Raw genomic sequence first — 56,812 nt, forward strand, 5'->3', positions numbered from 1 at the left:
CCTCGTGCCTGGGCAGGAGGACCCCGATCAGGTCGATGCGCGTGGTCCGAGCGCGCACGTCGCGGTGCGCCCGCCGCCACGCCCCGGCGAGCACGCACAGCCGCGTGAGCTTCGCCGGGTCGACGGCCTCGAGCGGGTCGCCGAACCCGCGCCCGCTGCGGGTCTTCACCTCCACGATGACGAGCTCCGCGCCGTCCATCGCCACGATGTCGATCTCGCCCGATCGGCATCGCCAGTTCCGCTCGATGATGCGGTAGCCGAGGTCGGCGAGGTACGCCGCCGCCTCCTCCTCACCCCGTCGCCCGAGGTCGTCCTTCTGCGCCATGCGCGGCATGGTGGCCCGCGGACCGGCGCCGGAACGCCCCGATCCCGCGCAACCGGACGACACGGGCAGGAACCGCCCTGTGGAGGAGCGGCCGCGCCCCCGGCGGCCCGGGGCTCAGGACGCGGTGCGCAGGCGGACGAGCGGGATCACCCGGTCGCCCGCCCGCTGCTGCTGCTCGGCGAAGAACGGGAACTCGGCGACGAGGTCCTCCCACTCGACGGTGCGCTCGTCCCCGCTCAGCTCCTCCGCGACGGCCTCGCAGCGGTCGCCGTCCGGCGTCTCCACGGTCGCGTGCGGGTCCGCGCGGAGGTTCAGCAGCCAGGCAGGATGGTCGGCCGCCCCGTCGTTGCTCGCGATCACGAGGGGATCGCCGTCGAACCGGACGAACATCATCGGCGCGGTCCGCCGCAGACCGGTCCGATGCCCGGTGGTGGTGAGCAGCAGGAGGCGCTCGCGGTGCAGGCCCTCGATCTCCTCACCCGCGCGGAACCGGCGGATGACGTCCTCGTTGAACGCACGCATGTCCATGACGGCACTGTGCCGCCTTCGGCCGGGATCCCGCTCAGGTTCCCCGCTGCGGGTCACTCGTCGAGCGCGAGCTCCTGGGGCAGCTCCAGCTCCTTCGCCGAGAGCTCCTCGACGTTCACGTCCTTGAACGTGAGCACGCGGACGCTCTTCACGAACCGGTCGGCGCGGTACACGTCCCACACCCACACGTCGTGCATCTGCAGCTCGAAGTAGAAGTCGTGCTCGGTGTCGCGTCGCGTGAGCTCGACCTCGTTCGCGAGGTAGAAGCGCCGTTCCGTCTCGACGACGTACTTGAACTGGCTCACCACGTCGCGGTACTCGCGGTAGAGCTGGAGCTCGACCTCCCGGTCGTAGTCCTCGATCTCGTCGTCGTCCATGGTCGTCCGATTCTACGTTTCGTCCACGGTCTCGGCTGCCCCATCGGGCAGCGCGTGCAGCCACGTGCGCCGATGCCAGTCGCACGGCCCGTGCGCGTCGATCGCGGCGTAGTGGGAGCGCGAGGCGTAACCCTTGTTGCTGCGCCAGCCGTACACGGGGTGAGCGTCGTGGCGGTCGATCATCAGCGAGTCCCGGTGCACCTTCGCGACGACGGAGGCGGCGGAGACCGCGGCGCAGTCGCGGTCGGCCTTGACGCGGGTCACCACCCGCGGCAGCACCGGCACCCCGGCGGCGATCAGCCCGGGCGTCAGCCAGTCCCAGTTGCCGTCGAGGAGCACGACCGCGCCGCCCATCCCGACACCGAGCGCGACCAGGTCGGCGATGGCTCGGGCGCCGGCGAGGCCCAGGCACCGGCTGATGCCCTGCCCGTCGATCTCGTCATTGCCCGCGAGCCCGACGGCGGAGGCGGCGGACCAGGCCCGGACGCGAGGCTCCAGGGCGACGCGCTCCGGTTCGGGCAGCAGCTTGGAATCGCGCAGCCCGGCGGGGATCCCCCGGCGGTCCGGGTCGAGCACCGCGACGCCCACACCCACCGGACCCGCGATCGCCCCCCGACCGACCTCGTCGCAGCCGATGACGACGGTCGCGCCCTCGGCGAGCAGCGCGCGCTCGATGCCGAGCCCGGGAGGGCGCGACTTCGCCGGCCGCTGGACCGAGGCAGGCGTCATCCTCCCGGCGCCCGCACGCCGGCGAACGTGCTCGGGTAGTCGGAGAGCCAGGACCAGTGACCGATCGGCCAGGAGACGACGAACGCGCGGCCGACCACGTCCTTGATCGGCACGAAGCCCTTCGACGGCGTGTCCCCGTTGTACCGGGAGTCCTTCGAGTCGTAGCGGTTGTCGCCCATCACCCACAGCCGTCCCTTCGGCACGGTGACGTCGAAGCTCGTGCCGGACACGGCTCGGGTACCGGGCTGCAGCAGCACGTACGGCTCGTCGATGGGGGTGCCGTTCACGCTCATCTGGCCGAGCGCGTTGCAGCACGTCACGTGATCGCCGGGCAGGCCGATCACGCGCTTGACCAGGTGGTCGTTCGCGTCCTGGGTGGACAGGCCGACGAGGGACAGCACCCAGTCGGCGGCGGCCGCGATCGGGGTCGACGGCGGCGGAACGGTCGGGTCGCCCTCGAGCCAGCCGCCCGGATCCTTGAAGACGACGACATCGCCGCGCTGCAGCGGGATCAGTCCCGGCACCAGCTCGTTCACGAGAATCCGGTCGCTGACCTGCAGCGTGTTCTGCATCGATACGGACGGGATGTAGAACGACCGGATCAGGAACGTCTTGATCAGGAACGAGGCGAGGACCGCGACCACGACGATGACGATGAGGTCCCGGAGGAAGCCCGCAGCGCCTCGCGCGGGCCCGCGCCCGCGACGCTCGGGCGCCTCACGCGGGGGGCTCTGGACCATGATGCTCCCGCCCCTCCCCGCCGGCCGGCGCAGAGGACCTGCGCCGGTCGGTCAGTGTACGGGGCGAGTCGAAGCCGGGGCTCAGCCCTCGCGCTTCTCCTTGATCTTCGCCTTCTTGCCGCGCAGCTCGCGCAGGTAGTAGAGCTTCGCGCGACGCACGTCACCGCGGGTGACGACCTCGATGTGGTCGATCACCGGCGAGTGCACCGGGAAGGTGCGCTCCACGCCCACCTGGAAGCTGACCTTGCGGACCGTGAAGGTCTCGCGCACGCCGGCGCCGGAGCGGCGGATGACCGCGCCCTGGAAGACCTGGATGCGGCTGCGGTTGCCCTCGACGATGTTCACGTGCACGCGCACGGTGTCGCCGGGGCGGAAGTCCGGGATGTCCGAACGGAGGTTCGCGGCGTCGACCGCGTCGAGCAACTGGCTCATGAGGGCACTACTCCCTGGGCGCGCCGCCGGTCGGCCCGGATCGGGGCGCTGGGATCAGCGCCGGGCGAGACGGTGCCGCGGGATTGGAAGAGTCCCCCAGCGGCAGGAACGGCCGCGGCACGATCGCCCATTCTGGCACACTCGGCGGCCGCTTCGCGGGTCCGGGCGCCGGTCAGCGCGCGGAGGGCTTCACGACGACGTACTCGCCCGCGTCGATGGGCGGCCGCGCGGTGCGCGACCGGGGCGGCACACCGAACGCCGTCATCGTCTCCTGGACCCTCGTCCGGACGTCACGGACGAGGAGTGTCCCGCCGAGCCAGAAGCCGCCGATGGCGGCGGCGGCCGCGAGCAGGCCGAACCAGGCGGTCGCCGGGCCGAAGAAGCCGACGCCGATGACGCCGGCCTGGAATGCGGCGAGCACCCCGACCGCCGGGAGGTCGAGCGCCCTGGCCCTCCGGACGCCGGCGCGCGCGGAGAAGAGGAGCGCGAGCGCGACCTCGACGACGAGGACGACGGGGGCGAGGAGCACCACCGTGAGGAAGCCGCCGACGGACGCACCGAACAGCGCGTAACCGAGGAGCAGCCAGAGCGGCAGCACGGCCGCGGCCGCGAACTGCCAGGCGAAGAAGGCCCGACGAAGTGCCATCCGTCGATGGTAGGCGGGTGCGACCGGCGCGGAGCGGCTGTTCGCCCGAGGCAGAGGAAGCCCTCAGCCCGCTCCTGGTCGGGAGGGACCGGTGCGCCCGGTTAGGGTCGATGCGGCAGCAGGAGGAGGACCCGTGATCGAGTTGCGCACGCCCGCGGAGATCGAGGCGATGCGACCGGCCGGTCGGTTCGTCGCCTCGGTGCTGGAGCGGCTGATGGCCGAGGCGGCGGTCGGGATGAACCTCCTGGAGCTCGATGCGATCGCGCACCGCATGATCCGGGAGCAGGGCGCCGAGAGCTGCTACATCGACTACCACCCGTCGTTCGGGGCGATGCCCTTCGGCAAGGTGCTCTGCACCTCCGTCAACGACGCGGTCCTGCACGGTCTCCCCCACGACTACGCCCTGCAGGACGGCGACGTGGTCAGCCTGGACTTCGCGGCGAGCGTCGGCGGTTGGGTCGCGGACAGCGCCGTCACGGTCGTGGTCGGCACGCCGCGCCCGGAGGACGAGCGCCTGATCGCGACGACGCGGGCCGCCCTCGACGCCGCGATCCAGCATGCCCGGCCCGGCATGAAGCTCGGCGACGTCTCCGCGGCGATCGGCGACGTCTGCCGCGCGGCCGGCTACTCGGTGAACCTCGAGTTCGGCGGCCACGGCGTCGGCCGGACGATGCACGGCGACCCCCACGTGCCGAACGACGGGCGACCCCACCGCGGCCTGAAGCTCCGGCCCGGCCTGGTGATCGCGATCGAGCCGTGGCTCCTCGAGACCACGGACCGGATCTTCACCGACCCGGACGGCTGGACCCTCCGCAGCCAGGACGGCTCCCGCGGCGCCCACTCGGAGCACACGGTCGCCATCACCGAGGGCGACCCGATCGTGCTGACGGCCCGCGGCTGAACCGCCCCTTCGTCGATCAGGTGAATCTCCCGCGACGCGGCCGGATCTCCTGAACGAAAAACGCACCCGTTCGTCGATCAGGAGAATCCTGCGCGACGCGCTGAAATCTCCTGATCTAGGAAGGGTCGGGAGGGAGGAGGTCGGGGCGCACGCGGCGCGTGCGGGCCACGGCCTGCTCGTGGCGCCAGCGGGCGACGGCGCCGTGATCGCCCGAGCGGAGCACGGCCGGGACCTCCCGCCCGCGCCACACCGCGGGCTTCGTGTACGACGGGTACTCGAGCAGCCCGTCCTCGTGGCTCTCCTCGGTCAGGCTCTCCGGGTTCCCGATCACACCGGGCAGCAGCCGCCCGACGGCCTCGACGATCGCCAGCACCGCGACCTCGCCGCCGTTCAGCACGAAGTCGCCGAGGCTGATCTCGGCCACTCGTGCCCGCGCCGCGGTGTCCTCGACGACGCGCTGGTCGATGCCCTCGTAGCGACCGCAGCAGAACACGAGCCGCTGCTCCTCCGCGAGCCGCCTGGCGGTCGACTGATCGAACGGGGTCCCCGCGGGCGTGGGGAACACGACGAGCGGGTCGTCGCCGTCCCCGAGGAGCCCGTCCAGCGTCTCGCCCCACGGCTCGGGCTTCATGACCATGCCGGCGCCGCCGCCGTACGGGGTGTCGTCGACCGTGCGGTGCCGGTCGTGCGCGGCGTCCCGGAGGTCGTGCACATGCACGTCGAGCAGTCCTGCGGTCCGCGCCCTGCCCAGCAGGGACACGTCCAGCACCCGGAAGAACTCCGGGAAGATCGTGACGACGTCGAGCCGCACGCTCAGCCCTGCTCGGAGCCGCCCGGCGCAGGCGCGTCGTCGTCCGGCTCCCCCGGCTCGAACAGCCCGTCAGGCGGCGTCACGACCACGCGGCCGCCGTCGATGTCGACCTCGGGCACGATCGCGCGCACGAAGGGCACGAGCACCTCGCGGGACTCCTCCGGCGATCCGCTCAGCGCGGCGACCCGGACGACGAGCAGGTCCTGCGCGGGCAGGTGCTCGAGCCGGTCGATGACACCCACCGTCGCGCCGTCGCGGACGACGTCGAGTCCGACCAGCTGATGGTCGTACCAGGCGTCCGGCTCGGCCGCCTCCTCCGGGTCCTGGTCCACCCACAGGATCGCCTTGACCAGGCTCTCCGCCGCGGTCCGGTCGGCGACGTCGGCGAAGAAACCGACGGGCTGGCCGTTGTACCAGCGCAGCTCGGCGAGCTCGAGGCGCTTGCCGTACCAGGGGGACGACTCCGGCACCTGCAGCGAGAAGGACGCCCCGGGCGTGAACCGCCGGTCGGGGTCGTCGGTGTACAGCTCGAGCTTCAGGCCGCCCTTGAGCCCGTGGGCCTTGGTGAGCCGTCCTACGCGGAGCTGCGTCTGCGCGGAGCGGTTCCGTCCGGAGGCCACGTCAGCGGTCGACGTCGACGACGTCGACGCGCACGCGACGGCCGTCGGCGAGCGAGCCGATCACGGTGCGCAGCGCCTTCGCCGTGCGACCGGAGCGGCCGATCACGCGGCCGAGATCGGCGGGGTTGACCCGCACCTCCAGCACCTCGCCGCGGGGCGAGCCGTGCGACTCGACCCGGACGTCGTCCGGATTGTCGACGATCCCCTTGACGAGGTGCTGGAGCGCGGATTCGAGCATGATCAGGAGTTCTCGGCCTGCTGCGGCGTCTCGTGCTCCACCGTGGACGACGCCTCGGCCTCGTCGGCGCGCTCGGCGTCCGCCGCAGCGTCGGCGGCGGTCGCCGCCTCGGCGTCCTTCACGGCCGCCTTGGAGCGGACCACGGGGCCCTTCTTGGCGTCCGGCGTGAACGCGGCCTTCTCGCCCTTGACCTGCACGGTGCTCTTGGCGTTCTTGTCGCCCTTGAACGTGCCCCAGTCGCCCGTGAGCTTGAGGAGCGCGGCGACCTGCTCGGTCGGCTGGGCGCCGACGCCGAGCCAGTACTGCGCGCGAGCGGAGTCGACCTCGATGACGGAGGGGTGCTCGGTCGGGTGGTACTTCCCGATCTCCTCGATGACGCGGCCGTCGCGCTTGGTGCGCGAGTCCGCGACGACGATGCGGTAGTACGGGGCCCGGATCTTGCCGAGCCGCTTCAGGCGGATCTTGACAGCCACAGTTCGTGGTTCCTCACGTGAGTCGATGCGATGACGATCCGCGCTGCCGGGGGCGTGGGGCACACCCGGCGACGGACCAAGATGTCCGTCCACGAGGCTGATAGAGGGTCGAACCTCGCGGACCCGATGGGCCATTCTGCCAGACGCGGGGCCCCTCCGCCCCCACCACCCGCTGATCCGGTCCGGGTCAGTACATGTAGCGCCAGAACGCGCCCGTCGCGGTGAAGTGCTGGGCGGCGATCACGAGCGCGATCGTCATCGGCACCGCCAGCGCGACGGCCACCAAGCGCGTGCTGATCCCGCGTGGGAGGACGAGGAGATAGCCCCCTCCGACCAGCACGTCGGCGACCAGCACGACGGGGGCGAGCGTGTTGCCCATGCCCCACATCCGCCCGGTGAGCACCTCGGTGGCGGCGCCCGCGGCGGGCAGCGCGAACACGACGGCGCGGAGCACACCGGGGCGCTGCCGCGCCCACGTGATGGCCGCGGCGCCCAACGGGCAGCAGACGAGGGCGATGAGCAGCCAGATGCCCGCGTAGTGCCGGTTCACGGCCGCGCCCCCGAGCTTCAGGCCGACCGCCGCGTAGTAGCCGGCGACGAACGCGGCGAAGAAGCCGACGGCGTCGAGCGCAGCCCCGAGCGGCGAGCGGCGCACCATCGCGAGCAGGGCGAGCACCACCGCGTACGGGGCTCCCGCGTTCACGACCGCGAGGGCGTTCGCGGAGGAGGCGCCCTCGCGGATGATGCGCTCGGCCTCGATCCCCGCCGCCAGCCCGGCGACCGCGAGCAGCGCGAACCAGCCGACCCGGCCCACGAGCCCGAGCCCCGTCGAGGCGCGACGGCGATCCACGGCGTGAACGGTCATGCTCCCGGTCTACCCGGATCCACCGCAATCCCGCATGGACGCGTGCGCGGCCGCGAGGCGGCGGAGGCCCTCGGTGACGCCCACGGTCGGGCTCCATCCGAGGTCGCGCTTCGTGCGGCGCAGGTCGAACCAGTGCGCGGTCGAGAGCTGCTCGGCCAGGAAGCGCGTCATCGGCGGCTCGTCCGCGCCCGGCCGCACCCGCCACAGCGCCTCCACCACGGAACCGGCGGCGCGGGCCGCCCCGGCCGGCACGTGCCGGGCAGGCGGCGCGATCCCTGCGGCAGCGCAGAACCCGGCGAGGAGCTCCGCGATCGGCCTGGGCTCGCCGGAGGTGAGGACGTAGGCGTTGCCGTGCACGCGCGGGGCGGCCTCGAGGGCGGCTCGGATGCCGGAGACCGCGTCGTCCAGGTAGGTGCTGTCCACGAGCGCGGCGCCGGAGCCGACGAGCGGCAGCCGGCCTGCCGCGGCGCGCTCCTGGATCCGCGCGACGAGCTGCGGGTCGCCAGGTCCCCAGACGACGTGGGGCCGGACGGCGACGACCGCGAAGGCGGGCGCGTCCGCGGCCAGGGCCGCGATCTCCGCGGCCGCCTTCGTCCGGGCGTACGCGCCGTGGGCCCGCTCGGGCTGCGCGGGCGGCGCGTCCTCGCCCATGATCGGGGCTCCGGTGTGCGCGACGGACGGGGAGGACACGAAGACGAACCGGCGCACCCCCGCGCGCTTCGCGGCGCGCACGAGCGTGCGGGTGCCCTCGATGTTGACGGCCACGAAGTCGGCGGCGTCTCCGGCGAAGGACACCTTCGCCGCGAGGTGCACCACGGCCTCGACGCCCTCGACCGCCAGGTCGACGACCCCGGGCTGCGTGACGGACCCGAGCACGTCCTCGGCGCCCTCGACCCCGCTCGCGCGGCGCTGCAGGGTGCGCACCTCGTCGCCAGCGGCGATGAGATCGCGCGCGACCGCCGCACCGAGCCAGCCGCTCGCCCCGGTGACGAGCACCCGGCTCACGGTGCGCCGACCCGGTCGCCCCGGAGCACGGAGGTCGCCCAGGCCGCCATCCGCGTGCGGTCGATCTTCGCGTTGTGGCGGATGTCGGTCGGCAGCGCAGGCACGGCGAGCACCGCGGCGACCGGGCGGCCCACCTCCGCCCGGACGGCTTCGGCGACCGCGGGGTCCGCGAGCGGCCCCTCGGCGCCCTCGAGCACGACCACGAGCTGCTGCGTGCCGACCGGGCCGACGCCGACCGCTGCGGCCCGGCCCGTCGCCTGCCCGACGCGGACCCGGGCCACGGCGCGCTCCGCGGCGAGCTCGACGCCCACCGGGGTCACCGCGCCGTCGGGCGTCGTGACCACGTGCGGCAGCCGCCCCTCGATCCACAGCCGCCCCGCGGCGTCGAGGTGACCGACGTCGCCGGTGCGGTGCCACTCCTCGTCGGCGGTGCCGGCGCGAGCCGCGGCGTCGGTCCGCCACAGCCGGTCGTACCCGGCGAGCATGTGCGGCGCGTGCACCTGGATCTCGCCCGTGATGCCCGCGTCGGTGGTCGTGCGGTGCGCGGGCACGCCGTCGTCGCCGAGCGGAGCGACCCGCACCCGGACGCCCGCGACGGGAGCCCCGACACAGACGCCGTCGCGCGCGTCGGGGTCCCCCTCCGGGCTGCCGTCGGCGACCAGGAGGCACTCCGTCATGCCGTACGGGGTGCGGAGCGCGGCGTGGCGCAGCACCTCGTGCGCGCGGGCGAGCAACGGCGCGCCGACCGGTGCGCCCACGGTGAGGACGAGGCGCACCCCGTCGAACACGGCCGGGTCGCCCGCGGTCGCCAGCACGTTCGCGAGCGCGGCGGGCGAGAGGAACACCGCGTCGGCGTCGATCGCGCGGACGGCCGCGCCGAGCGCCTCCGCCGTGAGCGTCGCCGGGCTCGTCACGTCCATGTAGGGCACGATCGTCCGGCACCCGAACGCCGGCCCGAACAGCACGAACGGGGCGAAGCCCGCGACGATCGCGCTGTCCCGCCCGAGGTCGTACTGCGCGGTGATCGCGTCCCGCACCGCGGCGAGCCGCGCCTGCGTGTACCGCACGCCCTTCGCGGGCCCGGTGGAGCCGGAGGTGAAGAGGATCGCGGCGAGGGCGTCGCCCGCGGGCGCCTCCGGCAGCGGCCGCCCGGCCCCGAGCCGCGCGAGCTCCGGCAGCGTGTGCCGCACGCCCAGCGCGACCCTCGCGGCGCGCGACAGCCCGGTGGGCGCGATGCGGACCCCCGGCCAGCCGAGCGCGCGCGCGGCGGCGAGGGCGGTGGGGACGCCGATGACCCAGTCGGGCCGCGCACCCTTCACCGCTCTGGTGAGGCCCTGCACACCGAGACCGGCGTCCGCGACGACGATCGTCGCGCCGATCCGGAGGCACGCGAAGGCGGCGGCGAGGAGGTCCGCACCCGGCGGCACGAGGAGCGACACCCGGTCGCCCGGCCGCACGCCCACCGCGTGGAGCCCGGCGGCGAGCTCCCGCACCCGGGAGCCGAGCCGGCGCCAGGTGACGGTGCGGGCGCGGTCGCCGAGCTCGACCAGCGCGGGCGCGTCGTCCTCCGCTCGCGCCTCGACCTCCGCCCAGAGCGGCCGGTACGGCGCAGGCGCGGTCGACCCGGCCGCGCCGCGTGCGGGCGTCGGCGCGGCGACCCAGTCGAGCACGGCCCCGGCGACGTCGGCGTCCTCCGGCAGCAGGTGCCCAGCCCCTTCGAAGCGATGCACGCCGGCGTGCGGCAGCCGTCGCATCAGGTCGTGCAGGTAGCGCTCCTGGAACACCGGGTCCCGAGGGCCCCAGAGCAGCAGGGCCGGGACCTCGAGGCTCGCGAGGCCGTCCGCGATCGCGTCCACGGCTGCGCTGCTCGGATGGGAGGGCGTCGCGGGGATGTCGGCGACGAAGTCCCGGATGCCTGCGCGCCTGACGGCACCGCGGTACGGGCTCCGGAACGCGGACCGGACACGGCGGTCGAGCGGCGGATACGCGATCGCGAGCGTCGTGTCGAGGAACGCGGTCGTCGTCTCGGTGCCGAACGCGGCGGCCCCCAGCGCGGCCTTGAGCGCGGCGGGCAGCGCGGCGTGGCCGTCGACCGCGGTGTTCGTGAGCACCAGGCCCGCGAGCACGTCGCGGTGGGCGAGCGCCCAGCCGGAGACGACGACGCCGCCCCAGTCGTGCCCCAGCGCGACGACCCTCGGCCCGAGGTCGAGCAGGTCCGTGAGCGCGCCGAGGTCCTGCACCCGGTCGGCGACGTGCCGGACGACGCCCGTGCGCGCGGACCAGCCCATCTCGAGCTGATCGACCGCGACGACGCGCCAGGCCGGCTCGCCCGCGCGGGCTCGGTCGATCGAGCCCTGCACGACGTGCCGCCAGAGGTAGCTCCAGGTCGGGTTCCCGTGCACGGCGAGGATCGTGCCCACCGGCTCGACCCCTGCGGCCGCGAGCACGTCGGCCGTGTCGAGCACGTGGTGCACGACCGGCCGGCCCGCGCCGTCCGCCGCGGGCACGCGCCGCGACCACGCCGGGTCGAGCCCGGGCAGCCCGCTCGGCGGGAGCGCGGCGGCCTGGACCTCGGGACGGGGTGCGGCCCCGCTCACCAGGCCAGTTCGAGCATGGACGTGTTGATGCCGCTTCCGACGCCGCAGAGCAGCACCCGCTCGCCCTTCTGCAGCTTCTGCGACTCCTGCGCCAGCGTGATCGGGATCGACGCGGAGCCGACGTTGCCGAGGCTCGGGTAGGTGACGGGCACACGCTCCGGGTCGATGTCCGCGGCGGCGACGAACGCGGCCGTGTGGGCGCTCGACACCTGGTGCATGATGTAGCGGTCCATGTCGGACCAGTTCCAGTCGCGCTTCGCCTCGTTCCAGGCGGCGGTCACGAGCTCCATGCCCCGCTTCAGCAGCGACTTCGTGTCGGTGGTCATCCCGTCCATCGAACCGACGCAGAGCTCGTTCCACTCCGTGCCGGCACGGGTCACCCCGCCGACGAGGCGGTGCCCCTCCGGGTGCGCATCCGCACGGCCGAGCACCGCCGCGGCGGCACCGGACCCCAGGGTGAGGCTCGCGAACTCGTTCATGAACGCCTGCCGGTCGAGGGACTCGGAGGCGGCGAGGCGCTCGATCGTGGTGCGCTGCATGCGGTCGACGTCCTCGCCGTCGATCACCATCGCGTAGTCCACCTGACCCGCGTCGATCAGGCCGGCCGCCAGGCTCATGCCGTTCACGAAGCCCAGGCACGCGTTGGAGACGTCGAAGTTGATCGCGGAGGTCGGCAGCCCCAGCCCGTGGTGCAGCCGGGTGGCCACCGACGGCTCGAGGTGCTCCTTGGTGATGGAGGTGTTGATCAGCAGCCCGATCGACGCCGCGGGCACGCCCGCCTCGCGGAGCGCCTTCTCGCCCGCCTGCACCGCCGCCTCGTGCGAGGTGGTGCCCGGGCCCCAGTTGCGGCGCTCGATCACGCCCGCGACGCGCTCGAGCAGCCCGACGGGGAGGCGCAGCCGCTTCAGGATCGGCTCGAGCCGCCGCTCGATCTCGACCGACGTCGTGACGAGCGGGCCGAGCACGCTCGACACGGAGAGCAGAGCGACGTTGCGGTACGTCGAGGTGGCATTGCCGTTCACGCGGGCTCCAGTGGAAGGACGAGGTCGCACCGACTGGCGGCGCGAGGACCATCGGCCATTCTGCCTGCTGCAACCGGGAGCGGGCGCCGGAACGGCGAGCGCACGGTCTCCGGATGGCGGTCTGTCAGGATGACGCGCATGTCGATCGAGTTCGCGCGGTCGGAGCGCTCGACCCTCGGGATCGAGTGGGAGCTCGCGCTGGTCGACCGCCACACGGGCGATCTGGTGGGCGCGGCGCCGGAGGTGCTGGCGGGCACGGATCTCACCGGCGACGACGGCGCCGAACGGATCACGAGCGAGCTGCTCACGAACACGGTCGAGATCGTGACCGGCGTGAACCGCACGGTCGCCGACGGGATCGCCGACCTCGAGCGGACCATCGAGCGGGTGCGCCGCACGACCGACCCCATGGGGCTCGAGCTGGTGTGCGCGGGCACGCATCCGTTCGCCCGCTGGCAGGACCAGCAGGTGACGGACAAGGAGCGGTACGTCACGCTGCTCGACCGCACCGGGGTGTGGGGCAGGCAGCTGCTCATCTGGGGCGTGCACATGCACGTGGGGCTCGACGACCCGGCGAAGGCGCTGCCCGTCCTCGACGCGCTCCTCGTCTACTACCCGCACCTCCAGGCGCTGTCCGCTTCCTCCCCCTTCCTGTTCGGGGAGTCCTCCGGCTACGCCTCCAGTCGCGCGATGCTGTTCCAGCAGCTGCCGACCGCCGGGCTGCCGCCCGAGCTCGCGTCGTGGCAGCAGTACGAGTCGATCGTCGACGACCTCACCAAGGTCGGCGTCATCGACCACTGGGACGAGATCCGGTGGGACGTCCGTCCCTCCGCCCGGTGGGGCACCGTCGAGACGCGGGTGTGCGACGGGCTGCCGACCGTCTTCGAGGTCGCCGCGCTGACCGCGCTCGTGCAGTGCCTCGTCGACGACTTCTCCGGTCGGCTCGACGTCGGCGAGACGCTGCCGACGATGCAGCCCTGGTTCGTCCGCGAGAACAAGTGGCGGGCGGCGAGGTACGGCATGGACGCTGCCGTGATCGTCGACCGGAACGGCGAGCAGCGGCAGGTCGAGGACGAGATCCGGCAGCTCGTCGCCCGGCTCGAGCCGGTGGCCGAGCGCCTCGGCTGCGCCGCCGAGCTGCAGGACGTGCTCACGATCGTCGAGGTCGGGCCGTCCTACCAGCGGCAGGGGCTCGCGGCGGCGAAGGCGGGCGGGGACCTGCGCGCCGTCGTCACCTCCCTGATCCGGGAGATGCGGGCGGGCAGGCCCCTCGGCTGACGCCGGGCGTCAGGCGTTCTTCGCGTCGCGCCAGCGGAGCCAGCGCTCGACGCTCGCCCAGTCGAGGTCGGGGCCGGTGACCCCGACGGTGAAGAGGCGCACGCCGGCGTCGAACAGCGCCTCCGCCTTCGCGTCGTCGGCGCCCCGCAGCTCGTTGCCGATCTCGATCTCCGCGACGTCGCGGCCGACCTCCTCCGCGTGACGCTGCAGGACGTCGAGCTTCTGCCCGAGCGCCTCCGGCGCGACGAAGCTGTGCCAGATGTCCGCGTGCTCGGCGACGAGCCTGAGGGTCTTCCGCTCCCCCGCGCCGCCGATGAGGATCGGGATGCGGCGGACCGGCTGCGGGTTCAGCCGCGTCCAGCGGTCGCGGACGATGGGCAGGTCGTGCGCGAGCGCGTCGAGGCGGCTGCCGACGGTGCCGAACGGGTAGCCGTACTCGTCGTAGTCGCGCTGCGCCCAGCCCGAGCCGGTGCCGAAGACGAACCGGCCGCCGGAGATGTGGTCGACCGTCCTGGCCATGTCGGCCTGCAGGTTCGGGTTCCGGTACGAGTTGCAGTTCACGAGCGGCCCGAGCTCGACGCGCTCCGTCGCCTCCGCCCACTGCGCGAGCTGGGTCCAGGCCTCGAAGTGCAGGCCGTCGGGGTCGCCGGACAGCGGGTAGAAGTGGTCCCAGTTCATCACCATGTCCACGCCGAGGTCCTCGGCGTGCACGGCCGCGTCCCGGAGGGCGGCGATCGGGAGGTGCTGGGGCGCGATCTGGACGGAGATGCGGACGGGGCGGTCCTCGGCGCGGAAGGCGGTGCTCATCCCGTCAGGCTAGGGGCGCGTCGCCGCGCGACCGCCCGACGGACCGGCGTGCAGGAGTGCGCGGGCCGCCGGCCGCGACTCCTGCACGCCGAGCCGTCAGGCCCCGGCGCCGCCGAACTCCGCGGTCCCGACGAGGATCGCGCGGCCGAGGGTGTGGAAGTGGAGGTTGAACCCGAGCACCGCGGGCGTGGCCTCCTGGTCGATGCCGAGCGACTCGACGTCGACCGCGTGGACGACCACGAAATAGCGGTGGACCCCGGTGCCCTCCGGCGGCGTCGCGCCCGTGTACCCGCGCTCCCGCAGCTCGTTGCGGAGCACCACCGCCCCCTCCGGGGCCGGGGCGCCCGCGTCGAGCGAGGTCACGGAGGCGGGGATGTCGGCGATCGCCCAGTGCCAGAACCCGGACCCGGTCGGCGCGTCCGGGTCGTACATGGTGACCGCGAAGCTCTTCGTGCCCGCGGGGGCGTCCGACCAGCTCAGCTGGGGCGACCGGTCGCGGCCGCCGGCCGAGGCGCCGAACATCGCCGCGGGAAGGGGCTGCCCGTCGACGACGTCGTCGCTGGTCAGCGGGAAGCTCGGCACCGGGTCGAGCCGGGCGTAGGGGTGGTAGTCGCGATCGCTCATGTCGTCGGACGCTACCCAGCGCGCCTGGGCGCCGAGCCGGGCTGCGAGGAGCACGACAGCAGGACCCAGGAGCAGCAGCAGGACGCAGAACGCCTCCTGGTCCTGCCGTCGGTGCTCCGTCCTGCTGTCGTGCTCGGCAGGGCGGGGGTCAGCGGCCGAGGAGCTTCTGCAGCTTCTCCAGGTCCTCCGCGCTCGGCTGCGCCTGGACGGCACCGCCACCGCCGCCGAGCCCGAAGCCGGCACCGCCCGCACTCTGCGGCTTGGCCGGGCGGCCCTCCGCCAGCGCCTTGTTCTCCGCCGCGCGCTTGGCCGGGTTGCCGGACTTGGAGCCGCTCTTCTTCTTCGGCTGGGCGGGCTTCCGGCCGCCGTAGCCCATGGGGCCCATGCCCGGCACCTGGGGCACGCCGCCGCGCGCGACGGTCTTCATCATCTTCGCGGCCTGGTCGAACCGCTGGACGAGCTGGTTCACGTCCGTGACGGTCATGCCGGAGCCGCGGGCGATCCGGAGGCGGCGGGAGCCGTTCAGGATCTTCGGGTTGTGCCGCTCGGCGGGCGTCATCGACTGGATGATCGCCTCCGTCCGCACGATCTCGCGCTCGTCGAACTGGTCGAGCTGCTCGCGCATCTGCCGGGCGCCCGGCAGCATCCCGATCATCTTCATCAGGCCGCCGCGGTTGCGGAGCTGCTGCATCTGCTTGAGGAAGTCGTCGAGCGTGAACTGGCTCGTCGCGATCTTCTCGGCGAGCTCGAGCGCCTCCTGCTCGTCGAACGCCTGCTGCGCCTGCTCGATGAGCGTGAGGATGTCGCCGAGGTCGAGGATGCGGCTCGCCATCCGGTCCGGGTGGAACGGCTCGAAGTCCTCGAGCTTCTCCCCCGTTGAGGCGAACACGATCGGGCGGCCGGTCACGGAGGCGACGGACAGCGCCGCACCGCCCCGGGCGTCGCCGTCGAGCTTGGTGAGCACGACGCCCGTGAAGTCGACGCCGTCCTGGAACGCCTTCGCGGTCGCGACCGCGTCCTGGCCGATCATCGCGTCGATCACGAACAGGACCTCGTCCGGGTCCGTCGCGCGCCGGATGTTCGCGGCCTGCTTCATCAGCTCGGCGTCCACGCCGAGCCGGCCCGCGGTGTCGATGATCACGACGTCGTGCTGCTTGTCGCGGGCGAAGCGCACCGCATCCTTCGCGACCCGCACCGGGTCCCCGACGCCGTTGCCCGGCTCGGGGGCGAAGACCGTCGCGCCCGCCTGCTCACCGACGACCTGCAGCTGCTGGACCGCGTTCGGGCGCTGGAGGTCGGCCGCCACGAGCAGCGGCGTGTGCCCGTCCCGCTCGAGCCACTTCGCGAGCTTGCCCGCCAGCGTCGTCTTGCCCGCGCCCTGGAGGCCGGCGAGCATGATCACGGTCGGCGGCTGCTTCGCGAACTCGAGGCGCCGGGTCTCGCCGCCGAGGATGCCGATGAGCTCCTCGTTCACGACCTGCACGACCTGCTGCGCCGGGTTCAGCGCCTTGTTCACCTCCGCGCCGAGCGCGCGCTCGCGCACCCGTGCGGTGAACGCCTTCACGACGTCGAGGTTGACGTCCGCGTCGAGGAGCGCGCGGCGGATCTCCCGGACGGTGCCGTCCACGTCGCTCGCCGTGAGGACGCCCTTGCTGCGGAGGTTCGCGAGGGCCGCGGTGAGGCGGTCCGACAGGGATCCGAAGGTGGCCATAGGGCGAGGATCCTACCGGCGACCCCCTCCCGCGGGCGCACGCGCGCCCCCGCACCCGAGCACTTCAGCAGGCCGCGCGCGCTTCGGCAGGCTGGAACGGCGCCTCGCAGCCTGTCGAAGCGAGACCGGCCTGCTCAGGTGCTGGGCCGCAGGAGGCGGAGGAGCGCGCGCTCGTCCTCGTCCGACAGGCCGGCTCCGTGCGGATGGACGGGCTGCGTCTCCTCCCACGCCAGCACGTCGCGGAGGGTCTCCGCGAGCGGGCGGTGCGTCAGGCCCGCGGCGCGGGCGCGCGATCCGTCCCGGGCGGCGAACCCCTGCCAACCGGGGTCGGCGAGCCACAGCGGCAGGCTGCGGGGCCCCGCCCACTCGGCGACCTCCTGCTCGAGCAGCCAGGGCTCCGGCGCCAGGGCGGCCGCGCCCGTGAAGCCGGCGACCCGTCGGGCGACGGTCAGGTGCTCGCCGAGCGGCACCTCCGGGCCGACCGCGTTGAACACGCCCGTCGCCTCGGTGGCCACGAGCCACGCGGCGAGGTCCCGGACGTCGATCAGCTCGGTCGGCCTCGCTTCGGCATCGGGCACGAGCACGGCGTCGGCGGCCGGATGCGCGTAGCGCCACGGCCACCAGCCCGAGCGGCCGGACGGGTCACCGGGGCCGCCGATGAGCCCGGCCCGCGCGATGAGCGACCGGTCGCCGTACGTCTCCTGGACCGCTCGTTCGCAGGCGACCTTGCCCATGCCGTACGCCTCGCCGCCGTCGGCCGGGACGCCGTTGGGGTCGAGCAGCGGTGCGTCCTCGTCCGCGTGCACGATCGACGGATCCGCGTACACGTTGCCGGTGGACACGAAGACGTACCGGTCGGCCTCGAGCGCGGCGACCGCGCCGCGCACGTGCGCCGGGGCGCGGGCCACGTCGACGACCGCGTCCCACCGGGCGCCCTCCACCGCGGCGTACGCGCCGGGGCGGTCCCGGTCCGCGACGACGAGCCGGGCGCCGACCGCCGCCGAGCCGGAACGGCCGCGGGCGAGGCACACGACCTCGTGACCCGCCGCGAGCGCTGCCGCCGCGATCGCCCGCCCCAGCCACGCCGTGCCGCCGAGCACCAGGATCCGCATGCCCCGATCCTCCGCCCCGCGCTTCGTCGTTCAGGAGGAATTCCGCTGCGGGCGCAGGCGCGCCTCCGCACCCGAGCACTTCAGCAGGCCGCGCGCGCTTCGGCAGGCTGGACCGCCCCGTCGCTGCCTGTCGAAGCGAGACCGGCCTGCTCAGGTGCTGGGCCGCAGGAGGCGGAGGGCGGCGGGCGGCGGCCCCGATACGGTCACGGGGTGCAGACCACCTCCGTCGCCGGGCTCGACGTCACCGCGCTCACCATGGGCTCGGCGCCCGCGCCGACGCCGGTCGCCAGGGCCGTCGAGCTGCTCGACGAGGGCTGGGAGGCCGGGATCCGCGCGCTCGACGCCGCCGACGGCACCTCGGGAGGGGAATCCGCGGCGGGACGGTGGCTCGAGGAGCGGCAGCCGGAGGGGGTCGTCGTGCTCTCCGGCGTCGGCGCCGTCGTCGGCGAGGGCCGGGGCAGCGACCTCTCCCCCGTACGGCTCGAGGCGCACCTCGCCGCCGCCTCCCGTCGCCTCGGGCGGGTCGACCTCGCCTGGCTGCGGGGCTCGGACGCGGAGACCGCGATCGAGGACACCCTGCAGCCGCTCGCCGGCGCGATCGAGTCGGGGCGGATCGTCGGCTGGGGTGCCGGGGACACGGACGCGTGGCGGCTCGAGGCCATGCTGGCGGAGGCGGACCGGCTCGGCCTGCCGCGTCCCGCGTTCGTGCGGGTCCGCGTGAACCTCCTCGAGCGAGCCGCGCTGCGCGACCTGGCGCCGCTCGCCGCCGGGGAGGGGATCGCGCTGCTGGCGGGTGCACCGCTCGGCGCAGGGCGGCTCACCGGTCGGCACGTCGCGGCGGAGGAGGAGGCCGCCGCGGCGCTCCGCTTCGGTGCGCCGCGCGACGCGCCGGTCGACCCGGCGCTGGAGGCGCTCATCGCCCTCCGCGACCTCGCCCGAGACCTCGACACGACGCTCGAGGGCCTCGCGCTCGCCTGGCTGCAGGCGAAGGAGGCCGTCGCGTCGACGGTCGCGACCCCGCGCGCGAAGGCCGACTGGGACGCGGTGCACCAGTCGCTCGCCCAGCCGCTCGACACGGAGACCGTCGAGCAGGTCGAGTCCCTCCTCCCCTGTTTCACTTCGTCGTTCAGGAGTATTCGGCGCGGTGGAGCCGAATATCCTGAACGACGAAGGGGCGGGGGCGGAGGGATCCGAGGGGGTTCGCCGCGAGCTCCGCGGTGCGGACGCCGCCGGCGGGCAGCACGGCGCCCTCCTGCCACCCGCAGCGGACGTAGGGTGGCCGCGATGATGGACGTCGCTCTCCTGCGTCTCGCCCCGGACCTGCTCGACTACCACGAGGGCTGGGCGCTGCAGCGCCGGGTCCACGCGGAGGTCGTGGCCGGCACCCGCCCGGACGCCCTGATCCTCTGCGAGCACGAGTCGGTCTACACGGCCGGCAAGCGCACCGTCGACGACGAGCGGCCGACGGGCGGCGACATCCCGGTCGTCGACGTCGACCGCGGCGGCAAGCTGACCTGGCACGGGCCCGGTCAGCTGACCGGCTACCCGATCCTCCGGCTGCCGGACCGGCACGAGGTCGTCGCGTTCGTGCGCGACCTCGAGGCGATGATGATCGATGTCGCCGCCGCGTTCGGCGTGCAGGGCGAGCGGGTCGACGGCCGCAGCGGCGTCTGGGTCCGCACCCACGACGGCTTCGACAAGATCGGCGCGATCGGTCTGCGGGTCGAGCAGGGCGTGACCATGCACGGCTTCGCGCTCAACTGCAGCAACGACCTCGCGGCGTACGGCCCGATCGTCCCCTGCGGCATCCGCGACGCGGGGGTCACGACCCTCTCCGCGCTGGCGGGCCGCCCGGTCACGCCCGCGGACGTCGCTCCGCTCGTGCTCGAGCACTTCCAGCGCGGGGTGCTCGGCCACGCGCACGTCGAGGCGGCCGCATGAGCGGGGTCGTCCGGCTCCCCTCCACCGGCATGAGCCCCGAGCAGGAGGCCGCAGGCGCGGGCCATCGCCGCATGCTCCGGCTCGAGGCGCGCAACGCCGCGGTGCCGATCGAGCGCAAGCCCTCCTGGATCCGCACCACCCTGAAGCAGGGTCCGGAGTTCCAGGCGCTCAGGAACCTCGTGCAGGACGAGGGCCTGCACACGGTGTGCCAGGAGGCGGGCTGCCCGAACATCTCCGAGTGCTGGGAGGACCGCGAGGCCACCTTCCTGATCGGCGGCGCGCAGTGCACCAGGCGGTGCGACTTCTGCCAGATCGACACCGGCAAGCCCGCGGACTACGACACGGACGAGCCGCGCCGGGTCGCCGAGTCCGTGACGCGGATGCGGCTCCGCTACGCGACGGTCACGGGTGTCGCGCGCGACGACCTGCCCGACGAGGGCGCGTGGCTGCACGCGGAGACCGTGCGGGCGATCCACGCCGCGAACCCCGGCACCGGCGTCGAGATCCTCGCCACCGACTTCTCGGGGAACCCGGACCTGCTCGGCGAGGTGTTCTCCTCCCGGCCCGAGGTGTTCGCCCACAACGTGGAGACCGTGCCGCGGATCTTCAAGCGCATCCGCCCCGCGTTCCGGTACGAGCGCTCGCTCGGGGTGCTGACGCAGGCGCGCGACGCCGGGCTCGTGACGAAGTCGAACCTGATCCTCGGAATGGGCGAGACCGACCAGGAGGTGCTGCAGGCGCTCGAGGACCTGCACGCCGCCGGCACCGACATCATCACGCTCACCCAGTACCTCCGGCCGACGCCGAGGCACCTGCCGGTCGAGCGCTGGGTCACCCCCGCGGAGTTCGAGGACCTGAAGACCGCCGCGGAGGAGATCGGGTTCCTCGGCGTGCTCGCCGGCCCGCTCGTGCGCTCCTCCTACCGCGCGGGGCGGCTCTACGCGCAGTCGATGGCCGCCAAGGGCCGTCCGCTGCCGGAGGGGCTGCAGCACCTCGCCGACCCGGCCCTCGGGTTCGCGCAGGCGGTGGGCTGACCCGACACGCTCCTCCTGCGCCGCTCACGGACCCGTCCGGCGCGGAGGGCGCGTGTCGCCCAGCGGGGCAGAGCGCGGCGCATCAGCCGTTCGTCGGCCGGAGGCGCGAGGCTGGGCGCCATGGCTCTGATCCTGCCGTTCGACGGCATGCTCCCCGAGATCGACCCGTCCGCGTTCATCGCCCCGACCGCGACCCTCATCGGGCGGGTGCGGGTCGAGGCGGACGCGGTGGTGCTGTTCGGCGCGGTGCTCCGCGCGGACGTCGACACGATCGTGCTCGGCGCGGGCAGCAACCTGCAGGACAACGTCGTGGTGCACTGCGACAAGGGCTCCCCCACGACGATCGGCGCCGGGGTCAGCGTCGGGCACGGCGCGGTCGTGCACGGCTGCACGATCGGCGACGACGTGCTGGTGGGCATGAACGCGACCGTGCTGAACGGCGCGACCATCGGGACCGGCTCCCTCGTCGCCGGCGGCGCGGTCGTGCTCGAGGGCACCGAGGCGCCGGCCCGATCCCTCCTGGCCGGTGTGCCCGCGAAGGTGCGACGGGAGCTCACGGAGGAGGAGGTGGCGCGCATCCGCCGCAACGCGCGGACCTACCGCGAGCTGGCGGCCGCATACCGCGCCCAGTAGGTCTTCGCGGATCCGGAGATCCTCGGCGACACGCCGCGGATGCGCCTCCGGCACCGGGGTGTCGCGAGATCCTTCCGGATCCGCGAAGGGAATCCGGATCGGGGGCTCAGCCGACGAGGCCCTGCGCGAAGACGTGCGGGGTGAAGCCCGTGAGGTCCTGGATCCGCTCGCCCTGCCCGATCAGCTTGATCGGGATCCCGGTCTCGTCCTGGACCCGGAGGACGAAGCCGCCCTTCGCGGACCCGTCGAGCTTCGTGATCACGAGCCCCGTCACGCCCGCGGACTCGATGAACGCCTGCGCCTGCAGCACGCCGTTCTGGCCGGTCGTGGCGTCGAGGACGAGGAGCACCTCCGCGATCGGCGCGAGCTTCTCGACGACGCGCTTCACCTTGCCGAGCTCGTCCATCAGACCGCCCTTGGTGTGCAGGCGGCCCGCCGTGTCGATGAGCACGATCTCGGTACCCGTCCGCTGGGCGTACTCGATGGTCTGGTAGGCGACGGAGGCGGGGTCCTGGCCGGGGTGCTGCGGCCGCACCACCGCGGCGCCCGCGCGCTCCGCCCACGTCGCGACCTGCTCGACCGCGGCGGCGCGGAACGTGTCGGCCGCGCCCACCACGACGCTGCGGCCGTAGTTGCCGACGAACTTCGCGAACTTGCCGATCGTCGTCGTCTTACCGACGCCGTTCACGCCGACGATCAGCACGACCGCCGGCCGGTCGCTCAGGTGCAGGGTCGGGTCGAACCCGGCGAGCCGCTCCTCCACGTCCTCCCGGAGCATCCGCTGCAGGTCGCGCGGATCGGTGGTGTGGAAGCGCTCGACCTTGTCCTTCAGGTCGGCGAGCATCGACTCGGTGATGTCCGGCCCGAAGTCGGCACCGATCATCGCCGCCTCGAGGTCGTCCCAGGTGTCCTCGTCGATCGTCCGGACGGAGCCGAACAGGTTCCGCAACCGCGCACCGAATCCCGCCACGGGAGCCAAGGCTATGGGCTCCCGGCTCCCGGCCCGCATCCACCGGCGCGGGGCTACCGTCGGTGCGCTCCGACCCGGAAGGACCGCTCATGCCACTCACCCCCTCCGTCGCCCTGCTCGGCACCGGCACCATGGGCGTCGGCATGGCGCACTCGCTCCGCCGCGCCGGCCTGCCGCTGACCGTCTGGAACCGGCATCCGGAGAAGGCGGCGCCGCTCGCCGACGCGGGCGCGACCGTCGCGACCTCGCTCGAGGAGGCGGTCCGCGGCGCGCAGGTCGTCATCACGATGCTGTTCGACGAGGACGCGGTCGCCGCGGTGGCCGCCGAGGCACTGCCCGCGTTCGACGGCGGCACGATCTGGGTGCAGTCCGCGACCGTCGGCCCGGAGGGTGTCGCGCGCCTCGCCAGGCTGGCGAAGCCGCACGGGATCCCGTTCTACGACGCACCCGTCGTCGGCACCAAGCAGCCGGCGGAGGACGGCAAGCTCACCGTGCTCGCCTCCGGTCCGACGGTGCCGCGCGACGTCGTGACCCCGGTCTTCGACGCGATCGGCGCGAAGACCGTCTGGGTCGGCGAGGAGGCCGGACCGGCGAGCGCCCTCAAGCTCGTCGCGAACTCCTGGATCGCGACGATCACCGCGGGCACCGCGTTCGGGATCGAGCAGGCGAGGGCCTTCGGGCTCGACCCCGCGCTGTTCCTCGAGACCGTCGCGGGCGGCGCCGCGGACAGCCCCTATCTGCAGACCAAGGGCCGCACCATCCTCGAGGACCGCACCGCCGACACGCAGTTCGCGCTCGACGGGCTGCGGAAGGACCTCCGGTTGATCCTCGAGGCGGACCGCGCTGCACACGTCCCGACGACGCTCGTCGATGCGCTCCTCGAGCTGTACGGGAGCGCGTCGGATCGCGGGCTGGGATCCGCGGACATCTCCGCCGTCGCGGCGGCGTTCCGCGCCGACGGCCAGGATGGGTAGGTGCTGAACAAGGACACGAAGGTCTGCATCTCCCTCGCGGGTCGCCCGAGCAATCTGGGAACGCGGTTCCACAACTTCCTCTACGCGGAACTGGAACTCGATTTCCTCTACAAGGCGTGCACGACGCGCGATCTCGAAGGGGCGGTGCGGGGCGTGCGTGCCCTGGGCTTCCGGGGCTGCTCGGTCTCGATGCCCTTCAAGTCCGCGATCATCCCGCTGCTCGACGGACTCGAGGATTCCGCTCGCGACATCGACGCCGTGAACACCGTCGTGAACGACGACGGGGTGCTCACCGGATCGAACACCGACGTCGAGGCGGTCGCGGCCCTGCTCGCCGAGCGGGACCTCGACCGGGGCTCACGGGTCGTCGTCCGTGGCAGCGGCAGCATGGCGTCGGCCGTGTCGGCCGCCTTCGCGCGGGCCGGCTTCGGACGCACGACCGTCTGGGCGAGGAACGCGGAGGCGGGTCGCGCGATCGCGACCCGGGACGGCCACCGGTTCGCCGACACCGAACCCGATGACGCGGATGTGCTGGTCAACGTCACACCGATCGGCATGGCCGGCCCGGAGGAGGAGCAGCTCGCCTTCTCCCCCGACCTGATCCGCGGCGCCTCGGCGGTCGTCGACGTCGTCGCGGTGCCGGTCGAGACGCCGCTGATCCGCGCGGCGCGTGCGGCGGCCCTGCCGGTCATCACGGGGGCCGAGGTCCACGCGTTGCAGGCGGCGCTGCAGTTCGAGCGCTACACGGGCGTGGCGCTGACGCGGGAGCAGGTCGACCGGGCGCACGCGTTCGCGCGGGCCTGACCCTTTCTTACGTCGTTCAGGATTTCCTCGCATTCTCCGCGAGGATTTCCTGAAGACGCAAGAATGCGCCCGGAAGTGGGGATAGGCGCTTACCGCACTTCGGAATAGTTTTGTCCTACAGCCGCTACCCGAGTGGGGACGACCGAGAGGTCGGCTCCCGCAGCTCGAACGACTGCTCGCCGCGGCCGCCGTCGGCGCGCTGGGCCACCCCGCAACGGCTCCGCGCGACGGCGGACGCGGTGGGGAAACCGATTCAGCCGCGGGCCGCGAGCCGCTGCCCGACGACGGTCGACACGCCGTCCTGCCGCATGGACACCCCGTACAGCGCGTCCGCGATCTCCATCGTCCGCTTCTGGTGCGTGATGAGGATCAGCTGCGACGCGTCCCGGAGGGAGGACACGACCTCGAGCAGCCGGCCGAGGTTCGCGTCGTCGAGCGCCGCCTCCACCTCGTCGAGGATGTAGAACGGGCTCGGTCTCGCGGTGAAGATGGCCAGCAGGAACGCGACGGCCGCGAGCGAGCGCTCGCCGCCGGACAGCAGCGACAGCCGCTCGATCCGCTTGCCTGCGGGCCGCACCGCGACGTCCACGCCCGGCTCGTCGGCGCCCTCGGTGAGGGTGAGGCGGCCGCTCCCTCCGGGGAAGAGGACCGGGAAGATCTGCTCGAAGGCCGACTCCGTGTCCCGGTACGCGGCCGTGAAGATGTCGTGCATCCGTCGATCGAGGTCCTCCACGATCGTCAGCAGGTCGGCGCGGGTGCGGTGGAGGTCGGCGAGCTGCTCCCCGAGGAACGCGTGCCGCTGCTCGAGCGCAGCGAACTCCTCGAGCGCGAGCGGGTTCACCCGGCCCAGGCGCGCGAGCCGGCGCTCGGCCGCGGCGAGCCGGCGCTCCTCCTCCGACCGGTCGAGCTCCGCCACGGCCGCCTCGGCCAGCCCGTCGGCGTCGAGCCCGACCTCCGCGAGCGCACGGTCCCGCACCGCCTTCAGGGAGAGCTGCTGCTCGTAGACCCGCATGTCGAGATCACGCGCCCTGCGGTCCAGCTCCGCGGCTTCGGTCCTGGCCGCCAGGAGCCGGTCGCGGGCGCCGCGCAGCTCGGTCGCCTGCTCCGCGCGCTCCCGCTCGGCGAGCGCGAGCCGCGTGCGCGCCTCGGTCACGGAGGCGTCGACCGACGCCTGCCAGGCCGGCAGCTCGGCGAGCACCGCCTCCGCGGCCTCCCGCTGCAGCAGCCGCTCGGCGGCCCGGCGGGCGGCCCGCTCCGCCGCGCGCTCGGCGGCCTCCGCGCGGTCCTCGAGCGATCGGAGCCGGGCCCGCTCCGCGCGGAGCCGTTCCTGCAGGGTCTCCGCCTCCAGGCGCGCAGCCACCGCCGCCTCGCGGGCCGCGTCGAGCTCGGTCACGAGCGGCACCCGGGCTCCCCCGTCCACGACGGGCCGCTCCCGCCCGCGCGCCGCATCGACCGCTGCCGCGGCGGCGTCCCTCGCCGCGATCGCCTCCGCTCGCCGCGCCGCCGCCTCCTCCGCCTGCGCGGTCGCGCGCGCGAGCTCCGCGGCCGCGGCGTCCGCGGCGGCGACCGCCCCGGCCCGGCGGCGCTCCGCCGCGCGCGCCGCGTCGACGCGCTCCCGCGCACGGCGTTCGGTGGCCTCCACCTCGGCGCGGGCGGCGCGCTGCGCCGCCGCGGCCGCCGTCGCTCGGTCCCGTGCGCGCGCGACCTCGTCCGCCAGCCGCTCCGCCTCCCGTGCCGCGGCGTCCCGCTCCGCGGCCAGCTCGACGCCCGTCGACGCCGCGCCTGCGGTGCGCAGGCGGGCCGCGGTGACCAGCTCGCCGCTCGCGGTCGCCGCGACCAGATCCGTGTCCGCGACGACGACGGCTGCGGAGGCGAGGTCGTCGACGAGCACGACGCCGCGGAGCAGCGCCAGCACGCCGGAGGGGCCGCGGACGACCGACGCGGCCGGCGTCGCGCCCGCCGATGGGCCGGGCGCCCGCTGCGCGGCGTGCTCGGCGACGAGATCCACCGCGCCGAGCGGGGCGACGGCGCCCGCGGCCGCGACGGGGTCGGCGACGACCGCGGCGTCGAGCAGCGGGCCGAGCACCGCGCCGATCGCCGCGCGCCAGCGCGGTTCGATGTCGAGCACGTCCTGCAGCCGCCGCGCCCCGTCGACCGCGGCGAGCACGTCCGCCACCGCGGGCGGCGCCGCGGTCGCCGCCCGGAGCGCCGTGAGCCGCGCCTCCACCGCGCTCTGCTCGCGTTCGAGCGCGTGGAGCGCGGTCCGCGCCGCGTCGGCCTCGGCACCCGCGTCGCGCAACGCGTCCCGGCCGGCAGGGGCGTCCGCCGCCTCCACGTCCTCCGGCGCCTCCGGCAGCGCGGCGAGGGCCTCGGCCGCCTGCGCCGCACGCCCCCTGGCCGCGTCCGCGGCGGCGGCGCGCCGGGTCGCCTCCGCCTCGGCGGCGGCCGCTCGGGAGGCCGCCGACGCCGCATCCCGCTCGAGTGCGCCGATCGCGCGGTCGAACTCCTGCACGGCGGCCGCGTCGGCCGCGATCCGGCGGTCCACCTCGTCGAGCCGCTCCTGGGCGCGGGTCACGGCCTCCTGCGCGGTGCGGCGGGCGACCTGCAGCGACTCCGCACGCGCCTCCAGCGCTGCGATGGCGGCCGCCGCGTCCGCCCGCTCGGCGGCGCTCGGGCCGGAGGCGGCCGCGGGCACCTCGTCTGGTGCGAGCAGCGCGACCCTCGTCGCGACGGTCTGGGTCAGTGCGCGGAACCGCTGCTGCACGCCCTCGAGCTCGACCGCGGTGCGCCGGAGGGCGTCGAGGGCCTCACCGCCGGACGAGCGCTCGAGCGCCGTCGCCCGGGCCTCGAGGGTGCGCTCCGCGTCCTGGGCCACGTGCTGCGCCGCGTTCACCTCCGCCTGCTCGGCCGTGAGCATCGTGACGGACGCCACGAGGCGCGCGGCGTCGTGGGCGAGGAGCCTCGTCCGCGACTCCCGGACCGCGGCCTGGATCTCCCCCGCCTCCCGCGCGATCTCCGCCTGCGCACCCAACGGCTTCAGCTGCCGCTGCAGCTCGTCCTTCAGGTCGGTGAGCCGTGTGAGGTTCGCCTGCATCGCCTCGAGCTTCCGCAGCGTCCGCTCGCGGCGCCTGCGGTGCTTGAGGATGCCGGCCGCCTCCTCGATGAACCCGCGACGCTCCTCCGGGGTCGCCCGCAGCACCGCGTCGAGCTGCCCCTGCCCCACGATGACGTGCATCTCGCGCCCGAGCCCCGAGTCCGAGAGCAGCTCCTGCACGTCGAGCAGCCGGACCGCGCCGCCGTTGATCGCGTACTCGCTGCGCCCGTCGCGGAACAGGGTGCGGCTGATCGCGACCTCGCTGTACTCGATCGGCAGCGCGCCGTCCGCGTTGTCGATCGTCAGCGTCACCTCCGCCCTGCCGAGGGGGCCGCGGGTGGAGGTACCGGCGAAGATGACGTCCGCCATCGACCCGCCGCGGAGGTTCTTCGCGCCCTGCTCCCCCATCACCCACGCGAGGGCGTCGACCACGTTCGACTTGCCGGAGCCGTTCGGCCCCACGATGCAGGTCACGCCCGGTTCGAACGCGAAGGTGGTCGGCTGCGCGAACGACTTGAACCCCTTGAGCGTGAGGCTCTTCAGGTGCACGTCACGAGGCTACCGACCGGCGGCGACACCCGGCCCTGGCGCTCCGGGGGCCCGGCGCGGCTGATGGGGCAGCGCGCGCGGCCCCATCAGCCGCGGAGCGCCCCCGCAGCGATCAGGCGTGCAGCCGCTGGAGGACCTCCTCGCGGATCGCGGGCCGGGAGCCGAACGCGAGCAGGAAGTGCGCTTCGCGCCGGAGGCGGTCCGCGCGCGACCCGGCGAGGAGGCCGCGCGAGCCGTCGTGCGCGGCGAGGGCGCCCGCCGCGACGAGCGCGGTGGTCGAGCAGCCGGCCCTCGCTGACGGCAGGACGGCCGGATCGACCGTGCAGACGTGCTCGCGCGCGAGCCGGATCCCCTCGGCCAGCGACGCGGAACCGATCCAGTCCGCCGCCCTCGCCGCCACACCGAGCGCGAGCGCGCCGTTGGTCGCGAGTCCCGCCGCATCGGCGCGCGCCCACGCCTCCGGAGACACCGAGTCGAGCAGCCGATCCTCCGGCACGACGACGTCGTCGAACGCGAGGGTGACGGTCGCGGACGCGTTCGCGGCGACGAGCCGGGTCGGCTCGGCATGCATCCGCTCCCCGACGTCGACGAGCGCCGTCGTGACCCGGCCGTCGTCGTCGATCGCCGCGACCCGGAGGACGTCGACCGTCCCCCAGCCCGTGACCCACGGCGCGCTGCCCGTCAGCACGAGGCGGGCGCCGGCCCTGCGCAATCGCAGCGGATCCGGTCCGCGCACGGCGGTGATGGCGAGGCCGGCCCGGAGGCGCCCGGAGGCGAGCTCCGGCACGAGGTCGGCGACCGGACCCTCCGCGGCCGCCGTCGCGGCGAGCGCGCCCTGGTGCTGCAGCCACACGAACGCGGTCGCGAGGCAGCCACCGGCGAGCGCGGCGGTCACGTCGAAGCGGGTCGCGAGGTCTGCGCCGGCCGCGGCGAGGCCGGTCAGCCCGGCGGCGTCGAGCGCGGCGAGGTGCGCGTCCGGGATGCGCTCGGCCCCGTCCACGGCGGCGGCGTCCGGGAGCAGCACCTCCTCCGCGAGCCGGCGGGCGGTCTCGACGGGATCCTGCGGCACACCACCATCGTTCCATCCCGCGCTGCTCAGCACCCTCGCGCGGGAGGAGGACCTCCCGCGCGAGGGTGCGCACCGCGCGTCGGCGCGGCGGGGCTGCGGATCAGCTCGACTTCGCGGCGCAGTGCTGCTGGAACCGGGCCTGCACGGTCTTGACGTTGTTCTCGATCGTCGTGCCGTAGTCGCCCGCGAGCGCCTTCTGCTCGATCTGCTGCGCCTCCGCCTTCCGCTCCGTGCTCTTCGCCGGCATCCCGCGCAGCGTCTTCAGGTCGGCGCGCAACGAGGCGGGCAGCTCGGCCGCGAGCGCACGCCGAACGGCCTTGCCGCCGCCCGCGATGCGCGCGATCTGCTCCGCCTGCACGCCGTAGCCGCCGGTCAGCGCCTTCTCGCGGATCGCCTTGCGCTCGGCCGCGCGAGCGGTGCCCTTGGGCTCGGAGCGGAGGGTCTTCAGGTCGGCCCTCAGCTGCTTCGGCATCGCGCCCACCAGCTCGGCGCGCAGGTGCAGCGCGCACGCGGCGGCGGTGCTGGACGGGCTGCTGGAGGGGGTCGGCGTCCCGTCGTTCGTCGCCGCCATCGCGGCGGTCCCGCCGCCGACGGCGAGCAGCACCGCGGTGCCGGACGCGATGAGCACGGTCTTGCGGCGGACGGTGCGGAGGGGGTTGATCACGGTGGTCTCGTCTCTCGTCGAGGGGTGTTCTGGCCGGGCGCTCTCGCGGCCGGTGCAAGGAGTGTGCGGGCGCGGTGCCCGGACGGTGTGCGGGGAATGTTCGAGGCGTGTAAACCGCGCAGGGCCGGTCCCGGCGCGCGGGCGATCCTGGCGGTTGAATGGCGCCCGTGGACGCCAAGGGGCTCGTGCTCGTCGCCGAGGACGAGCGCGCGATCGCCGACCTCGAGCGCCTCTACCTGACGGACGCGGGGTTCGGCGTGCACGTCGAACGGGACGGCGACGCCGCCCTGGCCGCGATCGAGCGGCTGCGACCGGTCGCGATCGTGCTGGACGTCGGCCTGCCCGGCCGGGACGGCCTCGACGTGTGCCGCGCGCTACGCGCCCGCGGCGACTGGACGCCGGTCGTCTTCGTGACCGCGCGCGACGAGGAGATCGACCGCCTGCTCGGCCTCGAGCTCGGCGGCGACGACTACCTCACGAAGCCGTTCTCGCCGCGGGAGCTCGTGGCGCGGGTGCGGGGGCTCCTCCGCCGCGCGGCGCTCCCCGCCGCCGCGGCCCCGATCTCGCTCGGCGCCGTCTCGCTCGATCAGGAGCGGCGGACGGTCACGGCCGCAGGCCGCAGGGTCGACCTCACCGCGACGGAGTTCGACCTGCTCGCCAAGCTGATGAGCGCTCCCGGTCGGGTGTTCACGCGCGAGCAGCTGCTCGCGAGCGTGTGGGGGCAGGCCGACTACAGCGGCGGCCGGACCGTCGACGTGCACGTGGCGCAGCTGCGGGCGAAGCTCGGCGACGCCTCCCCGATCCGCACCTCCCGCGGCGTCGGCTACGCGGCGGACGCGGGCTGATGCGCGGGCTGTCGCTCCGGATCCTGCTCCTCTCGATCGGGCTGGTGCTGGCGACGACGGTCGCGGCGGGGCTCGCGACCGTGCAGCTCGCCCGGGCGTCGGCCGCGTCGGAGCAGCGGAGCGAGCTCGTCGCGCAGGCGTCCCTCGTCACCCTGCAGTCGGCCAGGCTGGCGACGCCGCGGTTCCTCCGCCGGGTCGGAAGAGGGCTCGACGGCTCGGTGCTCGTGGTGCTCGACCCGGACGGCTCGGTGGCGGCCACGACCGCGCTCGGGCGGCAGGCGCTGGTCGACGCGGTCGCTGCGGCGGGTCGATCAGCGACGGGCTCCGGGGAGGACGTCTCGACCACCGTCGATCAGGGCGGCCGGGTGCAGCTCGTGGAGGCGCGCCCGATCCCCGACGGCGGCGCGATCGTGCTGACGCGACCCCAGACGGCGCTGACCCGGACCATCGGCGAGCTCGTGACCCGGATCCTCGTCGTCCTCCTCGTCGCGCTGGTGGTCGCGGCCGTGGCGGCCGTGTGGCTGTCCCGCAGGATCGCGCGGCCGCTCGCCGCGACCGCGGTCGTCGCACGCCGGCTGGCCCGAGGCGAGCGCGGGGTGCCGGTGCCGCCGGACGCCCCCGGCGAGGTCGGCGATGTGGCCGACGCCCTGCGCGCGCTCGATCTCGCCCTCGCCCAGAGCGAGGGCCGGCAACGCGAGTTCCTGCTCTCCGTCTCGCACGAGCTGCGCACCCCGCTGACGGCGCTCCGCGGCTACGGCGAGGCGCTCGCGGACGGCCTGATCACCGGCGCCCGGGTGCAGGAGGTGGGTGCCGTCCTCGTCGCCGAGACCGAGCGGGTCGAGCGGTTCACCGCCGATCTCCTCGAGCTCGCCCGCCTGGAGGCGGACGACTTCTCCGTGGTGCCGACCCCGATCGAGCTCGGCGGGATCGCCGCCGAAGCGGTGGAGGCCTGGCGGGGCCGGGCCGACGGGGCCGGGATCACGCTGCGGCTCGAGGGCTTCGACACCGACGTCGACGCCCTCGCCGACGCGCGACGGGTCCGTCAGGTCCTCGACGGCCTGGTCGAGAACGCGCTCCGTGCGACGCCGGCGGGCGGCGAGGTCGCACTCGTCGCGGTGCGCAGGCCGACGACCGCCGGGGTGGCGGTGGAGGACTCGGGGCCCGGCCTCTCCGACGACGACCTCGCGGACGCGTTCACGCGCGGTCTGCTGCGCGAGCGCTACCGGGAGACCCGGGCGGTCGGCACCGGGTTGGGGCTGTCGATCGCGACGCGCCTCGCGAGCCGGATGGGCGGCCGGGTGCACGCCGAGCACGCCAGGACGCCTCCGGGTGCCCGGTTCGTGCTCGAGCTGCCGCGATCCGACGGCCGGGTGGCCCCGCGCTGACCCCGCGGAGCCGCCGCGGTCAGGCCGCAGGCCGCTCCACCCTGGCCGGGAGGCGGGCGCCGAGCACGGCGGCCGCGACCGCCGTCGCGAGCATGCCCACGAGGAGCACGGCGACCCAGGAGGCGGGCATGCCGGCGAGCAGCGCACCCGCGATCGGCGGTCCGATGAACCCGCCGCGCGGCCAGGTCGCCGCGGCGAGCGAGTTGTAGCGCCCCCGGAGGTGCTCCGGCGCGAGCGCGTTCGGCATGCCGCCGCCCACCGGGCTGTAGAACGTCTCGCCGAACCCGAACACGGCGAGCGCGACGATGAAGCCGATGTCGGCGACCGGTCCACGGAACACCGGCAGCGCCGCGAGGCCGGTGATCGCCCACGCGGCCGCCCAGACGAGCGCGGTGGCCGCGAGCAGGCGGCTGCGCCGGACGTGACGGGTGACCCGCTCGACACCGAGCTGCAGCACGACGATGGCCGCGGTGTTGGCCGCGAAGGCGAACCCGACGATCTGCGTCGTGCTGCCGCCTGCGCCGATGACGAACGCGGCCCACGGCCCGTTCAACTGGGCGTACCCGAACACGCCGAGCGCCAGCGCCACCACCAGGTAGCCGACGAACGCACGGTCGCGCAGCACGGCCGCGTAGCCGCCGCGCATCGCGGCCTCGTGATGCACCGGGCCAGGACCGTAGCCGGGGGCGCTGCGGAGGCCGAGCAGGATCAGCGCGGCGAACGCGGCCGTGGTCGTCGCGTCGACCGCGTAGACGAGATGGAAGCTGACCGGCCGCTGGATGGACACGAGCCAACCCGACAGGAGGCCGCCGATCCCGATGCCCGCGTTCAGCAGACCGAACCGCACGGCGTAGGCACGGGACCGGCGCGACTCCGGCACCTGCAGGGCGATGAGGCCGTTCAGTGCGGGCCACACGAGCGCGTTGCCCGCGGCGTTCAACGCCGCGCCCGCGGCGGCGACGATCGGCACCGACGCGACGGCGAGCAGCGCCGTCCCGGTCGCCTGCACCAGCAGGCCGATCCAGGCGAGCCGCCCGAGCCCCACGCGGTCGCCGATGGAGCCGCCGAGCGCGCTCGTCGCGAGCCCGACGACGGAGGCGAGGGCGAGCACGACGCCCGCCACGGGCAGCGACGTGCCGAGCACCTGGTTGAGGTACACGAACAGGTACGGGAGGGTCAGCCCCTGGCCCAGCGCCGAGACCAGGGTGCCGGCGAGCGTCAGCCGGAACGCCGCGCTGCCGGTGGTCGCTCGCTCGGCCGTGGACATCCCGGCGATCCTACGGACGAGCGCGGACACGCCACGGCGGCGGCGACACCGCGCGGGCGATCACGAGCGACGCGGTTCGAGCACCCCCGGACGCGCACCCGACGCCCGCGAGGATCCGCGCTGCCGCGGTGAGGCCGGCGTCCAGGCTCGGCACCTACCGTCAAACCGTTGCAATGATGCAAGGAATCGGGGCGTCATGACGAACTTCCTCTCCGACATGCGGAGCGCCGGGAACGGTGTCCTGATCCGCGCCGCGGTCGTCGCCGCGATCGGCGGTCTGCTCTTCGGCTACGACACCGGGGTCATCTCCGGCGCGGTCCTCTACATCCAGAAGGATCTGCACGCGAACGCCGTCGAGCAGGAGTGGATCGTCTCCGTCCTGCTCCTCGGGGCGATGGTCGGGGCCTTCGGCAGCGGCTTCCTCGCCGACCGCATCGGGCGGAAGTGGACGAAGGTGATCTCGGGCAGCCTCTACGTGGTCGGGGCGATCGGCTGCGCCTTCTCGGTCTCCGTGCCGATGCTCATCGCGTTCCGTGCGCTGCTCGGCCTCTCGGTCGGCAGCGCCTCCTTCGTCTCCCCGCTGTACATCTCCGAGGTGTCGCCGCCGCGGGTGCGGGGCGGTCTCGTCTCCTTCAACCAGCTCGCCGTCACGACCGGGATCCTCGTCTCGTACCTCGTGGACAGCGCGTTCGCGCACGTCCCCGGCACCTGGCGCTGGATGCTCGGCATCGCCGTGATCCCCGGCGCCGCGCTCGCGATCGGCATGCTCACCGTGCCGCACACGCCTCGGTGGCTCGTCCAGCAGGACCGGGACGACGAGGCGCGCGAGGTGCTGGAGCGGCTGCGGAGCGAGGACGAGGAGGCGGACGTCGACGAGGAGCTGGGCGGTATCCGCGAGACCGCGGAGGCGGAGGCGACGAGCTCCTGGAAGGACCTGCTCGGGAAGCGGGTCCGGCCGCTGCTCCTCGTCGGGCTGGGGCTCGCGCTCGCTCAGCAGTTCATCGGGGTCAACACCGTCATCTACTACGCGCCGACGATCCTCAAGCAGACCGGCTTGAGCAACAGCGGCTCGATCGCGCAGACCGTGTTCGTCGGCGTGACGAACGTCGTGTTCACGATCGTCGCCGTCCTCCTGCTCGACCGGGTGGGCAGGAGGAAGCTGCTGCTCTCGGGCACCGCCGTCGCGGTCGTCGCCCTCGTCGGGCTGGCCGTGTTCTTCCTCGTCCCCGCGATCCAGCAGGCGGTCGGGATCGCGGCGCTGCTGCTGCTGATCCTGTACATCGCCGCGTACGCGATCGGGCTCGGGCCCGTGTTCTGGTTGATGATCTCGGAGATCTACCCGACGGGCGTCAAGAGCAAGGCGATGTCGGTGTCGACGATCGCGAACTGGCTCTCGAACTTCGTCGTCGCGGGCACGTTCCTCACCCTGTCGAACGCGATCACGAAGCAGGGCACGTTCTTTCTGTACGCGGGGATCGGCGTGGCCGCGTTCGTGTTCTTCCTCCTGAAGGTGCCGGAGACGAAGGGGCGCTCGCTGGAGGACGTGCAGCGCGAGCTCGTGGGCGATCGCGCCTGACGCGCGGCGTCAGCTCGTGAGCTCGCTCGGGTCGCTCCGCCTGGCGATGAGCCGGCTGAACGGTGCGGACGTGAGCCCGTACAGCAGCACGGAGAGCACGATCGCCATCGTCACGAGCGGGAACACCAGCTTCGAGCCGGTCATCCGCTCGGCGAGCAGGGCGTAGTACAGGCCGGAGACCCCCACCGCGCCGAACCAGCTCATGAACAGCGTCTGCGACCGGTCGTGCAGGTCCGCGAAGACCGCGCGGCCCACCCAGATCGCCGCGAGCCGGCGCACCACGAGCGCGAGGAAGACCACAACGGCGGGCCACACACCGAGCCGGCCCCACGCCCCGAACGGCAGCGCGATGCCGAGCAGCAGGAACGCGGGCACGGAGAAGAACCGGTTGACGGCGTCGTCGAGCGACGACTGCTCCGCCTCGGCGGCGTTCGACACCCGCTGACCGAAGACGGCCGCGGCGACGAACACGGCGAGGATGCCGTCGGTGCCGATCACCTTCAGCAGGCCGAGCACGAGCAGACCGAACGGCAGGAAGAAGCCGAGCTTCGACGTCTGCTCCATCCAGGAGAAGCGCTGCGCCCACCGGAACAGCTGCGAGACGACGAATCCGAGACCGAGTCCGAGCACGATCGCGCCGAGCACCTCGAACAGCACCGTCGAGGCGGCGAGGTCGCGCCAGGCCTTCGCCACGGGCTCGGTGAGCAGCAGGATCGGCGCGAAGACGAAGGGGTACCCGAACCCGTCGTTCACCCCGCTCTCGCTCGACAGGTCGAGCCGGACCGTTCGCGGCACGTGGGAGGTCGCGAAGCCGCCGGTCACGATCGGGGTGGTGACGATCGGGTCGGTCGGGGTCATGATCGCCCCCACCAGGACGGCGATCAGCAGCGGCAGCCCGAGCAGCGCCCACAGGAGGGCGCCGGACACGAGCAGCGCGACCGGCATCCCGATCACGATGCTGCCGAGGATCCACCGCCACCTGCGGCGCCAGTATCCGGAGGGCAGCCGCTGCGCGATGCCGATGAGCCCCACCCCGACGGTCAGGCGGGCGACCTGTTCGAGCACGTCGTGACCGCCGATGTCGTCGATCCGCATCACCCCGAGCGCCCCGGGTCCGATCAGCACGCCGACGAGCAGCGCGAGCAGCGGAGCCGGCAGGCTCCATCGGGCCAGGGGTGCGGCGAAGAGGTTGAGCAGGAGCGCGGTGCCAGCGAAGATCGCGAGCGCGACGTTCAGCAGCTGCATCAGGCGATCCGCAGGGCGTCGGCCTCCGGACGCACGGTCATCCCGTGCCCGACCGCGCCGGGACGCGGGACGAGCGCCCCGTCCTCGACGGTCGGCAGCCCCGCGAAGAGCGCGGTGTCGACGCGCTCGTGATCGACGAAGTACTCGATGTGCCGGAGGTTCGGGGTGGTGAGCGCGACGGGCAGCGCGAGGTGCGGGCCGCAGTGGACGGAGACGTCGAGCCCGCACCCCGCCGCCATCGCGCTGCAGTCGAGGAAGCCCGTGTAGCCACCGCAGCGGGTGACGTCCAGCTGCAGGCAGTCGACCGCGTCGGCCGCCAGCAGCGCCTCCGCGTCGCCTGCGCGCCACACGTACTCGCCCGCGGCGACGTCGATCGCGACCTGGCGCCGCACCTCCGCCAGCCGGCGGGGGAAGTCGGCGCTCACCGGCTCCTCGAACCAGCGGACGTCGAGATCGTGCAGCACCTGCCCCATCCGCACCGCGCGCCCGACGGAGTAGCCGCCGTTCGCGTCGACGAACAGCTCGACTCCCCCGCCGACGACCCGTCTGGCGAGCGCGACGCGGGCGAGGTCGCGCTCCGCGTCGCTCCCGAACGACTCGCCGATCTTGATCTTCACGGCCCCAGCGCCGAGTGCGAGCCAGTGCTCGAGCTCGGCCGCCGTCGTGGCGTCGTCGTAGGTCGTGAAGCCGCCGCTCCCGTAGATCGGCGCCCGATCCCGCGCGCGGCCGAGAAGGGCGCTGAGGGACATCGCGTGGCGGCGGGCCTTGAGATCCCAGAGCGCGACGTCGACGGCGGACAGCGCAGCGGCCCCGATCCCGGTGGCGCCCGCGTTGCGGAGCCGCCGGAGGATGGTGTCCCGGACGGCGGGGATGTCCTCGGGGTCCGCGTCCGCGAGCAGTGGCGCGAGCACGTCCTGCACGACTGCCGCCGCGGCGGCCTCCGTGTAGGACCACCCGAGGCCCTGCTCGCCGTCGACGGTGAGCAGGACGGTCACGACGGTCGTGGCGCTCCACGTCGCGGTGCCGTCGGCCTCGGGCTGCGGCGTGGGGACGCGGTACGCGCGCGCCTCGCAGTCGATCACGAGCCGCCGTCCGGACGGCTCGCCTTCCCGAACGGATGCACGCGGGCGATGCGCCGACGGCTGACGCGGTGGCGTCTTCCCGGGCGCTCGATCAGCCGCTCGGGCTTCGCCCCGAGCTTCGCCTCCTGGATGCCCAGCGCGAGGATCTCCGCGAGGTGCATGGCGCCGCGGCCGTTCGAGAGGTGCTCGGTCTGCGTCTGGCAGCTGAAGCCGTCCGCCAGGACGAGCACGTCCGGGTCCGCCGCGTTCACCGCGGGCAGCAGCTCGTGCTTGGCGGCGCCGATCGACACGTCGAGGTGGCCCTTCTCGAACCCGAAGTTGCCGGCGAGGCCGCAGCAGCCGCCGAGGACCTGGGCGTCGATGCCGGCCTGGGCGAGGATGCGCTGGTCGGCGTCGACGCTCAGCACCGCGTGCTGATGGCAGTGCGGCTGCACGACGGCCTTGCGGTCGATCTTCGGCGGCAGCCAGCCGTCGGTCGCGTCGAGCAGCTCGGCGAGCGTCTTCGTGTGCTCCTTCAGGAGCTTCACGTCCTCGTCCTCCGGCAGCAGGTCCGGGCCGTCCGACCGGAACACGGCCGTGCAGCTCGGCTCGAGGCCGACGAGCGGCACACCGCGCCGGAAGTACGGCGCGAGGGTATGCGCCGTGTGCTTGAGCATCCGTTTCGCGACGTCGAGCTGCCCCGTCGAGACCCAGGTGAGCCCGCAGCAGAGCGTCTGCTCCGGCAGCACGACCCGGTACCCCGCCTCCTCGAGCACGGTCACCGCGGCCTTCGCCACCGCCGGGTGCATCGTGTTGTTGAAGGTGTCGGGGAACAGCAGCACGTCGCCGCGCAGCCCCGTGCCGACCGGCTTCCGCCGCCGGAACCAGTCGCTGAACCGCTCCGGGGCGAAGGTCGGCAGGGGCCGCCCCTGGTCGACACCGCCTGCCGCGCGGACGACGGTCCGGAGCACGGGCGCGTGCGTCAGCGTGTTGATGAGCGGCGCCGCGAGGTGCGCGAACCGCGCGAAGAGCGGTAGCCACCCCATCGAGTAGTGCGCCAGCGGCCGGAGCCGCCCCTTGTAGTGGTGCGACAGGAACTCGGCCTTGTACGTCGCCATGTCGACGTTCACCGGGCAGTCGCTCTTGCACCCCTTGCACGACAGGCAGAGGTCGAGCGCGTCCTTCACCGCCTCGCTCCGCCAGCCGTCCTGGATCGGCCCGCCCTTCTGCTTGCCGTTCACCATCTCGAACAGCAGCCGGGAGCGGCCGCGGGTGGAGTGCTCCTCCTCCCCCGTCGCCCGGTAGGAGGGGCACATCACACCGCCCTCGTGGGACCGGCAGGCACCGACCCCGACGCAGCGGAGGGCGGCGTTCTCGAACAGCCCGCGGTCCTCCGGGTACGCGAAGTGGGTCGACCCCACGTGCGGCCGGTAGTCCGTGCCGAGGCGCAGGTTCTCGGCGGGACCGTAGGGCTGCACGACCTTGCCCGGGTTCATCCGGTCCGTGGGGTCGAACAGCGCCTTCATCCGCTCCATCGCCTCGATCAGGCGGTCGCCGAACATGATCGGCAGCAGCGGGCCGCGGGCCTGGCCGTCGCCGTGCTCCCCGGAGAGGGAGCCGCCGTAGTCGACGACGAGGTGCGCCGCCCGCTCGATGAACTGCTCGAAGTGGGCGATGCCGCGCTTCGTCGTGAAGTCGAACGGGATGCGGCAGTGCACGCACCCCTGACCGAAGTGGCCGTAGATCGCGGTGCGCCCGAACCCGAACTCGTCGAGCAGGTCCCGGAAGTCCCGGAGGTAGTCGCCGAGCCGGTCCGGCGGCACCGCCGCGTCCTCCCACCCGGGCCAGGTGGAGTGCTCGTCCGGCACCCACGCGGTCGCGCCGAGGCCCGACTCGCGCACCTTCATGATGTGCTCCTGGTCCTCGGGCTTCTCGAAGACCGCGACCGACGGCGGGTGCTCGGTCCCGCGGACGGCCTCGACGAGCGCGTCGGCACGCCGCTTCGCCTCGTCGTCGTCCTTGCCGCCGAACACGAGCAGCAGCCAGGCGTCGCCCTCCGGCAGCAGATCGAGGGCGGTCGGGTTCAGGTGCTTGACCTTCTCGTGGTCGATGAGCCGCCGGTCCAGGCCCTCGAAGATCATCGGCTCGTGCGGGTTGATGAGTGTCGTGTGGTCCGCGGCGGAGGCGACGTCCGGGTACCCGAGCATCACGAAGCGCTGCGCGGGCACGGTCGGCACGAGCGTCACCTCGGCGCGCAGGATCGTGACGAGCGTCGCCTCCGAGCCCGTCAGGGCACGCGCCAGGTCGAAGCCCTTCTCGGGCAGCAGGTCGTCGAGGTTGTACCCGGAGACGCGACGCGGGATGTCGGGGTAGCGGGAGCGGATGTCGTCGCCGTACTCCTCCGCCAGGTACTTCAGCCCGCGGTAGATCTCCGCGGGCCGCCCGCCCGCGCGCACCACCTCGTCGAACCGGTCGCCGTCACCGCCGACCCACATGCGCGTGCCGTCGTAGAGCAGCACCTCCATCCGCCGGACGTTGTCGACCGCCTTGCCGTAGGCCTGGGCGGTGGAGCCGCACGAGTTGTTCCCGAGCATGCCGCCGATCGTGCAGCGGTCGTGCGTGGCGGGCTTCGGGCCCACCATGAGGCCGTGCGGCGCGACGAACGCGTTCAGCTCGTCGAGCACGATGCCGGGCTGGACGAGCGCGACCTTCGCATCCACGTCGAGGTGCTCGACCCGGTTGCAGTACTTCGTCCAGTCGATCACGACGGCGGTGTTCGTGCACTCGCCTGCGAGGCTCGTGCCGCCGCCGCGGGACAGCACGGGCGCGCCGTACCTGGAGCAGATCTGCACGGCCCGCACGCCGGCGTCGATCGTCCTCGGCACGACGACCCCGATCGGGACCTGGCGGTAGTTCGAGGAGTCGGTGGCGTAGGTCGCGCGGGACCCCTCGTCGAAGCGCACCTCCCCGTCGACGTTCGCGACGAGCGCGCGCCGGAGGGTCTCGACATCGACGTCGCCCGCGGGGTCCGCCGGGCGGACGATCGGGCTCGGGAGCAGCGTGGCGGCCATCGGTCAGTCCTCCTTGTCGCCGAGGTGCAGCGCACCCTTGACCCGCTCGACGCCCTCGGCGACGAGCCCTTCCGCGGAGTCCACGAGGGCCGCCGGTGCGAGGGGATCCCCCTTCGCGAAGGACTTGATGGTGTTGTTCCGGTACTGCGCGGTGATCTTCGCGGGCAGCGGCGGGGCGTTGCGGGTCACGTAGTCGTCGATCACCGTGACGCCCCGGTGCGCGAGCGCCTCCTCGACCGCCGCGGCCGCGTCCTCGTCGCGCCGGACGCGGATCCCCTTGAACCCGAGCAGCTCGGCCCAGCCCGCGTAGTCGACGCTCTCGACGTCCTGCGAGCCCTTCCACACGGGGTTGCCGTCCTCGGTGCGCATCTCCCACGACACCTGCGCCAGGTCGTCGTTGTGCATCACGACGACGATGAACGTGGGGTCGTCCCACGACGCGAGGTACTTCTTCACCGTGATCAGCTCGTTCATGCCGAGCATCTGGAATGCGCCGTCGCCGATCGTGCAGATCACCGTCCGGTCGGAGAACGCGAACTTCGCGGCGGTCGCGTACGGCATCGCGGCGAGCATGCTCGCGAGGCGGCCGGACAGGTCGCCCTTCATGCCCCGCTTCAGGCGGATGTGGTGGCCGTACCAGTCGGCGGTCGTGCCCGCGTCGCACGTGACGATCGCCCCGTGCGGCAGCCGCTTGTTCAGCTCGTGGAAGAGGCGCCGCGGGTTGCCGCCGTCGGGGAAGGAGAGCATCGCCTGTGCCTCCATCTCCTGCTCCCAGTCGTGCCACTCCTTCGCGATCTGCTCCTGCCACGAGCGGTCGGTCTGCTGCTCGAGCATCGGGAGCAGCGCGGTGAGCGTCGACTTGACGTCGCCCCACAGGTTCACCTCGGTCGGGTACCTGAGGCCGAGTTGCTCGGGCTTCAGGTCGACCTGCACGCCCCGCGCCTGACCGGTCTTCGGCAGGTACTCGCCGTACGGGTAGTTCGTGCCGAGCAGCACGATGGTGTCGCAGCCGTTGATCTGGTTCAGGCTCGGCAGCGAGCCGAGCAGCCCGACCTGCTGCGTGTGGTAGGGCACGTCTGAGGGCACGACCTCCTTGCCCCGGAGGGCGGTGACGAGCCCGGCGCCGACGCGCTCCGCAGCGGCGAGCACCTCGTCGGTCGCGCCTTTCGCTCCGGCCCCGACGAGGAAGGTGACCTTCTTCCCCGCGTTGATCACCTCCGCGGCGCGACGCAGCTCGTCCTCGGGTGGGGTGATCCGCGTGGACGCCGGGACGGCGCTCGAGCGGGAGACCCAGTGCTCCGGGGACAGCGCCCCCGCGTCCATGCCCTGCACGTCGTGCGGGAGCACGACCACGGCCGGCTGCAGCCGGGCGAGCGCGGTGCGGAAGGCGGTGTCGATGACCGCCTGCGCGTTCTCCGGGGTCACGATCGTCTGCACGTAGCAGGCGACGTCCGCGAAGACGCGCTCGAGGTTGTCCTCCTGCTGGGTGAAGGTGCCGAAGGAGGCGAGGCCCTGCTGGCCGACGAAGGCGACGACGGGCACGTTGTCGCTCTTCGCGTCGTACAGCCCGTTGATCAGGTGGAAGGCGCCGGGGCTCGACGTCGCGATGCACACCCCGACCTCGCCCGTGAACTTCGCGTGCGCGGTCGCCATGAACGCGCAGATCTCCTCGTGGGTGGGGCGCACGTAGGACAGCCCCTCCCCCTTCCTGGCGGTCTTGCCGAGCATGCCGTCCAGCTCGCCGACACCGTCGCCGGGGAATCCGAAGACGCGGGTCACGCCCCATTCCTGGATCCGCCGGATCACGAACTCGCTCACGGTGGCCATGTGTGCACTCCCTGTCCCGGCCCGCTCCGGACCGTCGCTTCCGGCGGGATCGCCGGCTGTTCCGTTCTCGATGCGACGCGCTTCGCGCCGCGGGGTCAACCCCTTTCGGGCTCGACGGGATCGACGTCCGCCAGCCGGACGGTGCCGCTGTCGCGCAGCTGCTCGGCGACGGAGCCGTGGTTCGGTGCGACGTGCTCGAGGATGCGGCTCCACGCGGACGCGATGGTCAGCGGGCCGCTGTCGCGCACCCTGACCGCCTCAGCACCCGGGATGCGGTCGACCCAGAACCGAGCGTCCTGCTCCTCGATCCACGGCGTCTCGCTGCCGGCCCAGATCCGGGTCGCAGCCCGCAGGCCGCGGAGCTGGTCGAGCCACGCGTCGTCCCCGAAGAGCCGCGCGTCGTGCTGGACGCCGACGTCGCCCTGCATCGCCGCCTCCTCCAGCATGCGATCCACCCGGCCGCCCAGGCCGAGATGGCGCTCGAGGTCGGCCGTGGCGTCGTCGATGCCGAGCGCGACCCGTCCCGGCGCACCGACGGCGGCCTCGGCGAGACGTCGAGCGCGGGCCGGAGCCGGCGGATCCACGAGGGCGAGGCGATCGACCTTCTCGTCGACGGCCGCGACCGCAGCGGCGAGCAGTGCGCCCGTGCCCCAGCCCACGACGCCGTACCGGTCCAGCCGGGCGTTGGAGATGCGGTCCGCCGTGCGCTCCATCGCCCGCACCCACTCGGCGAGGTCCCTCGCGTGGTCGATGATCGTCCAGTCGCGGTCCTCCGGCACCGTCTCCGAGACGCCGTAGCCGGGGCGGTCGACCGTCACCACCTGCACGCCCCACCGGTCGGTGACGACCGGCTCGGGGTCGAGCGCGGCGCCCGGGGTCGGGTGGCACAGCAGCACGAGCCGGTCGGCCGAAGGGTCGCCGAACGCCGTCATGCCGAGGTGCTCGCCGCCGCGCGTCGTGATCGTGAGGCTCACCACGGCCGGCCTCCGACCAGGCGGGTGCGCGGCGAGAGGCTGCTGAGGACGAAGCCCGTGGCGATGGCCGCCTGCACGATCGCCCCCGACCGGTAGTGCCGACTGCGGAGCGCGAGCGCGACCATCGACGCCGCGTGCAGCGCGTCGACGATCGTGCCCGCGGTGCGCAGGGCTGCCGGACTGGAGGGACGCACGACGGCGGCCTGCAGCAGCTGCCGGACGCCGAGCACCCGGTACACCGGGACGGTCAGCGGGCCCGCTTCGCCGTTCTCGAGCGCCGCGACGAGCGGCGCAGCGGCGAGGTCGGCGGTGCCGAGGACCGCCCGGGTCAGCAGGGCCCCGCGGCGGACGACGGTCACGACGCGACCGCGCGCGCGGCCGGCTTGATGAGCCGCGGGAGGACCGCGATCAGCGCCGCACCCGCGAGCGCGCCCGCGCCGTAGACCTTGCCGCGGTTGCGGATCGCCCACGTCTGGGGCGAGATCCGCATGGACCGGTGGTCGAAGGCGCCGTGCGCGCCCTGGTCCCCCTCGTTCGACGGCTCGTACAGGTTCGGCTTGAGGGTGGGGAGGTCGACGTCCCCCGCCTGCTGGCCCGAGTAGCCGGTCTTCGCGAGGTACCAGTCCGCGACCCGGGTCGCGAGCCGGTTGCCGATGATCGTGTAGACCGTCGACTCCCCGACCCAGGTGCGCCGGCGCGGGTGCTCCGCGACGTCGACCACGACCTTCGCGCAGATCTCCGGCTGGTAGATGGGCGGCACGGGCTGCGCGTGCTTCGGCAGCTTCGACTTGACCCAGTCGAACTGCACCGTGTTCATCGCCGGCATGTCGACCTCGGAGAGGGTGATCGGCGACTTCTCGTGCAGCAGCTCCGTGAGCACCGACTCGGTGAACCCCTTGATCGCGTGCTTCGAGGCGCAGTAGGCCGACTGGAGCGGGATGCCGCGGTGGCCGAGGGCCGACCCCACCTGCACGATGCCGCCGCGACCGCGCGGCCGCATGCGGGACAGCGCCGCCCTGGTGCCGTTGACGAACCCGAAGAAGTTGACGTGCACCGCGCGCTCGAAGTCGTCCGGATCCGTGTGCACGAACTCGCTGAACACACCGACCATGGCGTCGTTCACCCAGACGTCGATCGGACCGAGTTCCTGCTCGACGCGGTCCGCCGCCGCTTCCACGGCGGCCCGGTCGGCCACATCGGTGGGGATCGCGAGCGCCCGCTGCCCGGCCGCCCGGACGTCCTTCGCCGCTCCTTCGAGCCCGTCCTCGCCGCGGGCGAGGATGCCCACGTCCCAGCCGCGCGCGGCGAACTCGCGGACGATCGCCCTGCCCAGTCCCGCGCTGCCTCCGGTGACGACCGCGATCCGGTTCTGCTTCATGCACCCTCCTTCGTCGGGATTTCCACTCAATCACTTGCATCTCTGCAAACATTGAGTGGCGGCGGAGGATCCCGTCCCCGTTTCCTGGGGATGACCTCCGCTCAGTCGTTCCGAGCGAGGCGAGCGCGCAGCAGGGCGTACAGTCCGGCCACGATCCAGCCGACGCCGATCGCGAGCAGCAGCGCCTTCCCGAACGCGCTGGCGGCGAACCCGGCGAGTGCGGCGTCCAGGCCGCCCACCCGGCCGGGGTCGAGGGTCCACGCCGCGACCAGCAGCGACCCGCCGACGAGGGCGATGGTGGCGCCCTGCGCGAGGTAGGCGACGGCGCCGAGGACCACCACTGCACGCCGTGGTACGGGGTCGGCGGGCAGCTCGATGGTCTTCTCGAACCGACGGCTCAGCCCGAGCCACACCATGCTGACGCCCACGACGACGACGGCGCCGACCGCCGCGATCATGAGCTGGCCGCCCGGCACCTCGAACAGCTGCCGACCGGTCTGCCGCTTCTGCGCGTCGTCCTCCGCGTGCGCGCCGAGCGCGAACCGCAGCGCGGCGACACCGATCGCGCCGTAGACGACCGCCCGACCCCAGAGGACGAGGCGCTGCCGCCACCGCTCGAGCAGGTTCTCCTCGCGGACGATGAACCCGCGCACCAGGAGCCAGACGAGGAGCGCGCCGTCACCGCCCGCGATCAGCGCCAGCAGCACGACGCCGCCCGGCACCGCGCCCACGGTCCCGAACGCCCCCGAGGTGCCGGGGCGGGGCACATCGGCGCCGGTGCCCAGCAGGAGCGCCAGCACCCCGATGAGGCCGCGGAGGAGACCGGAGGCGACGTAGCCGGACCGCCCGATGCCGCGGACGATCGGACTCCGGCTCGCGCGGCGAGCGGTGCGCTGCGCCTCGTCGACCTGCTCCTCGAGCTCGCTCACCCCTGCCTCACGCCCGTGACGCTAGGCGCCGGACCTCCGGGATGCCCCGGCGCTCAGGCGGTCGCGGATGAGGGCGGGAGCCGCTGGCAGTGCCGGCAGAGATGGCTCGAGCGGTTCATGAAGGCCTCGCGCACGATCGGCCGGCCGCACCGCGGACACGGCTTCCCCTCCCGCCCGTAGGCGTTCAGCCGCTGCGAGAAGTAACCGGAGGCGCCGTTCACGTTCACGTACTGGGCGTCGAAGCTCGTGCCCCCGTCGACGAGCGCACGCTCCAGCACGGACCGCACCTCGGCGAGCAGCCGCCTGGCGGCGCGCACGGGCAGCCCGGCGGTGGAGCGGGCCGGATGGAGCCTCGCCGCCCAGAGCGACTCGTCGGCGTAGATGTTGCCGACGCCGGAGACGAGGGTCTGATCGAGCAGCGCCCGCTTGAGCTCGGTGCGGCGTCCGCGCAGGCGCGCGACGAAGCCGTCGTCGTCGAAAGCGGGATCGAGCGGATCGCGCGCGATGTGCGCCACGTGCAGCGGCACCAGCGGGGCCGGGTCGCCGTGACCTCCGGGCTGGCCGTCCGGAGTGGGTTCGAGCGGGTCGAGCGAGAGGGAGCCGAAGATCCGCTGGTCGGCGAACGCCACGACGAGGTCGCCCCAGCCGGGATGGTCGAGCGCGAGCCGCACGCGCAGCTGCCGGTCAGGAGGCGCTTCGGGGGTGCGGAGCAGGATCTGCCCGCTCATGCCGAGGTGCGCGAGGACGGCGAAGGGCGCCTCGTGCGACCGCGGCTCGACGGGCAGCCAGAGGTACTTGCCCCGGCGCACCGCGCCGGTGAGCCGGCGGCCGGTCAGTCGCGCCTCGAAGTCCGCGGCTCCCGCCTCGTGGCGCCGCAGAGACCGGGGTTCCAGCACCTCGACGGCCGCGACCACCGCGCCGCGCACGGCGGGCTCGAGGCCGGATCGGACGACCTCGACCTCGGGCAGCTCAGGCATGGAGCGCCCGGTACGCCTCCCAGGCGGCCGCGACCTCGGCCTGCTTCTTGCTCGTGCCGGTCCCGCTCGCGCTGACGAGCACCCCGACGGTGACTGTGGCGGTGAAGATGCGCGCGTGCTCGGGCCCCTCGCCGGCGACCTCGTACACGGGTGCCGGCGCATGCCGGAGCGCGGCGGCCTCCTGCAGCGCCGTCTTCGGGTCGGTCACGGCGCCTGTGGACGCCGGGTCATCGACGAGGGGCTGGACGAGCCGCAGCACGAGCGCCTCGGCCTGCTCGCTGCCGACGGACAGGAAGGCCGCGCCGATCAGGGCCTCCACCGCGTCCGCGAGGATCGACGGCTTCTCGGCTCCGCGGGTCAGCACCTCACCGCGGCCGAGCCGGAGGTACCTCCCGAGCTCGAGCGTGCGGGCGATCGACGCGAGCGCGACCGTCGACACGAGGCCCGCCCGGCGCTTCGCGAGCGCGCCTTCGTCGTCCTCCGGGTACCGCGCGAACAGCATCGCGGTCACGGCGCGCTGAAGGACACTGTCGCCGAGGAACTCGAAGCGCTCGTTGTCCGCGGTCCCGTGCTCGTACGCGAACGAGCGATGCGTCAGCGCCGTCTCGAGCAGCTGCGGGTCGATCGCGACGCCGAGCGCCGCGAGCAGGTCCGCGCGGTCGGGCGCGATCGCGCCCACCTGGTCAGGCGTCGGCGACGCGGCGGCCCTTGTACTCGAGGTACAGGGGGACGCCGTCGGAGCCCTCGACCACCTTGGCGCGGTGCGGGAGGGAGTACACGACCTTGCCGTTCTCGATGGTCTTCACCAGGGTCGGCGCCTCGGCCTTCCACTGCGACCGGCGCGAACGGGTGTTGCTGCGCGACTGCTTCCGCTTCGGAACCGCCATGGCTTATCTCTTCTCTGTGTTGTCGTCGCTCCCCGCGGTGAAGCCCTGCAGCGCGGCCCACCTGGGATCCGCAGGCTCCTCCTGCTCGGTCTCGGCCGTGATCAGGCTGATACCGGGAGCGAGTTCGAGGTCCTCGCAACCGCCGACGCACTCGGGCTGGAAGGGCAGTGCCAGCACCACCGCGTCCCGCACCACCGGCTCGAGATCGAGCAGGTCGCCATCGAGCTGGTGGTCGAACGGTTCGTCGGCAGGATACCCGAAGAGCTCCGCGAACTCGACCTGGACCGGGATGGACACGGGGGCGAGGCAGCGGGCGCACTCCCCGTCGGCCTGCCCGACGACCGTGCCGGAGGCCAGCACGCCCTCGTGCAGGGACTCGAGCTTCAGGTCGATGGCCAGGTGCGCGCCCTCCTGCACCGCGACCATGCCCTCGCCGAGGTGCTCGGGCACCGCGATGTCGAGCGTCCGTTCCCGCATCTCGCCCGGATGCCGGACGAGGTCGCGCACGTTCTGGACATAGGGGCTGCGCGCGTTCACGGCGGGCGATTCTACGTTCATTTCGAAGGGGTTCCTGCCGGGCTGGTCCGGGCAGAAACCCCTTCAAAACGAACGAAAGGGCTTCAGGTCCCCCTCCGGTGGACGAGGAGGCGGGTCAGGAGCGGGCGACGGCCTCCCCTGCGGCGAGGGCGAGCCAGGTGTCGACGACGGTGTCGGGGTTCAGGGACATGGACTCGATGCCCTGCTCGAGCAGCCAGGCGGCGAGGTCGGGGTGGTCGGAGGGGCCCTGGCCGCAGATGCCGACGTACTTCCCGCGCCGCTTCGCGGCCTCGATCGCGAGCCGCAGCATGTGCAGCACCGCGGGGTCGCGCTCGTCGAACCCGGCCGCGACCAGGGCGGAGTCGCGGTCGAGGCCGAGGGTGAGCTGGGTCATGTCGTTCGACCCGATCGAGAACCCGTCGAAGTGGTCCAGGAACTCGTCGGCGAGCACCGCGTTCGACGGCAGCTCGCACATCATCATCACCTGCAGCCCGTTCTCGCCGCGGACGAGCCCGTTCTCGGCCAGCAGGGCGATGACACCCTCCGCCTCGGTCAGGGTGCGCACGAACGGGATCATCAACTTCAGGTTCGTCAGCCCCATCTCGTCCCGCACGAAGCGCATCGCCTCGCACTCCATCGCGAAGCAGCCCGCGAAGTCCGGGCTCAGGTACCGGGAGGCGCCCCGGTACCCGATCATCGGGTTCTCCTCGTGCGGCTCGTAGAGCTCGCCGGCGGTCAGGTTGGCGTACTCGTTGGACTTGAAGTCCGACAGGCGCACGATCACCGGCTCCGGCGCGAACGCGGCAGCGATCATCGACACGCCCTCCGCCACCCGCTTGACGAAGAACTCGCGGGGGGACGCGTACGCCTTGATCTTCTCCTGCACCTCCGCCCGCACGCGCTCGGGCAGCGCGCCCGGGTCCGCCTCCAAGGCGAGCAGCGCCTTCGGGTGGATCCCGATCTGCCGGTTGATGATGAACTCGAGCCGCGCCAGGCCGACGCCCTTGTTCGGCAGCCGCGAGAACGCGAACGCCTGATCCGGCGTGCCGACGTTCATCATGATCTTCACCGGGATCTCCGGCATCCCGCCGAGCGCCGTCTCCTCCACCTGGAACTCGAGCAGCCCGTCGTAGACGAAGCCGGTGTCGCCCTCCGCACAGGAGACGGTGACCTCCCGCCCGTCCGCGAGATCGCTCGTCGCGCTCCCGGTGCCGACCACCGCGGGGATCCCGAGCTCCCGGGCGATGATCGCGGCGTGGCAGGTGCGGCCGCCGCGGTTCGTCACGATCGCGGACGCCCGCTTCATGATCGGCTCCCAGTCCGGGTCGGTCATGTCCGCCACCAGCACCTCGCCCTGCTGGAACGCGGCCATCTGCCCCACGTCCGACAGGACCCGGACCGCGCCGGCCCCGATCTTCTGCCCGATCGCCCGGCCGTCGACCAGCACCGACCGGGCGGACGCGGAACCGGAGAGGCGGAACCGGCTGCTCGTCGTGGTCGACTGCCGCGACTGCACCGTCTCCGGCCGCGCCTGGAGGATGTACAGCCTCCCGTCGATGCCGTCCTTGCCCCACTCGATGTCCATCGGGCGCCCGTAGTGCTCCTCGATGACCATCGCGTGCCGGGCGAGCTCGAGCACCTCGTCGTCCGTCAGCGACAGCAGGCCGCGCTCCGCCGGGTCGACGTCGACGAACTCCGTCGTCCGCCCGACCGTCCGATCGGCGGTGTAGACCATCTTGATCGCCTTGCCGCCGACCTGCCGCTTCAGGATCGCCGGCCGCCCCGCAGCCAGCGCGGGCTTGTAGACGTAGAACTCGTCCGGGTTCACCGCCCCCTGCACCACCGCCTCGCCCAACCCGTAGGAGGCCGTCACGAACACCGCGTCCCGGAACCCGGACTCGGTGTCCATCGTGAACATGACCCCGGAGGCGCCCACATCCGAGCGCACCATCCGCTGCACCCCCGCCGACAGCGCGACGACGTCGTGCGCGAATGCGTGATGCACCCGGTACGCGATCGCCCGGTCGTTGTAGAGGGAGGCGAACACCTCGTGGATCGCGGTCAGGATCTGCTCGATCCCGCGCACGTTCAGGAACGTCTCCTGCTGCCCCGCGAACGACGCGTCCGGCAGATCCTCCGCCGTCGCACTCGACCGCACCGCGAACGAGGTCTCCGCGTCGCCCTCCGTCAGCTCCGCGAAGGACCGGCGGATGTCCGCCTCCAGATCCTCCGGGAACGGCTGCGCCAGCACCGCCTCCCGGATCCGCTTCCCGACCTTCGCCAGCGTCTCCACGTCGTCGATGTCGAGCCCCGCCAGCAGCCCGTCGATCCGCTCCGCGAGCCCGCCCCGCACGAACCGCCGATACGCGTCCGCCGTCGTCGCGAACCCGTCCGGCACCCGCACCCCCAGCTCGGACAGCGACGAGATCATCTCCCCCAGCGAGGAGTTCTTGCCGCCGACCTGCTCCAGATCGGCGAGCCCGAGATCCGCGAACCAGCGGACGTTGTCGCCGCTCGCCGTGCGGTGCCCGGAGGCGGTGGTCGGGGCTGAGGTGGTGCTCATCGTCGAGTCTCCCTTTGCGTTCGGTGGATCAGGCCCTGTTCAAGTGCTGCAGGATCACGGTCGACATCTCCTCGACGCTCTTCGCGGAGGAGTTCACGGTCGGGATGCGGTGCGAGCGGAACATCCGCGTCGCACGGTCCAGCTCCCACCGGCACTGCTCGATCGAGGCGTAGACCGAGTCGGGTCGGCGCTCGTTGCGCACCTGCGCGAGCCGCTCCGGCGTCGTGAGGATGCCGAAGCACCGCGCGCGCAGCCTCCGGACGGGATCGGGCAGGTCGAGCACCTGCAGGTCCTCCGGCACCAGCGGGTAGTTCGCGACGAACACGCTGTGCTGCAGCGCGAGGTACATCGTCGTCGGCGTCTTCCCGCACCGGGAAGGGGCGAGCAGGATCACGTCGGCAGCGTCGTAGTTGCGGAGGGACTCCCCGTCGTCGTGCTCGATGGCGTACTCGACGGCCGCCATACGCCGGTCGTACCTGGCGAGGTCGTCGGTGCCGTGCACGCGCACCGCGAGATGCAGCGCGCGGCTGCCGAGGATCCGTTCGAGCTGGCCCAGGTGGGACGAGACGAAGTCGATGATCGGTGCCCGACTCGTCCGCAGGATGCCGCTGATCGTGTCGTCCGCGATCGTCGTGAACACGAGGGGCGTGCGCGGCCCTTTCATCGCGGCGTCGAGGATCTCGACCGCGCGCCGCGCCTCCGCGATGGAGGAGATGAACGGGATGCGGTGCCGCTCGAACCGGATGTCGGGGAACTGCACGAGAAGGGCGTTGCCCATGGCCTCGGCGCTGATCCCCGTCTGCTCGGCGACGAAGTAGACCGGGACCGGCGGAGGCCCCACGACGTCCGGGGGCTCCGACTCCGCCGCCATCGGCCGCTCCTGACGCGTCGCACGCTGTCCGGGGTTGTCCGGATCAACCTCCGGACGCCTGGACTCTAGCCCCGGGACGCGCGGAGGGGAACAGCCGGTTCCGGAGGTGCGCAGGGCGCCGCGCGTCGGTTCCGGCAGCGACCGTCGGTTCCGGCAGCGTCGCGGGGCCGGATCCGCTGCCGGAGCCGACGAGATGTGCCGGAGCCGACGCGCCTGGCCGCGACTCCATCCCTCCACACCCCCGGATCCGAGGCGGAACGGGCTCCTGGGCCCGAAATCGCCTGCGGATCTCGTCGCCCCGGGCACGCTCCCACGGATGCGCAGCTTCTGGACGACCGCGGACCTCCTCGCTCGGGGGAAATCGGAGCGGGAGATCCGCCGAGCCGTCGAGCAGGGGCGACTCGTCGTCGTGCGGCGCGGGCTCCTGGCGGTGCCGGGGACGCCCGAGCTCCTTCAGCGTGCGGCCCGGGTCGGCGGCGTCGCCACCTCGGTGACGGGCGCCGCGACCCTCGGCCTCTGGACCCCGCCGGATCCGCCTCCCGGGCAGGTGCGGGTCCGCCCGCACCGGCCGGAGCACGATCGTCTGCACGTGGCGTTCCGGCGGACGACGACCCGGTTCCACGATCCGCGCGACGGCACCCTCCCGCTCGATCGCACCTCCGCCGTGGTGCTCCACAGGACCGCACCGGAGGTGGTCGCGACTGCTGCGGCGACGGGGATCGCACCGCCGCTCACGATGCTCGAGCACGCCTTCCGATCGCTGCCGCCGGAGCGCGCGCTCGCGATCCTCGACTCGGCGCTCCACCTCCGATTCCTCTGCACCGCCGATCTGCCGGCGCTCGCCGCCCGACTCCCCGGGCGCCTCCGGCCGATCGTGCTGGCGGCCGACGGCCGCGCGGACTCGGGGACCGAGACGATCACGCGGTACCTGCTCCGCCTGCTCGGTCTCCGGGTCGAGGTCCATCCGGTGCTCGAGGGCATCGGCGAGGTCGACCTGCTCGTCGAGGGCAGGCTGATCGTCGAGCTCGACGGCAAGGAGTGGCACGACGACGACGAGGCGTTCGAGCGGGACCGGAGGCGCGATCTCGTCGCCGCGACGACGCGCTACCGGTCCCTGCGGTTCACCTGGCGGCAGGTGCTGTTCGAGTGGCCGTCGGTCGAGGCCGCGGTCCTGGCCGCGCTCGCCGCCTGAGCGCGTCGGTTCCGGCAGCGTCCGTCGGTTCCGGCAGCGGCGCGGGGCCGGATCCGCTGCCGGAGCCGACGAGGTGTGCCGGAGCCGACGCGCCTGGCCGCTCTCGTCAGGGGAGGACGGCGTCGTAGATCGCGACCGCGCGCTCGACCTGCTCCTCCGTGACGATGCAGGGCGGCACCACGTGGATGCGGTTGTCCTGCACGAACGGCAGCAGCCCCGCCTCCACGAGTGCGGCCTTGATCCTCGCCATCTCCGCGGGCGGCAGCGGGGTGCGCGCGGCCCGATCCGTCACGAGGTCCAGCGCCCAGAACACGCCGAGGCCCCGGACCTCGCCGATCACCGGGTGCCGCTCGGCGAGCGCGCGCAGCGCCGGGCCGAGCGCCTCCGCGCCGATCCGCCGCGCGTGGTCGACGATCCCCTCGTCCCGCATGGCGTCGATGGTCGCGACGATCGAGGCCATCGCGAGCGGGTGGCCGGAGTAGGTGAGGCCGCCGGGGAAGACGCGCGTGTCGAACTCGGTGGCGATCGCGGGCGGGATGAGGACACCACCCGCGGGCACGTAGCCGGAGTTCACGCCCTTCGCGAAGGTCACGAGGTCCGGGACGATCCGATCCGGGTTGAGCTCCGGGTTCTGGAAGGCGAACCAGTCGCCCGTGCGCCCGAAGCCCGACATCACCTCGTCGAAGATCAGGACGATCCCCCACCGGTCGCACAGCGCGCGCAGGCCGGTCAGCCAGCCGGGCGGCGGCACGATCACGCCCGCGGTGCCCGGCACGGTCTCGACGAGCAGCGCGGCGATCGTGCCGGGCCCCTCCGCCTCGACGATCCGCTCGAGGGCGTGCAGCGCGCGCTCGACCTCCTGCTCGGGCGACGACGACCAGAACTCGCTGCGGTACGGGAACGGTCCCCAGAAGTGCACGTGCCCGCGGGCGTACTCGTTCGGGACCCGCCGCCAGTCGCCCGTCGCGACGACCGCCGCGCCCGTGTTGCCGTGGTACGAGCGGTACGCGGAGAGCACCTTGTCCCGCCCGGTCGTGAGCCGCGCCAGCCGGATCGCGTTCTCGTTCGCATCGGCGCCGCCGTTCGTGAAGAACACCTTCGCGAACGGCTCCCCCGCCGCCTCCAGGATCCGCGCCGCGGCGAGACCGCGCACCCGGTTGGCGTGCGCGGGCGCCACCGTCGGCAGCACGGCCGCCTGCGCCTGGATCGCGGCGACCACGCGCGGGTGGGTGTGGCCGATGTTCGTGTTCACGAGCTGGCTCGAGAAGTCGAGGAGCCGGCGGCCGTCCTCGTCCCACACCTCGGCACCGGAGCCGCCCGCGATGACGAGGGGGTGGAGGGCCCCCTGGGCGCTCCAGGAGTGGAACACGAGCCGGTCCAGCTCGAGCGTCGACGGCTCCTCGTGCTGCGCTTGCATGCGCTCATCCTCGCGCGGCCAGGCCCGATCATGTGATTTGCAGGTTCGCTGCGCGCCGCCGGGGCGGCACCCCTCCTTTCGGGGACACTCGGGCTCGCCCCGGGGCCTCCGGGCACCAGAGCGAAGGAGCGCGCACCGCATGTCACTGCTGCTGCCCGAAGGCACCCGCCTCCTGCACATCGGCCCCGCGAAGACCGGCACCACGAGCCTGCAGAGCGGCTTCCACACCAACCGCGACCGGCTCGCCCTGCACGGCGTCCACTACGCCGGCGAGGGGTCGCAGCCGCGCGCCGCCGCCGGCGCGGTGGCCCTCGGCAAGCGCATCCCCGGCCATCAGCACGGACTGGAGGCGTGGCCGGAGCTGGTGCGGGAGGTGCAGGAGTCCACCGCCAAACGGGTCGTGATCTCGAGCGAGACCTTCGCGCGGGCGAACGACGAGCGCGCGCGGACCGTGATCGACGCGTTCGGCGCCGATCGCACCCACGTCGTGATCACGATGCGCCCGCTCGTCGACATGCTGTCCTCCTCCTGGCAGCAGTGGGTCCAGACCGGCTCACGCACCTCCTACGCGTCGTGGCTGGACCAGATGCTGAACCGCGAGGACACGGTCAACGGCAAGCAGCCGGAGTTCTGGCAGAAGACCCGGATCGACGTCCTCGCGCGTCGCTGGGGCGCCCTGGTCGGGCCGGAGCACGTCACGGTCGTCTCGCTCGCCGCGTCCCCCCGCGATTTCGTGCTGCGCACGTTCGAGGAGCTGACCGGGCTCCCGGAGGGGACGCTGGTCCCGGATCCGAACGCGGAGAACCTCTCGCTCAGCCACGGCGTGGCGGAGACCGTGCGGCGCTTCAACGAGCGGTTCGCGGCGCTCGACGGCGCGTGCCCCGACGTGCAGGCCGCCGTGATCGAGTTCGGCGCGATCCGGCAGCTGCGCGCGCATCCCGAGCTGCTCGCGGCGGACGGCCGCATCGAGGTGCCCCGGTGGGCGGCGGACCGCGCGGCGGTGCTGATGCAGGACATGATCGACGGCGTCCGGGCTGCTGGAGTGCGGACGGTCGGCGACCTCGACGCGCTCGTGACTCCGAGCCGGCCGCCGGTGCCCGAGCTCACGACCCCGGAGGCGCTGTCCACCGAGGCCGCCGCCGGCCTGATGGTCGGCATGATGCTCGCGGCCGCGCGCGGGGTGCCGACCTTCGATCAGCTGTCCGGCCGGTTCGGCGCGAAGGAGCTCGACGGCGTCGGCACCCGGGAGCTCGTCCGCTATACCGCCTCGCGGCTGGCAGACCGGATGCGCGCGAAGCTCCCGCGCTCCGGCCGGGTGGCCGCCGATCGGAGCCGGGTCGCCGCACCGGTCGCGCGTTCGGTCTGACCGGGCGGGCGGCGGTCCGGGCGGCGCGCAGCGCCCTCCTAGGCTGATGCCGGTGGACCCCTTGCAGCTCGTCGTGCTCGCGGGCGGCGTCGGCGGTGCGCGGTTCGTCCGCGGGCTGCGCGCGCTCGTGCGGCGCGACCGCCCCGGCGCCGCCATCACCGTGATCGCGAACACCGGCGACGACCTGTGGCTCGCCGGGTTGCGCGTGACCCCCGATCTCGACTCGCTCATGTACGCGCTCGCCGGCGTGAACGACGAGGAGCGGGGGTGGGGCCGTGCGGGCGAGACCGAACGGGTCAGCGCGGAGCTCACGGCGTACGGCGTCGGCTGGCCGTGGTTCACGCTCGGCGACCTCGATCTCGGCACCCACATCGCACGGACGTCGCTGCTGAAGGACGGGCTGCCGCTGTCCGCGGTGGTCGAGCGGCTCACGACGCGCTGGCCGCTCGGCGTCCGCCTGCTGCCCGCGACGGACGACGAGGTCGAGACGCACGTCCGCACCGCCGAGGGCACGATGCACTTCGAGGAGTGGTGGGTCCGCACGAGGGCGGCCCTGCCCGCGCTCGGGTTCGAGCAGCGCGGCGTCGAGCGCGCGACGGCCGCTCCCGGGGTGCCGGAGGCGATCCTCGGCGCCGACGTCGTGCTGATCGCCCCGTCGAACCCCGTCGTGTCGATCGGGACGATCCTCGGCATCCCCGGGGTGCGGGAGGCGCTCGAGGCGACGAGCGCGCCGGTGGTCGGACTCTCCCCCGTGATCGGCGGCGCCGTCGTGCGCGGGATGGGGGACGCCTGCCTGTCCGCGATCGGCGTCGCCACCGACGCGGCAGCGGTCGCGCGGCACTACGGCGCCCGGTCCGCGGGCGGCCTGCTCGATGGGTGGCTCGTCGACACCGTCGACGAGGACGCGGTCGAGGGGCTGACCGCGGCCGGCATCGCGACCCGCGCCGTGCCGCTCCGGATGACGGACGACGACGCGACGGCCGCGATGGCGCAGGCGGCGCTCGACCTGGCCGCCTCCCGGTGAACGGCCGGGTCCTGCAGCCCGTCTCCGCAGGCGTCGTCGGGACCCTGACCGGCTTCTTCGGGTCCGTCGCCGTGCTCCTCGCCGGTCTGACCGCCGCAGGGGCGACCGCTGCGCAGGCCGCGTCCGGGCTCGCGGCGCTCTGCGTCGTGAACGGCCTGCTGTCCATCGGGGTGTCCCTCCGGCTCCGGATCCCCGCCTGCTTCGCCTGGTCCACGCCCGGCGCGGCGCTGCTCGTCGCCGCGCACCCCGGATCCCTCGGCACCGCGGTCGGCGGCTTCCTGCTGTCCGCCGCGCTCATGGTCGTCACCGGCCTGGTCCCGACCCTCGCGCGGTCGATCGACCGGATCCCGGCGGCGCTCTCCGGGGGCCTGCTCGCCGGGGTGCTGCTGCCGTTCTGCCTGGCCCCGGTGCGGGAGGCGGTCGTGACGCCGTGGATCGTCCTGCCGCTGGTCGTCGGCTGGTTCGTGCTCTCGCGGCTCGTGCCGAGAGCCGCAGGACCGGCGGTGATCGTCGCTGCGATCGTGCTCACCGTCGTGCAGGGGTCCGCGGGCGCCGTGCTGCCGCCCCTGCCAGTGGTGACGCCGCCGTCGGTCGACGTCGTCGGCATCGTCGCGCTCGGCCTCCCCCTCTATCTCGTGACGATGGCCGGCCAGCAGCTGCCGGGGCTGGCGGTGCTGCGCGCGAACGCGTACCGGCCGCCGACACGCCTGCTCCTCGTCGCCTCCGGGCTCGGCAGCGCGGTGGCGGCGCCGCTCGGCGGCGTCCAGCTGAACCTCGCGGCGATCACCGGAGCCATCATGATCGGCCCCGACGCAGGGGAGGATCGCGGCCGCCGGTGGATCGCGGG

The 56,812-nt window shown here is 73.6% G+C and carries 53 protein-coding genes and 1 pseudogene (1 of these 54 cut by a window edge); 15 read left to right on the forward strand and 39 right to left on the reverse strand.

Annotation, left to right across the window (positions count from 1 at the left end):
* The 7 genes from ACTHLI_RS03690 to ACTHLI_RS03720 all read right to left on the reverse strand — a co-directional run.
* Positions 1-325: YraN family protein (locus ACTHLI_RS03690; RefSeq protein WP_440181579.1), on the reverse strand; the 325-nt coding region annotated here is incomplete at its 3' end.
* A 114-nt stretch (positions 326-439) separates the two neighbouring features.
* The gene (locus ACTHLI_RS03695) at positions 440-853 is read right to left on the reverse strand and encodes a nitroreductase/quinone reductase family protein (protein ID WP_440181580.1); all 414 of its coding nucleotides are present in this window, start codon (positions 851-853) and stop codon (positions 440-442) included.
* 53 nt (positions 854-906) lie between these two features.
* Positions 907-1,230, reverse strand: coding sequence for a DUF2469 domain-containing protein (locus ACTHLI_RS03700; RefSeq protein WP_119482662.1), 324 nt, complete (start codon positions 1,228-1,230; stop codon positions 907-909).
* A gap of 12 nt (positions 1,231-1,242) precedes the next feature.
* Positions 1,243-1,959, reverse strand: coding sequence for a ribonuclease HII (locus tag ACTHLI_RS03705; protein WP_440181582.1), 717 nt, complete (start codon positions 1,957-1,959; stop codon positions 1,243-1,245).
* A complete protein-coding gene (lepB, locus tag ACTHLI_RS03710; protein WP_440181584.1) occupies positions 1,956-2,699 on the reverse strand; it encodes a signal peptidase I in 744 nt (247 codons plus the stop codon). The genes ACTHLI_RS03705 and lepB overlap by 4 nt, the downstream gene beginning before the upstream one ends.
* An 81-nt stretch (positions 2,700-2,780) precedes the next feature.
* Positions 2,781-3,131, reverse strand: coding sequence for a 50S ribosomal protein L19 (gene rplS / locus ACTHLI_RS03715; RefSeq protein ID WP_440181585.1), 351 nt, complete (start codon positions 3,129-3,131; stop codon positions 2,781-2,783).
* A gap of 172 nt (positions 3,132-3,303) precedes the next feature.
* A complete protein-coding gene (locus ACTHLI_RS03720) occupies positions 3,304-3,777 on the reverse strand; it encodes an MFS transporter permease (RefSeq protein ID WP_440181586.1) in 474 nt (157 codons plus the stop codon).
* 133 nt (positions 3,778-3,910) lie between these two features.
* On the opposite strand from ACTHLI_RS03720, the gene map reads away from it, so the two are divergent.
* On the forward strand, positions 3,911-4,678 hold the full coding sequence (map, locus tag ACTHLI_RS03725) for a type I methionyl aminopeptidase (protein WP_440181587.1): 768 nt from the start codon (positions 3,911-3,913) through the stop codon (positions 4,676-4,678).
* 115 nt (positions 4,679-4,793) lie between these two features.
* On the opposite strand, the gene trmD is transcribed toward map, so the two are convergent.
* The 8 genes from trmD to ACTHLI_RS03765 form a co-directional block, all read right to left on the reverse strand.
* Positions 4,794-5,489, reverse strand: coding sequence for a tRNA (guanosine(37)-N1)-methyltransferase TrmD (trmD, locus tag ACTHLI_RS03730; protein ID WP_440181588.1), 696 nt, complete (start codon positions 5,487-5,489; stop codon positions 4,794-4,796).
* Positions 5,490-5,491: 2 nt separating this feature from the next.
* Positions 5,492-6,109 (reverse strand): ribosome maturation factor RimM, encoded by a 618-nt coding sequence (gene rimM, locus ACTHLI_RS03735; protein ID WP_440181589.1) that lies wholly within the window; start codon positions 6,107-6,109, stop codon positions 5,492-5,494.
* Position 6,110: 1 nt separating this feature from the next.
* Positions 6,111-6,347: an RNA-binding protein gene (locus tag ACTHLI_RS03740; RefSeq protein ID WP_440181591.1), complete on the reverse strand. Its 237-nt coding sequence runs from the start codon at positions 6,345-6,347 to the stop codon at positions 6,111-6,113.
* 2 nt (positions 6,348-6,349) lie between these two features.
* Positions 6,350-6,820, reverse strand: a complete 471-nt coding sequence (gene rpsP / locus ACTHLI_RS03745) for a 30S ribosomal protein S16 (protein ID WP_440181592.1) — start codon at positions 6,818-6,820, stop codon at positions 6,350-6,352.
* A gap of 187 nt (positions 6,821-7,007) precedes the next feature.
* Positions 7,008-7,685, reverse strand: a complete 678-nt coding sequence (locus tag ACTHLI_RS03750) for a hypothetical protein (protein ID WP_440181593.1) — start codon at positions 7,683-7,685, stop codon at positions 7,008-7,010.
* A 9-nt stretch (positions 7,686-7,694) separates the two neighbouring features.
* Complete coding sequence (locus tag ACTHLI_RS03755) at positions 7,695-8,681, reverse strand: NAD-dependent epimerase/dehydratase family protein (RefSeq protein WP_440181595.1); 987 nt, start codon at positions 8,679-8,681, stop codon at positions 7,695-7,697.
* A 5-nt stretch (positions 8,682-8,686) separates the two neighbouring features.
* Positions 8,687-11,287, reverse strand: a complete 2,601-nt coding sequence (locus tag ACTHLI_RS03760; protein WP_440181597.1) for an alpha/beta fold hydrolase — start codon at positions 11,285-11,287, stop codon at positions 8,687-8,689.
* Positions 11,284-12,309: a 3-oxoacyl-ACP synthase III gene (locus ACTHLI_RS03765; protein ID WP_440181599.1), complete on the reverse strand. Its 1,026-nt coding sequence runs from the start codon at positions 12,307-12,309 to the stop codon at positions 11,284-11,286. The genes ACTHLI_RS03760 and ACTHLI_RS03765 overlap by 4 nt, the downstream gene beginning before the upstream one ends.
* A gap of 138 nt (positions 12,310-12,447) precedes the next feature.
* On the opposite strand from ACTHLI_RS03765, the gene ACTHLI_RS03770 reads away from it, so the two are divergent.
* Positions 12,448-13,587 (forward strand): glutamate--cysteine ligase, encoded by a 1,140-nt coding sequence (locus ACTHLI_RS03770; protein ID WP_440181601.1) that lies wholly within the window; start codon positions 12,448-12,450, stop codon positions 13,585-13,587.
* 9 nt (positions 13,588-13,596) lie between these two features.
* Here the strand turns inward: ACTHLI_RS03770 and ACTHLI_RS03775 are convergent, their stop codons facing one another.
* From ACTHLI_RS03775 to ACTHLI_RS03790, 4 genes are all read right to left on the reverse strand, one after another.
* Entirely contained in the window at positions 13,597-14,394 is a 798-nt protein-coding gene (locus tag ACTHLI_RS03775) for an LLM class F420-dependent oxidoreductase (RefSeq protein ID WP_440181603.1), read from the reverse strand.
* Positions 14,395-14,490: 96 nt separating this feature from the next.
* On the reverse strand, positions 14,491-15,018 hold the full coding sequence (locus tag ACTHLI_RS03780; RefSeq protein ID WP_440181605.1) for a YbhB/YbcL family Raf kinase inhibitor-like protein: 528 nt from the start codon (positions 15,016-15,018) through the stop codon (positions 14,491-14,493).
* 148 nt (positions 15,019-15,166) lie between these two features.
* A complete protein-coding gene (ffh, locus tag ACTHLI_RS03785; protein ID WP_440181606.1) occupies positions 15,167-16,729 on the reverse strand; it encodes a signal recognition particle protein in 1,563 nt (520 codons plus the stop codon).
* 134 nt (positions 16,730-16,863) lie between these two features.
* Positions 16,864-17,841 (reverse strand): NAD-dependent epimerase/dehydratase family protein, encoded by a 978-nt coding sequence (locus ACTHLI_RS03790; RefSeq protein WP_440181609.1) that lies wholly within the window; start codon positions 17,839-17,841, stop codon positions 16,864-16,866.
* Positions 17,842-18,096: 255 nt separating this feature from the next.
* Here ACTHLI_RS03790 and ACTHLI_RS03795 point away from each other — a divergent pair.
* The 4 genes and pseudogenes from ACTHLI_RS03795 to ACTHLI_RS03810 all read left to right on the forward strand — a co-directional run.
* Positions 18,097-18,933, forward strand: a pseudogene (locus ACTHLI_RS03795) (aldo/keto reductase); the annotation flags it as partial.
* A gap of 183 nt (positions 18,934-19,116) precedes the next feature.
* A complete protein-coding gene (lipB, locus tag ACTHLI_RS03800; protein WP_440181673.1) occupies positions 19,117-19,782 on the forward strand; it encodes a lipoyl(octanoyl) transferase LipB in 666 nt (221 codons plus the stop codon).
* Between the two features lie 29 nt (positions 19,783-19,811).
* Positions 19,812-20,816, forward strand: a complete 1,005-nt coding sequence (gene lipA, locus ACTHLI_RS03805; protein WP_440181674.1) for a lipoyl synthase — start codon at positions 19,812-19,814, stop codon at positions 20,814-20,816.
* Between the two features lie 120 nt (positions 20,817-20,936).
* Positions 20,937-21,449 (forward strand): gamma carbonic anhydrase family protein, encoded by a 513-nt coding sequence (locus ACTHLI_RS03810; protein WP_440181611.1) that lies wholly within the window; start codon positions 20,937-20,939, stop codon positions 21,447-21,449.
* A 106-nt stretch (positions 21,450-21,555) separates the two neighbouring features.
* Here the strand turns inward: ACTHLI_RS03810 and ftsY are convergent, their stop codons facing one another.
* On the reverse strand, positions 21,556-22,419 hold the full coding sequence (ftsY, locus tag ACTHLI_RS03815) for a signal recognition particle-docking protein FtsY (protein ID WP_440181613.1): 864 nt from the start codon (positions 22,417-22,419) through the stop codon (positions 21,556-21,558).
* 89 nt (positions 22,420-22,508) lie between these two features.
* Here ftsY and ACTHLI_RS03820 point away from each other — a divergent pair, with 89 nt between their 5' ends.
* Positions 22,509-23,393 (forward strand): NAD(P)-dependent oxidoreductase, encoded by an 885-nt coding sequence (locus tag ACTHLI_RS03820; protein WP_440181614.1) that lies wholly within the window; start codon positions 22,509-22,511, stop codon positions 23,391-23,393.
* Positions 23,394-24,197 carry a shikimate 5-dehydrogenase gene (locus ACTHLI_RS03825; RefSeq protein ID WP_440181615.1) on the forward strand — a complete coding sequence of 268 codons (804 nt, stop codon included), beginning with the start codon at positions 23,394-23,396 and terminating at the stop codon, positions 24,195-24,197. It abuts the gene before it with no gap.
* A 253-nt stretch (positions 24,198-24,450) separates the two neighbouring features.
* Here ACTHLI_RS03825 and smc read toward each other — a convergent pair whose 3' ends face one another.
* From smc to ACTHLI_RS03840, 3 genes are all read right to left on the reverse strand, one after another.
* Entirely contained in the window at positions 24,451-27,840 is a 3,390-nt protein-coding gene (smc, locus tag ACTHLI_RS03830; RefSeq protein ID WP_440181616.1) for a chromosome segregation protein SMC, read from the reverse strand.
* A 112-nt stretch (positions 27,841-27,952) separates the two neighbouring features.
* Positions 27,953-28,909 (reverse strand): hypothetical protein, encoded by a 957-nt coding sequence (locus tag ACTHLI_RS03835; RefSeq protein WP_440181617.1) that lies wholly within the window; start codon positions 28,907-28,909, stop codon positions 27,953-27,955.
* Between the two features lie 100 nt (positions 28,910-29,009).
* Positions 29,010-29,573 carry a hypothetical protein gene (locus tag ACTHLI_RS03840; RefSeq protein WP_440181618.1) on the reverse strand — a complete coding sequence of 188 codons (564 nt, stop codon included), beginning with the start codon at positions 29,571-29,573 and terminating at the stop codon, positions 29,010-29,012.
* 158 nt (positions 29,574-29,731) lie between these two features.
* Between ACTHLI_RS03840 and ACTHLI_RS03845 the strand changes: the two genes are divergently transcribed.
* Positions 29,732-30,418, forward strand: a complete 687-nt coding sequence (locus ACTHLI_RS03845) for a response regulator transcription factor (protein ID WP_440181619.1) — start codon at positions 29,732-29,734, stop codon at positions 30,416-30,418.
* Complete coding sequence (locus ACTHLI_RS03850; RefSeq protein WP_440181620.1) at positions 30,418-31,803, forward strand: HAMP domain-containing sensor histidine kinase; 1,386 nt, start codon at positions 30,418-30,420, stop codon at positions 31,801-31,803. The genes ACTHLI_RS03845 and ACTHLI_RS03850 overlap by 1 nt, the downstream gene beginning before the upstream one ends.
* 19 nt (positions 31,804-31,822) lie before the next feature.
* Here the strand turns inward: ACTHLI_RS03850 and ACTHLI_RS03855 are convergent, their stop codons facing one another.
* Positions 31,823-33,070, reverse strand: a complete 1,248-nt coding sequence (locus tag ACTHLI_RS03855; protein ID WP_440181622.1) for an MFS transporter — start codon at positions 33,068-33,070, stop codon at positions 31,823-31,825.
* A 196-nt stretch (positions 33,071-33,266) separates the two neighbouring features.
* Here ACTHLI_RS03855 and ACTHLI_RS03860 point away from each other — a divergent pair, with 196 nt between their 5' ends.
* A complete protein-coding gene (locus tag ACTHLI_RS03860; RefSeq protein WP_440181623.1) occupies positions 33,267-34,646 on the forward strand; it encodes a sugar porter family MFS transporter in 1,380 nt (459 codons plus the stop codon).
* A gap of 9 nt (positions 34,647-34,655) precedes the next feature.
* Here the strand turns inward: ACTHLI_RS03860 and ACTHLI_RS03865 are convergent, their stop codons facing one another.
* From ACTHLI_RS03865 to ACTHLI_RS03930, 14 genes are all read right to left on the reverse strand, one after another.
* Entirely contained in the window at positions 34,656-35,891 is a 1,236-nt protein-coding gene (locus ACTHLI_RS03865) for a cation:proton antiporter domain-containing protein (protein ID WP_440181625.1), read from the reverse strand.
* A complete protein-coding gene (locus ACTHLI_RS03870; protein ID WP_440181627.1) occupies positions 35,891-36,973 on the reverse strand; it encodes an enolase C-terminal domain-like protein in 1,083 nt (360 codons plus the stop codon). Before ACTHLI_RS03870 ends, ACTHLI_RS03865 begins: the two co-directional genes overlap by 1 nt.
* On the reverse strand, positions 36,970-40,023 hold the full coding sequence (locus ACTHLI_RS03875) for an FAD-binding and (Fe-S)-binding domain-containing protein (protein WP_440181629.1): 3,054 nt from the start codon (positions 40,021-40,023) through the stop codon (positions 36,970-36,972). The genes ACTHLI_RS03870 and ACTHLI_RS03875 overlap by 4 nt, the downstream gene beginning before the upstream one ends.
* A 3-nt stretch (positions 40,024-40,026) precedes the next feature.
* The gene (locus ACTHLI_RS03880; RefSeq protein WP_440181630.1) at positions 40,027-41,850 is read right to left on the reverse strand and encodes a thiamine pyrophosphate-requiring protein; all 1,824 of its coding nucleotides are present in this window, start codon (positions 41,848-41,850) and stop codon (positions 40,027-40,029) included.
* Positions 41,851-41,945: 95 nt separating this feature from the next.
* Positions 41,946-42,827 carry an alpha/beta fold hydrolase gene (locus ACTHLI_RS03885; RefSeq protein ID WP_440181631.1) on the reverse strand — a complete coding sequence of 294 codons (882 nt, stop codon included), beginning with the start codon at positions 42,825-42,827 and terminating at the stop codon, positions 41,946-41,948.
* Positions 42,821-43,183 carry a hypothetical protein gene (locus ACTHLI_RS03890; protein WP_440181632.1) on the reverse strand — a complete coding sequence of 121 codons (363 nt, stop codon included), beginning with the start codon at positions 43,181-43,183 and terminating at the stop codon, positions 42,821-42,823. Before ACTHLI_RS03890 ends, ACTHLI_RS03885 begins: the two co-directional genes overlap by 7 nt.
* A complete protein-coding gene (locus ACTHLI_RS03895) occupies positions 43,180-44,202 on the reverse strand; it encodes an SDR family oxidoreductase (protein WP_440181633.1) in 1,023 nt (340 codons plus the stop codon). Before ACTHLI_RS03895 ends, ACTHLI_RS03890 begins: the two co-directional genes overlap by 4 nt.
* Positions 44,203-44,303: 101 nt before the next feature.
* On the reverse strand, positions 44,304-45,131 hold the full coding sequence (locus tag ACTHLI_RS03900; RefSeq protein WP_440181634.1) for a DUF1206 domain-containing protein: 828 nt from the start codon (positions 45,129-45,131) through the stop codon (positions 44,304-44,306).
* A gap of 53 nt (positions 45,132-45,184) precedes the next feature.
* Entirely contained in the window at positions 45,185-46,108 is a 924-nt protein-coding gene (mutM, locus tag ACTHLI_RS03905) for a bifunctional DNA-formamidopyrimidine glycosylase/DNA-(apurinic or apyrimidinic site) lyase (protein ID WP_440181635.1), read from the reverse strand.
* Positions 46,101-46,787 carry a ribonuclease III gene (gene rnc, locus ACTHLI_RS03910; protein ID WP_440181637.1) on the reverse strand — a complete coding sequence of 229 codons (687 nt, stop codon included), beginning with the start codon at positions 46,785-46,787 and terminating at the stop codon, positions 46,101-46,103. Before rnc ends, mutM begins: the two co-directional genes overlap by 8 nt.
* Before the next feature lie 4 nt (positions 46,788-46,791).
* A complete protein-coding gene (rpmF, locus tag ACTHLI_RS03915) occupies positions 46,792-46,995 on the reverse strand; it encodes a 50S ribosomal protein L32 (RefSeq protein ID WP_375388019.1) in 204 nt (67 codons plus the stop codon).
* Between the two features lie 3 nt (positions 46,996-46,998).
* Positions 46,999-47,532 (reverse strand): YceD family protein, encoded by a 534-nt coding sequence (locus ACTHLI_RS03920; RefSeq protein WP_440181638.1) that lies wholly within the window; start codon positions 47,530-47,532, stop codon positions 46,999-47,001.
* 115 nt (positions 47,533-47,647) lie between these two features.
* Complete coding sequence (gene ppsA, locus ACTHLI_RS03925) at positions 47,648-50,095, reverse strand: phosphoenolpyruvate synthase (RefSeq protein ID WP_440181640.1); 2,448 nt, start codon at positions 50,093-50,095, stop codon at positions 47,648-47,650.
* 28 nt (positions 50,096-50,123) lie between these two features.
* Positions 50,124-50,966 (reverse strand): pyruvate, water dikinase regulatory protein, encoded by an 843-nt coding sequence (locus ACTHLI_RS03930; protein WP_440181641.1) that lies wholly within the window; start codon positions 50,964-50,966, stop codon positions 50,124-50,126.
* A 316-nt stretch (positions 50,967-51,282) separates the two neighbouring features.
* Between ACTHLI_RS03930 and ACTHLI_RS03935 the strand changes: the two genes are divergently transcribed.
* Positions 51,283-52,158 (forward strand): type IV toxin-antitoxin system AbiEi family antitoxin domain-containing protein, encoded by an 876-nt coding sequence (locus ACTHLI_RS03935; protein WP_440181642.1) that lies wholly within the window; start codon positions 51,283-51,285, stop codon positions 52,156-52,158.
* A gap of 106 nt (positions 52,159-52,264) precedes the next feature.
* Here ACTHLI_RS03935 and ACTHLI_RS03940 read toward each other — a convergent pair whose 3' ends face one another.
* Entirely contained in the window at positions 52,265-53,575 is a 1,311-nt protein-coding gene (locus ACTHLI_RS03940; RefSeq protein ID WP_440181643.1) for an aspartate aminotransferase family protein, read from the reverse strand.
* Between the two features lie 139 nt (positions 53,576-53,714).
* On the opposite strand from ACTHLI_RS03940, the gene ACTHLI_RS03945 reads away from it, so the two are divergent.
* From ACTHLI_RS03945 to ACTHLI_RS03955, 3 genes are all read left to right on the forward strand, one after another.
* Positions 53,715-54,941 carry a hypothetical protein gene (locus ACTHLI_RS03945; protein WP_440181644.1) on the forward strand — a complete coding sequence of 409 codons (1,227 nt, stop codon included), beginning with the start codon at positions 53,715-53,717 and terminating at the stop codon, positions 54,939-54,941.
* Between the two features lie 61 nt (positions 54,942-55,002).
* Positions 55,003-55,965 carry a 2-phospho-L-lactate transferase gene (gene cofD, locus ACTHLI_RS03950; protein ID WP_440181675.1) on the forward strand — a complete coding sequence of 321 codons (963 nt, stop codon included), beginning with the start codon at positions 55,003-55,005 and terminating at the stop codon, positions 55,963-55,965.
* Positions 55,962-56,812: the 5' portion of a benzoate/H(+) symporter BenE family transporter gene (locus ACTHLI_RS03955; protein WP_440181645.1), read on the forward strand. The gene runs 289 nt beyond the window's last position; 851 of the gene's 1,140 nt are visible here — the first part of the coding sequence; the start codon lies at positions 55,962-55,964; its stop codon lies beyond the right edge, outside the window. The genes cofD and ACTHLI_RS03955 overlap by 4 nt, the downstream gene beginning before the upstream one ends.

The sequence above is a fragment of the Amnibacterium sp. genome, assembly GCF_051956055.1.
In the GTDB taxonomy this organism is placed as follows: Bacteria; Actinomycetota; Actinomycetes; order Actinomycetales; family Microbacteriaceae; genus Amnibacterium.

Bases quoted from the DNA above. Each gene is read 5' to 3' on its own strand.
- ACTHLI_RS03695 (WP_440181580.1), bottom strand. From the start codon at position 853: ATGGACATGCGTGCGTTCAACGAGGACGTCATCCGCCGGTTCCGCGCG.
- ACTHLI_RS03700 (WP_119482662.1), bottom strand. From the start codon at position 1,230: ATGGACGACGACGAGATCGAGGACTACGACCGGGAGGTCGAGCTCCAG.
- ACTHLI_RS03705 (WP_440181582.1), bottom strand. From the start codon at position 1,959: ATGACGCCTGCCTCGGTCCAGCGGCCGGCGAAGTCGCGCCCTCCCGGG.
- lepB (WP_440181584.1), bottom strand. From the start codon at position 2,699: ATGGTCCAGAGCCCCCCGCGTGAGGCGCCCGAGCGTCGCGGGCGCGGG.
- rplS (WP_440181585.1), bottom strand. From the start codon at position 3,131: ATGAGCCAGTTGCTCGACGCGGTCGACGCCGCGAACCTCCGTTCGGAC.
- ACTHLI_RS03720 (WP_440181586.1), bottom strand. From the start codon at position 3,777: ATGGCACTTCGTCGGGCCTTCTTCGCCTGGCAGTTCGCGGCCGCGGCC.
- ACTHLI_RS03740 (WP_440181591.1), bottom strand. From the start codon at position 6,347: ATGCTCGAATCCGCGCTCCAGCACCTCGTCAAGGGGATCGTCGACAAT.
- ACTHLI_RS03750 (WP_440181593.1), bottom strand. From the start codon at position 7,685: ATGACCGTTCACGCCGTGGATCGCCGTCGCGCCTCGACGGGGCTCGGG.
- ACTHLI_RS03770 (WP_440181601.1), top strand. From the start codon at position 12,448: ATGTCGATCGAGTTCGCGCGGTCGGAGCGCTCGACCCTCGGGATCGAG.
- ACTHLI_RS03775 (WP_440181603.1), bottom strand. From the start codon at position 14,394: ATGAGCACCGCCTTCCGCGCCGAGGACCGCCCCGTCCGCATCTCCGTC.
- ACTHLI_RS03780 (WP_440181605.1), bottom strand. From the start codon at position 15,018: ATGAGCGATCGCGACTACCACCCCTACGCCCGGCTCGACCCGGTGCCG.
- ffh (WP_440181606.1), bottom strand. From the start codon at position 16,729: ATGGCCACCTTCGGATCCCTGTCGGACCGCCTCACCGCGGCCCTCGCG.
- ACTHLI_RS03790 (WP_440181609.1), bottom strand. From the start codon at position 17,841: ATGCGGATCCTGGTGCTCGGCGGCACGGCGTGGCTGGGGCGGGCGATC.
- lipA (WP_440181674.1), top strand. From the start codon at position 19,812: ATGAGCCCCGAGCAGGAGGCCGCAGGCGCGGGCCATCGCCGCATGCTC.
- ACTHLI_RS03810 (WP_440181611.1), top strand. From the start codon at position 20,937: ATGGCTCTGATCCTGCCGTTCGACGGCATGCTCCCCGAGATCGACCCG.
- ACTHLI_RS03820 (WP_440181614.1), top strand. From the start codon at position 22,509: ATGCCACTCACCCCCTCCGTCGCCCTGCTCGGCACCGGCACCATGGGC.
- ACTHLI_RS03845 (WP_440181619.1), top strand. From the start codon at position 29,732: ATGGCGCCCGTGGACGCCAAGGGGCTCGTGCTCGTCGCCGAGGACGAG.
- ACTHLI_RS03850 (WP_440181620.1), top strand. From the start codon at position 30,418: ATGCGCGGGCTGTCGCTCCGGATCCTGCTCCTCTCGATCGGGCTGGTG.
- ACTHLI_RS03855 (WP_440181622.1), bottom strand. From the start codon at position 33,070: ATGTCCACGGCCGAGCGAGCGACCACCGGCAGCGCGGCGTTCCGGCTG.
- ACTHLI_RS03860 (WP_440181623.1), top strand. From the start codon at position 33,267: ATGACGAACTTCCTCTCCGACATGCGGAGCGCCGGGAACGGTGTCCTG.
- ACTHLI_RS03865 (WP_440181625.1), bottom strand. From the start codon at position 35,891: ATGCAGCTGCTGAACGTCGCGCTCGCGATCTTCGCTGGCACCGCGCTC.
- ACTHLI_RS03875 (WP_440181629.1), bottom strand. From the start codon at position 40,023: ATGGCCGCCACGCTGCTCCCGAGCCCGATCGTCCGCCCGGCGGACCCC.
- ACTHLI_RS03880 (WP_440181630.1), bottom strand. From the start codon at position 41,850: ATGGCCACCGTGAGCGAGTTCGTGATCCGGCGGATCCAGGAATGGGGC.
- ACTHLI_RS03895 (WP_440181633.1), bottom strand. From the start codon at position 44,202: ATGAAGCAGAACCGGATCGCGGTCGTCACCGGAGGCAGCGCGGGACTG.
- mutM (WP_440181635.1), bottom strand. From the start codon at position 46,108: ATGCCTGAGCTGCCCGAGGTCGAGGTCGTCCGATCCGGCCTCGAGCCC.
- rpmF (WP_375388019.1), bottom strand. From the start codon at position 46,995: ATGGCGGTTCCGAAGCGGAAGCAGTCGCGCAGCAACACCCGTTCGCGC.
- ppsA (WP_440181640.1), bottom strand. From the start codon at position 50,095: ATGAGCACCACCTCAGCCCCGACCACCGCCTCCGGGCACCGCACGGCG.
- ACTHLI_RS03930 (WP_440181641.1), bottom strand. From the start codon at position 50,966: ATGGCGGCGGAGTCGGAGCCCCCGGACGTCGTGGGGCCTCCGCCGGTC.
- ACTHLI_RS03935 (WP_440181642.1), top strand. From the start codon at position 51,283: ATGCGCAGCTTCTGGACGACCGCGGACCTCCTCGCTCGGGGGAAATCG.
- ACTHLI_RS03940 (WP_440181643.1), bottom strand. From the start codon at position 53,575: ATGCAAGCGCAGCACGAGGAGCCGTCGACGCTCGAGCTGGACCGGCTC.
- ACTHLI_RS03945 (WP_440181644.1), top strand. From the start codon at position 53,715: ATGTCACTGCTGCTGCCCGAAGGCACCCGCCTCCTGCACATCGGCCCC.